Genomic DNA, 48,179 nt, shown 5'->3' with positions numbered 1-48,179 from the left:
GGCTTGCAGCAAGGCCTGCTCGCAGCGGGGCTGGTCGCGCAGCCCGCCGTTCTCGCGCCGCAGCATCCGGCCCGACCCGTCCGCAGCCCGCCCGGTCCGCCCCGGCCGGCGCCCGGAATGGGACCGTCGTCGCCCCATCCGCCTGGGGACCGGAACCGCGCTAAACTGTCCGGCTTACGACTGAACGCGACTCGGACATGCTGCAGACACTTCGCGACAAGACCTCGGGCTGGATCGCCACCGTGATCCTCGGCTTGCTGATCATTCCCTTCGCCTTCGTCGGCATCGAGCAATACCTCGTGCAGCGCGTCGACAGCTCGGTCGCGCGGATCGACATGGCCCCGTCGTGGTGGCGTTCGGCGCCGTCGTGGTGGCCGGCCTCGATGCTGTGGAAGCACGAGTCGATCGACGCGCAGGAATTCAATACGCGCTTCCAGCAAGAACGCGATCGCCGCCGCGCCGCCGAAGGCGAAGCCTTCGATGCGCGCGAATTCGAGAAGCCCGAAAGCAAGCGCGCGATACTGGAAACGCTGATCGACGAGCGCGTGCGCAAGCTCGCCGCCGAAGTCGACGGCCTGGCGGTCAGCGATGCGCTGGTCATCAAGACCATCCAGTCGGTCCCGGAATTCCAGGACAGCACCGGCAAGTTCAACCAGGAGCGCTACGTGCTCGGCCTGCAGATGCGCCAGCCGGCGCAGACGCCGACCGAGTTCGAGCAGTTCGTGCGCGCCCGCCTCATGGAAACCCTGCTGACCGGCGGTATCGGCCAGAGCAACTTCCTCACCCACGCCGAAACCGACCGCCTGATCAAGCTCATGGGCGAACGCCGCGACGTCAGCCTGGTGATGCTGCCGCCGCCGACCCCGGACACCGCCGAGGTCAGCGCCGCCGACATCCAGAAGTGGTACGACGGCCACGCCAAGGATTTCCGCGCGCCCGAGAGCGTCAACCTCGAATACGTCGAGATCAACGGCGCGACCCTGCCGCCGCCGCCGGCGCCGACCGAGAAGGCGCTGCAGGACCGTTACGAGGCCGAGAAGAACCGCTTCATCGCCCAGGAACAGCGCCTGATCTCGCACATCCAGGTCAACGTCGCCTCCGGCGCCGATGCCGCGGCGCAGAAGGCCGCCGAGCAGAAGGCCGCGCAGTTCGCGACCCAGGCCAAGGCCGCCGGCGCCGATTTCGCCGCGATCGCCCGCGCCAACAGCGACGACCTCGGCTCCAAGGCCGCCGGCGGCGAGCTGGGCTGGGTCAGCAAGGGCGACATCCCGGGCGCGTTCGAAGACGCCGCGTTCAAGCTCAAGGTCGGCGAGATCAGTGCGCCGGTGAAAGACGACAGCGGCTGGCACGTGATCGTGGTGCGCGAGGTCAAGAGCGGCGAGCAACAGCCGTTCGCGCTGGTCCGCGACGCGCTGCTGCGCGAAGAGACCGAAACCAGTCGCGAGCGCAACTTCAACGACTTTTCGGCCAAGCTGGTCGATCTGGTCTATAAGAACCCGACCTCGCTCGACGGTCCGGCCAAGGCGATGAACCTGCCGGTGCAGAAGGTCGGCCCGGTCACCCGCGATGCCGCCGGCAACGGCCAGGGCATCGGCGCCCACCCGGCGGTGATCCGCGCCGCATTCTCGGACGCGCGCCTGCAGGACAACACGGTCAGCGATCCGATCGACATCGGCCAGGAGCACAGCGTGCTGATCCGCGTCGTTTCGCATACGCCGGAACGCGCGCTGCCGCTGGCCCAGGTCCGCGACAAGGTGATCGCCGCGGTGCGCACCGATCGCGGCATCAAGGCCGCGCAGAAGGAAGCCGATGCGCTGGTCGCGCGCATCAACGGCGGTGAAGCGATCGCCGCGGTGGCCGCCTCCAAGCAGCTGACGGCGCCGGAAACGATCCCGGACGTCGCCCGCGGCATGCCGCTGCCGACCCCGGAAGTCAGCGAAGCGATCTTCGCTCTCAAGGCCCCGGCCGAAGGCAAGGTCGCCGCCGGCAAGTCCGCGCTCGCCGACGGCCGCGTGGTCCTGTTCGCGGTCAACAAGGTCAAGCCGGGCAGCAAGTCGGAAATCCCGGCGGCCCAGCTCGACATGCTGCGTACGCAGATCTCGCAGATGGGCGGTTACGAAGAAAGCCGCGAACTGACCACGGCGCTGCGCAAGCGCGTGCAGATCAAGGTGATCGAAGAAAACCTGCGCTGATCCCTGGCGCTGCGCAAACTCGAAGGCCCGGCATTGCCGGGCCTTCTTTTTTGCATGTCCGGCAAGGGCCGGTTCGATCCGGTTCGATCGCGACGCCGTTGCGCCGGCGTCGCGATGCGCGCGAACGGATCGCGATTACAGGGGGCCGCGTTCCCAGGGACCGGTGATCGCGAAGGTGATGCCCGGCGACTGCATGTTGACGAACAACGTGCGCGCGGCCGGGTCCCAGCAGGCGCCGCAGAATTCGCTGTCGCGGTAATCGCCTTCGGCGACGTGCTTGCCGGCGTTGGCGATCTGGGTCGAGGTCAGCTCGGCGTTGTTCTTGCACAGATAGAACGATTCGCCGCCGCGGGTCAGGCCGACCAGGCGCGTGCCCGGGCCGTACTCGTCGGGGCTGCCGGCCGGCGCCGCATCCGGGTCTTCGCACAGCACCACGCCGCCGCGCGCGTTGACGGTGATGTTGTCGGGATTGTGCGCGGCGAGCTGGTGGCTGCTGACGAACAGCGCGCGCATGCGCTGGGTGAACAGGTCCAGCACCCACACCGCGCCGTTGCCGCGGCCTTTGCGGCCCTGGGCGTCGGTGCCGTTGCTGGTGTCGACGATGAACAACTTGCCGTAGCTGTACCAGATGCCTTCGCCGCGGCTCATGCGCAGGCCGCCTTCGCTCCAGGCCTGGGCGAACGGGCCGCTGAGCGTGTCGCCGGCGCCGATGTCGGGGAAGCCGCTCGGTGCGGCGATCGAGTCCAGGTCCGGATCCGGGATGTCGACCCATTCGAGCTGGTATTCGGCGCCGATGGCGACCGCGGTGAGGTCGGCGTTGGGCTTGCCGCGCACGCGCGCGGCCTGCAGGCGGCCGCCGTGTTCGAGCGAGCCGTGGCAGCCGGCGCGGCGGTTCGGAATGAAGCGATAGAAGCCGGACTTGTTGCGGTCGTCTTCGGTCAGATAGACGATGCCGGTGCGCGGATCGATCGCCACCGCCTCGTGGCTGAAGCGGCCCATCTCGACGATCGGGCGGCCGCTGGTGCGTTCGCTGCGCGGGTCGACCTCGAACACGTAGCCGTGTTTGTGGCCGGTGCTGGAGACCGCGTTGCTCTTGATCTCCTCGCAGCTCAGCCAGGTGCCCCACGGGGTCGGACCGCCGGCGCAATTGACCAGGGTGCCGCCGAGGCTCGGTTCGACGCCGCGCCATTCGTCGCCGTGGCGGCCTTCGCCGGAGCGATAGCGCAGGGTGGTGGTGCCGCCGCCGGGCTGGCCGCCGCTGACGGTGCCGGTGTCGTACATGCCGGGCGCGCGGATCGGGCTGGAGCCGGCGCCGCGTTCGTGGTTGCGGATCAGGATCAATTCGCTGCGGCCGTGGCCGCGGCCGTGCGGATGCTGCGCGCCGCGATGCGTGGCGACCACGGCCATGCCGTCGTGACGGTCCGGGCAGACCTGGCCATCGTCCATGCGATCGCCGCTCCAGGCGAACGAGCGATAGCTGAAGCCGCGCGGCAATTGCAGCAAGGGCAGGCCGGTGCTGAGGTCGGCGACCGGCGCCAGCGCGCCGTAACGGCTCGGGACGGGGGAAAGCCGGGTCGGATCGGTCGCAGCGGCGGCCTGGCGCGTGTACAACGCGCTCAGGCTGCCCATCGCGCCGATCGCCATGGCGGCGGCGCTGCTCTTGATGACCTGGCGGCGGGAGGGATCGAAAGCATCCATCGTAGAAACTCCTGCGGGGCTGGGGTGGGGCGGGGGAACCCTGCACGCTAGCCCGGTGCGGTAACCGGAATATGACAACGCCGCGTCGAGGCCGGCGGGGCCGCGCGCGCTTGGCTACCATGCGCGCATGAAAAGCAGACTGATCGCCGTCGGCGAGCGAGCGCCGCGCTGGGTCGCGGAAGGATTCGGCGAGTACCAGAAACGTCTATCGCATTGGTTGCCGCTGGAGCTGGTCGAGATCGAACCGGGCCTGCGCGGCAAAGGCCGCGACGCCGTGCGTGCGACCCAGGACGAAGGCGCGCGGGTGATCGCCGCGCTGCCGAAGAACGCCTGCGTGGTGGCGCTGGAAGGGCGCGGACGCCTGTGGACTTCCGAGCAACTGGCGCAGCGACTGGAGCAGTGGCGCGGCCAGGGACGCGACCTGGCGTTCCTGATCGGCGGCCCGGAAGGGCATGCGCCCGAGGTGCTGGCGCGGGCCGACGAGCAATGGTCGCTGGGGCCGTTGACCCTGCCGCATATGCTGGTGCGGCTGGTCGCCGCCGAGCAGTTGTATCGGGCCGCCGCGTTGCTGGCGAACCATCCGTATCACCGGGCCTAGGCCCGGCGATGGGAATAGGGAATAGGGAATCGGAAAGCAGCGGCTACTGCCTGCTTTTACGATTCCCCATTCCCCATTCCCGCAACGACAAGAACCCGGGCAACGCCCGGGTTTTTGCTGTTGCGCGCGCTCCAGCGAGCGCTACTGATCCAGCTTGAACTCGATCGGCACGCGGCCGCGCGCCTGCACCGGTTGGCCGTTGCTCATCGCCGGCTGGAAGGTCCAGCGGTTAAGCACGACCTTGCGCGCGGCCTGGTCGAGCAGGCGATGGCCGCTACTGCGCACGATGCTGACGTCGATCGGCTTGCCGTCGATGCCGACCAGGATCTCCAACTCGACGACCCCGGTCAGGCCTTCGCGCACTGCCTGCGGCGGATAGCTCGGCGGCGGGTTCTTCAGGCTCTGCAGGGTCGCGCCGGTGATGATCGGCGGGCCCAGGTCGACTGCTGGCGTGGCCTTGGCAACAGTCTCGGCGCCGGCGAAATCGATCGGTTGCGGGTTGGGGTTGTCCACCACGACCGGCGGGGCTTCGACCGGTTGGACCTGTTGCTTGATGACGGGTTGCTGGCGCGGCTTCTCGACGACCTTGACCAGTTCCGGCTTCGGCGGTTTCGGTTGGATGAGTACTTCTTTCTTCGGGACGAACTGCGGGAAGATCGGCTCTTCTTCGGACACCAGCAAACGCGGCGCGCTCAGCGGGACCAGCATCAACATCAGCATCGCCGCATTGAAGGCGATGGCGCCGGCGTTGGCAGCGATGCGGGTGCCGTCCAATGGCGTGTGGGAGTGAGAGGGAATCGCGCGAACCATGAGCTACCTCCTTGGCTTGTCTGACATCACTGACAACGTTCGGATACCGCCGGTGGGGTTGAGCAAGAACAGTGGTGCCGCGTCACAAAAATGCGCCGGCCGATTTGCGGATGCAAGCGCTTCTCGTTTGCGACTTTGGTCGGTGGGCGGCGTGCTCGACGGCCACCGGCGACGCCCGCAGGCGAGGGCGGCGCTTGAAAAATCGCCGGGTTTTTTCGCGTCGGCGCCTCGTTCGCAACGCAGGCGCGCGACGCGCCCGCGAACGATGGATGCTGAATGGATGGCAACGTCGTCGTGGCGGGCATGCGCTTGGCCACTTGCCGGCCTGCATTCGCCGGTGCCGTAGCGCCCAAGAAACAGGAAGGCCCGCTTGCGCGGGCCTTCCTGGTGTCTACGGCTCTATGAGCAAGGCTCACCGATCGGTCGGGTCCGGGCCGCTCTCGGGTTCGCGTTCCAGCCCGCCCTCGTCCGGGTTCGGCGGCTTGCGCGGGTGCGGCTGGCGCGCGTCGTCGGGGTCGCGCGGCTGCGGTTCCGGGTAGCCGGGGGTGCGGCCCGGCTTCGGATCCGGCGCCGGCGGCGTGGTCTTGGCGGGGCCGGCCATGCTTACTTGCCCAGCTCGAAGACGACGTCGAGGGTCATCGACAAGGCGTTCTCGCCCGGCGCGATCGGGGTGTCGGCCGATGCCTTCTCCATCCGGCCCATGGCCATCATCGGCATCGGCATCGGCGGTCCGAAGCGCGCGCCCTCGCTGACGCTGACGATGCGGCGGACCTTCATGCCCAGGGTCTTGGCATACATCTCGGCGCGGGCCTGGGCCTTCTCGATGGCGCTGCGGCGGGCTTCGTCGTAGGCGACGTCCTTTTCCTTGTCGTCGATGTCGAAGCTGGGGCCGTTGATCTGGTTGGCGCCGGTGGCGACCAGGGCGTCGAGGATCTTGCCGAGCTTGGACAGGTCGCGCACGACGATGTTGACGTTGTTGTTGGCCTGGTAGCCGGTGATGGTGGGCGGCTGGTTCTCGGCGTAGCGGTACTGCGGGTTGAGGTTGATGCCGCCGGTCTGGACGTCGCGGTCGGCGATGCCGGCGGCCTTGATCGCGGCCACGACTTTGCTCATCTGCTCGGCGTTGGCGCGCATCGCGGCATTGGCGTCGGCGGCCTGGGTGACCACGCCGGTCGACAAGGTGGCGATGTTCGGCGTGCGGCGCGCCTCGGCCTGGGCCGACACCGACAGCAGGGTGCCGTCGCTGGCGACGTAGGCGGGAGCGGTCTGGGCTTGGGCGGTCATGGCGGTGGCGGCTCCGAAGGCGAGGAAAGCGGCGAGCGCCAGCGGGCGCAACGAAAGGCGGGCGAAAGACTGTGGCGACGACCGGGTCATGTGGTGCTCCTTGAAGGACGAGGGGTAGGGTCTTGCTGAACTGGTGAACGAACCGTGATTCGTTACGGGGTTTGCGCGGCTCGTCGTCGGCTGGCGCTCAGTCAGCGCGGGTTATGCTTTCCGTATGCTCTATCTTGCCTCCAAGTCGCCGCGGCGACGCGAATTGCTGACCCGCCTCGGCCTGGAATTCGGCGTACTCGATCTCGACGTGCCCGAACACCGCCAGCCCAACGAACCGGCGCTGGAGTACGTCCGCCGCGTCGCCCGCGAGAAGGCCGGTGCCGGCCTGTTGCAGGTGCTGGGCAATCCGACCGCGCTGGTGCTGGGGTCCGACACCGAGGTCGTGCTCGACGACGAGGTGTTCGGCAAACCGCGCGACGCCGACGATGCAGCGGCCATGTTGCGCAAGCTGTCGGGGCGCACCCACCAGGTGATTTCGGCGGTGTCGCTGGTCTCGCGCTCGCGCGAGGCGCAGGCGCTGTCGGTCTCGCAGGTCAGCTTCGCCGAGCTCGACGAGGCCACGATCGCGCGTTATGTCGCCAGCGGCGAGCCCGAGGGCAAGGCCGGCGCCTACGCGATCCAGGGCGGCGCCGAGGTCTTCGTACGGCATCTGGCCGGCAGTTATTCGGGGGTGATGGGGTTGCCGCTGCACGAGACGTCGCGGCTGCTGCGGGAGTTCGGCGTCGGCGGCTAGGCCGCCGCGCTTACGTTCGACCGCGCTGCATCGCGTTCTTTCCATCCGACGTTCGCCTGACTTGGGACCCACCCTGCCTCATGACTGAAGAAATCCTGGTCAACGTCACTCCGCGCGAAACCCGCGTCGCCGTCGTCGAGAACGGCATGTTGCAGGAGCTGCACATCGAGCGCGGCTGGCGCCGCGGCGTGGTCGGCAACATCTACAAGGGCAAGGTCCAGCGCGTGATGCCGGGGATGCAGGCGGCGTTCGTCGAGATCGGCCTGGAGCGCGCGGCGTTCCTGCACGCGGCCGACATCGTCAAGCACAACCCGGTCGGCGAAGGCGAGGGCGACGAAGCGCCGCTGCCGCCGACGCCGACCCGGCCGATCGCCGAGTTGCTGCGCGAAGGCCAGGAAATCATCGTCCAGGTGGTCAAGGACCCGATCGGCAGCAAGGGCGCGCGGCTGACCACCCAGCTGAGCATTCCCTCGCGTTATCTGGTGCTGCTGCCGCGCACCCGCGTGGTCGGGGTGTCGGCGCGGATCGAGGACGAGGGCGAGCGCGCGCGGCTGAAGTCGCTGGTCACCACCCTGGCCCCGGCCGGCGACAACCACGGCTACATCGTGCGCACCAATGCCGAGAGCCAGCCCGAGGAAGCCCTGGCCGAGGACATCGGCTATCTGAGCCGGGCCTGGGCCCTGATCGCGGAAAAATCGCAGAGCTCGAAAGTCGGCGAACGCGTCTACGAAGATCTGAGCCTGCCGCTGCGCGCGGTGCGCGACCTGATCCGCCGCGACGTCGAGAAGGTCAAGGTCGACTCGCGCGAGACCTGCGAGCGCCTGCGCAGCTTCGCCGCGCAGTACATGCCGGGGCTGGCCGAGAAGATCGAGCACTACACCGGCGCGCGGCCGATCTTCGACCTGTACGGGGTCGAGGACGAGATCCAGCGCGCGCTCGACAAGGAAGTGCCGCTGAAGTCCGGCGGCTACCTGGTCATCGACCAGACCGAGGCGATGACCACGATCGACGTCAACACCGGCTCGTTCCTGGGTCAACGCAATCTCGAGGAGACCGTTTACCGGACCAACCTCGAGGCGGCGCAGTCGGTCGCCCGGCAACTGCGGCTGCGCAACCTGGGCGGCATCATCATCATCGACTTCATCGACATGACCGACCTGGAGCATCGCCGCCAGGTGCTGCGCCAGTTGGAAAAGGCGCTGACCCGCGATCACGCCAAGACCACGGTCTACGAATTCTCGCCGCTGGGCCTGGTGGAGATGACCCGCAAGCGCACCACCGAGAGCCTGGAGCGCCAGCTCAGCGAGGCCTGCCACGAATGCGGCGGGCGCGGCACCTTGAAGACGCCGGAGACGGTGACCTACGAGATCTTCCGCGAGATCGTCCGCCAGGTGCGCCAGTTCGATGCGGCGCGTTTGCTGGTGATCGCCTCGCCGAAAGTGGTCGCGCGGATCACCGACGAAGAATCCGCGGCGGTGGCCGAGTTGGAGGAATTCCTCGGCAAGTCGATCCGCTTCCAGGCCGAAGACCAGTACGCGCAGGAGCAGTTCGATGTGGTGCTGCTCTGAAGCCGGGAATCGGGAATCGGGATTCGGGATTCGTAACAGCGAAGCCCGGCTTTTGATTTTCCGATTCCCGAATCCCGATTCCCGATTCCCGGCGGGACGCGGAGCGGCCCGCTGATGCCCACCCCGCTGCGCCGCCGTTTGCGCATGGCCCGCCGTGGCGCCTTCTATGGCGTCGCGATCGTGCTCGTGCTCGTGGCGGTGTTGCTGGGTGCGGCGAGCCAGGTCTTGCCCTTGGCCGAAAGCCATCCGGACCGCGTCGCGGCCTGGTTGAGCCAGCGCGCGGGGCGGCCGGTCGCGTTCGACAAGGTCGAAACGCAATGGACGCGGCGCGGCCCCTTGCTGCGCCTGGATGGTTTGCGCATCGGCGAAGGCAGCCAGGCTTTCACCATCGGCGATGCCGAAATGCTGGTCTCGGTGTATGCCGGGTTGTTGCCGGGGCAGTCGTTCTCGGAACTGCGCCTCAAGGGGCTCGACCTGACTCTGGAGCGCAGCGACGACGGCCGTTGGAAGGTGCGCGGTCTGCCCGGCCAACAGACCCGTCAGCGCGATCCGCTGTCGGCGCTCGAAGGCCTGGGCGAACTGCAGGTCATCGATGGCCGGCTCGCGGTGATCGCGCCCTCGCTCGGCATCGATGCGCAGGTGCCGAAGATCGACCTGCGCCTGCGCGTCGACGGCAAACGCGTCCGCGCCGGCGTGCGTGCCTGGCCTACGGTCGGCGTGGCCGGTGCGCCGTCGACGCCGCTCGACGCGGTGGTGGATTTCGATCGCGAGCGCGGGGACGGCCGCGCCTATGCCGGCGCCACCCGCGCCGACCTGACCGGCTGGTCGCCCTTGCTCAAGCTCGCCGGCATCCGGGTCGAGTCGGGCCAGGGCCGGGCCGAGGCCTGGGCCGAACTGCGCGACCATCGCGTCGCTTCGGTGACGGTGTCGGCCGCGCTCGACCGCGTCGGTCTGCGCGCCGAGCGTGCACAGCCGGCGACGAACGCGGCTGCGGCCGCGGCACGCGTCGATTTCGAACACGTCGAGACCTTGTCGCATTGGCGCTTGACCGATCACGGTTGGCGTTTCGATGCCTCCAAGCTGCGCATCGGCAGTGGCGAGCAGGTGCAGACGCTCGACGGCCTCGCCGTCGCCGGCGGCGAGCATTACGCGCTGCGCGCCGAACGCATCGATGCCGGGCCGTTGATCGCGGTGGCCGCGCTCAGCGATGCCTTGCCCGAACGCTTGCGCAACTGGTTCGAAACCGCCAAGCCGCGGGCCTCGCTGCGGAATATCGCGCTCAACGGCCGCCGCAACGGCCCGATGTTCGCCAGTGCGAGAATCGAAGCGCTCGGCTTCGACGCGGTCGGCGATGCGCCGGGACTGCAGGGCCTAGCCGGCCGTTTCGAGGGCGATGCCGATGGCTTCACCCTCGACCTCGACGAAAACTCGCCGATGCGCTTCGACTGGCCGCGCGGTTTCGGCGTGCCGCATACGGTCAAGCTACAGGGCCGCGTCGGCGGCTGGCGCGAAGGCGCGGGCTGGCGCGTCGGCACCACCGCATTGCGCGTGCGCGGCGACGACTTCGGCGTCAGCGCGCGCGGCGGCCTGTGGTGGCAGGGCGACGGCACGCGGCCGTGGATCGATATCGCCGCCGACATCGACCCGACCCAGGTCCCGGTGGCCAAAGGTTTCTGGATCCGCAACCGCATGTCGGCCAAGTTGGTGAATTGGCTCGACACCGCCCTGGTCGGCGGGCGCTTGAACAATGCGCGCGCGGTGATCTCCGGCGATCTCGACGATTGGCCGTTCAATCGCAATAACGGCCTGTTCGAAGCCAGCGCCCGTCTCGACGATGCGGTGGTGAAGTTCCAGCCGGAGTGGCCGGCGGTCGAAGGTCTGGACGCCGAGGTGCGTTTCGTCGCCGATGGCTTCAGCGTCGAAGGCAGCGGTCGCATCGCCGGTGTCGGCGTGCGCAAGGTCGGCGCCGGTATCGATCACTACAAGGACGGCCACCTGCGCGTGCAGGCCGAAGCCGCGGCGGATGCGGCGCAGTTGCAGGCCCTGCTCAAGCAGAGCCCGCTGCGCAAGGACCACGCCGACACGCTCGACAATCTGCGCGCCAGCGGCCCGGCGCGGGTCGGGTTCGAGATGCAGATGCCCTTGCAGCCCAACAGCATCACCCGCATCGCCGGCACGGTCGACCTGGACAACGCCAAGCTCGCCGATCCGCGCTGGAAGATCGCCTTCGAACAAGTGCGCGGCCATGCCGAATACGGCCGCGGCGGTTTCCGCGCCGAGGATCTGGCGGTGATGCACGAAGGCGCGCCGGGCAAGCTGTCCCTGCGCGCCGGCGACGAGTTCGTGCGCGATCGCGGCAACGTGTTCGAGGCCGGCCTCGATGTGGTGTCCGGCGCCGACGAGTTGATCGGGCGCGGTCCGGACGAGTTGGCCTGGTTGAAGTCCTATCTCGACGGGCGTTCGCTGTGGACGGTGGGGATCTCGATTCCGAAGACCGCTCATGTCGCCGGCACGACGCCGAGGCCCGGCGTTTCCGCGCCGACGCCGACCCTGTTGCGCCTGCAGTCGAATTTGGTCGGCACCGCGCTGACTTTGCCGCCGCCGCTCGACAAGGCCGGCGCGGCGAGCCTGCCGGCGACCATCGAGACCCCATTGCCGCTCGGCAGCGGCGATGTGCGCGTCGGCCTGGGCAATGTCCTGGCCTTGCGTGCGCGCAGCGTCGCCGGCAAGACCGGCGTGCGCGTGGTGCTCGGCGCGAACCGGGTCGACGAAGCGCCGCCGGCCAGCGGCCTGATCGCCACCGGCCGCGCTGCGACGCTCGAGGCGATCGACTGGATCGCGATCGCGCACGGCGGCGGCAGCGGCGAAGGTCTGCCGCTGCAGCGCATCGACGTCACCGCGCAACATCTGCAATTGCTCGGCGGCAGCTTCCCGAACACCCGCGTGATCGTCGCGCCGGCGCCGCGCGGCGCGACCGCGGTGCGCGCCGAGGGCGCGGCGCTCGAAGGCGCGCTGCTGATCCCGGGCGGCGAGGGCGGCACTATCGCCGGGCGTTTCGCCCGTGTGCACTGGCGTGCGCCGACCGCGTCGCCGTCGACGGCCGCGCCCGCGAGTGCAGCCGCAGCCAACGCGACCGCGGTGGCCGGCAGCGCGCCGGCAAGCGCGGCCGCGAACGCGAACACGGCGCTCGGCGGCGCCAACGCCATCGATCCGGCGAAGATCCCCGCGCTCGCGCTCGACATCACCGAACTGCGGGTCGGCGATGCCGCGCTCGGCAAGGCGATGATACGCACGCGTCCGACGCCGGCCGGCCTGCGCATCGAACAACTGAGCACGCGGGCCGACAAGCAGTCGATCGACATCAGCGGCGACTGGACCGGCCGCGGCGCGGCGGCGCGCACCCATTTGAACGTCGCCCTCGACAGCGGCGACGTCGGCGCGCTGCTCGGCGGTTTCGGTTTCGCCGGCCAGATCGGCGGCGGCAAGGCCAAGGCCAAGCTCGATGCGGGTTGGCCGGGCAGCCCGGCCGCGTTCGCGCTCGCTTCGCTCGAAGGCAGCCTGAGCCTGGAGGCGCGCAACGGCCGCCTGATCGAGGTCGAGCCCGGCGCCGGCCGCGTGCTCGGCCTGCTCAGCATCGCCCAGTTACCGCGTCGCCTGACCCTCGACTTCCGCGACCTGTTCTCGAAAGGCTTCGCCTTCGACCGCATCGACGGCACCGTGCGCTTCGGCAACGGCACCGCGCGCAGCGACAATCTGGTGATCGACGGTCCCGCCGCGGCGATCGCGATCCGCGGTGCGGCCGATTTGCGCGCGCAGCGCTACGACCAGACCATCGAAGTGCGGCCCAAGGCGGCCAATCTGCTGACCGCGGTCGGCGCGCTCGCGGCCGGTCCGGTCGGTGCGGCGATCGGCGCGGCGGCGAATGCGGTGCTGCAGAAGCCGCTCGGCAGCCTGGCCTCGAAGACCTATCGGGTCACCGGGCCGTGGAAAGAGCCGAAGGTCGAGGTGGTGACGCGCGAACAGACGCGCTTGGCGCCGGCGGTCGCGCCGCCAGTCGCGCCGCCGCCGGGCTGAACGGCGATTCACCCCGCGTACCAGGCTCCGCTTCGGTTCGGCAGCGGCCCGGGGCGCCAGAACGGGCGATCGCGGGCGAATCGGTTCGGCCGAAACCCGCCGGGCCCCGGTCGCAGCCGCTTGCGGCGGTTGATTGCGCCGGCCGGCGCCACCATTTCGGTTTCGACAGCGGGGTTGCGACACGGTTTCCCGCGCCGCACCCGTCCACACTCGTCCGGGTGGCCGCGGACCGCGCCAAACCGCCGCCGCGCCGCCTAAGATGCCCCTTCCACGTCCCCATGGTTCCGATATGACCCTTCCCCTGCAGATCGCCGAAAACCGCCTCTTGTTGCCCGCCGGGCTCGATGCCGGCGGCCTGGAGCGCAGCTTCGGCACCTTGCTCGGGCCGGGCATCGATTTCGGCGACCTGTATTTCCAGCATTCGCGCCGCGAGAGCTGGAGCGTCGAGGACGGCATCGTCAAGGACGGCTCGCATTCGATCGAGCAGGGCGTCGGCGTGCGCGCGATCAGCGGCGAGAAGACCGGCTTCGCCTATTCCGACGAGATCAACAGCGAGGCCTTGTTGGCGGCATCGCGGTCGGCGCGCGCGATCGCCCGCGACGGCCATGCGCAATCGGCGAAGACGCTGGTGCGCGGCGGCGGGCGTTCGCTGTACCCGAGCGAAGATCCGATCGACTCGATCGGCAACGAAACCAAGGTCGAGGCGCTGCGCCGTATCGACAAGCTGCTGCGCGCGGCCGACCCGAGGGTCAAGCAGGTCATCGTCAGCCTCAGCGGCGGCATCGACACGATCCTGGTGGCGCGCAGCGACGGTGTGCTCGGCGCCGACGTGCGTCCGCTGGTCCGCCTCAACGTGCAGATCATCGTCGAACACAACGGCCGCCGCGAAAGCGGTTATGCCGGCGGCGGCGGCCGCTACAGCTACGCCGAACTGCTCGGCGGCGACAAGCCCGACCGGCTCGCGCGCGAGGCCCTGCGCCAGGCGCTGGTGAACCTGGAGGCGATCGATGCGCCGGCCGGGATCATGCCGGTCGTGCTAGGCCCGGGCTGGCCCGGCGTGTTGTTGCACGAGGCGGTCGGCCACGGCCTGGAAGGCGATTTCAACCGCAAGGGCACCTCGACCTATGCCGGCCGCATGGGCCAGCGTGTGGCTTCGCCGGGCGTGACCATCGTCGACGACGGCACCCTCGACGGCCGCCGCGGTTCGCTCAACATCGACGACGAAGGCACGCCGACCAACTGCACCACCCTGATCGAGGACGGCGTCCTGGTCGGCTATATGCAGGACACCCTCAATGCGCGCTTGATGGGCATGGCGCCGACCGGCAACGGCCGCCGCGAGTCCTTCGCCCATCTGCCGATGCCGCGCATGACCAACACCTACATGCTCGCCGGCCAGCACGATCCGGAAGAGATGATCCGCTCGGTCAAGAAAGGCCTGTACGCGGTCAACTTCGGCGGCGGCCAGGTCGACATCACCAGCGGCAAGTACGTGTTTTCGGCGACCGAGGCCTATCTGATCGAAGACGGCAAGGTCACCGCGCCGGTCAAGGGCGCGACTCTGATCGGCAACGGCCCGGAGACGATGCAGAAGGTGCGCATGATCGGCCACGATCTCGCGCTCGACGAAGGCGTCGGCGTGTGCGGCAAGGACGGGCAGAGCGTGCCGGTCGGCGTCGGCCAGCCCTCGCTGTTGATCGAAGGCCTGACCGTGGGTGGCACCAGCGCGTGAATCGGCGCGTGGCCCATGCATCCCTTCTTCCGTGCCTGGAAGAAGGGCTCAGGGCCGCGGCTCGCGACAATCAATCGTCGTCGCTGTCACTGTCCAGGGAGTCGTCACGGTTGTCGCGATCGTCGCTCGCGGCGCCCGCGCCGAGGATCACCTCGCGCAGTTCGCGATACAGCTCGCGGAACGAATGCGGCGGTTTGTTGCGCTTGCGCTCTTCCAGCGTGTTGCGCGCGAGTTGGCGCAGACGCTGGCGATCGGCCTGCGGGTATTCGTCGAGCAACGCGGCCAGCGCCGTATCGCCTTCGGCGAGCAGGCGTTCGCGCCAGTTCTCGATGCGGTGCATCGCCGCGACCTCGCGCCGCGCCGCTTCGCCGTCCTCGTCGAGGGCATCGCGGATCGCTTCGAGCACCTCGTCGTCCTCGCGCCGCATCTGCTTGGCCAGGAACGCCAACTGGCGCTTGTGGGCGATGTTGGCGGTGATGCGCTTGCAATCGCGGATGTGCGGCAGCAAGGACTCGGGCACCGGCAGCTTGGACAGCTGGGCCTCGGTCAAGGACACCAGTTTCTCGCCCAGGGCCAGCACCTCCAGCGCCTCGCGCCGGTTCTGGCTCCGGCTGGGGCTGAGGAACTCGCCGGTTTCTTCGTCTCTGCCGCGCATCGCAAAACACCTCTCGTACCGTCAAACTGACCTGAATTCCCGCGCCGCCGACGCGCCGCGTACCGCAAGGATAAGACATTGAACGCAGTCGCCCTCATTCCGACCGCTTCGGCCCACACTTTCGCCGACCCCGAGGCGCGCCTGGACCTGCTCGCCGACCTGTCCCAGCGCCTGCTGGCGGCCGCCAAGGCCCGCGGCGCCAGCCAGGCCGAGGTTTCCTGCTCGGAGGAGGCGGGGCTGAACGTGAACGTGCGCATGGGCGAGGTCGAGACGGTAGAGGCCACCCGCGACCGCGGCATCGCCGTCACCGTCTATTTCGGCCAGCGCAAGGGCAGCGCCAGCACCGCCGACCTGCGCGACGAGAGCCTGGAGGCCACGGTCGAGCAGGCCTGCGCCATCGCCCGTTACACCGAGGACGACGTCTCCGCCGGCCTGGCCGATGCGGCCCTGATGGCGAGCGATCTGCGCGATTTCGACAGCTGGCACCCCTGGGCGATCGACGCCGACCACGCCGTCGAGCTGGCCCTGGCCTGCGAAACCGCCGGCCGCGACTACGACGCGAGGATCGAGAACTCCGACGGCGCTTCGGTCGGCACCGGCGCCAGCCTCGGCGTGTACGCCAACTCGCACGGCTTCGTCGGCCGCGAGCGCAGCACCCAGCACAGTTTCGGTTGCGCGATGATCGCCGGCCGCGGCGACGCCATGCAGCGCGACGGCTGGTACAGCTCGGCCTTGGCCGCCGACGACCTGGAATCGGCCGCCAGTGTCGGTCGCAAGGCCGGCGAACGCACCATCGCCCGGCTGGCCCCCCGGCAGATCGCCACCGGCGAATACCCGGTGCTGTTCGCCGCGGAAAGCGCGCGCTCCCTGATCGGTCATCTGCTCAGCGCGATCAGCGGCGGCGCCTTGTACCGCCAGGCCAGCTTCCTGCTCGACAGTGTCGGTACCCAGTTGTTCCCGTCGTGGTTCCAGATCGAGGAGCAGCCGTTCCTGCATCGCGGCCTGCGTTCGACTTCCTTCGACGCCGAAGGCGTGGCGACGCGCGAATCGGCCATCGTCAGCGGCGGTGTGCTGGAGCGTTACGTGCTCGGCAGCTATTCGGCGCGCAAGCTCGGCCTGCAGACCACGGCCAACGCCGGCGGCGTGCACAACCTGCAGGTCGCGGCGAACGCCGGCGACTTCTCCTCGATGCTGCGCGACACCGGTCGCGGCCTGCTGGTCACCGAATTGATGGGGCAGGGCGTCAACACCGTGACCGGCGATTACTCGCGCGGCGCCGCCGGTTTCTGGATCGAGAACGGCCAGATCCAGTATCCGGTCGACGGCATCACCATCGCCGGCAATCTGCGCAAGATGTTCGCCGCGGTCGAAGCGGTCGGCAGCGATGTCGATTACCGCTCGCACGTGCGCACCGGTTCGATCCTGGTCGGCCGCATGACCGTCGCCGGCGAATCGGCCGACGAATGACCCGCGAACATGAACCGGCGAGGATGAGATCGCGAGAATGAGATCGGGTTAGCGGAATCAGGATCGCGCGGCCGAACCGGCCCGATCCCGTCAACGCAAGCGGCATCGAGGCGTTCATCCTGGAAGTCCACTCCAGGGAGGCCGCATGAGTGCAAGCAAGGCGACGGCCGCCAATCGTTTCGGGCTCGGCGCCAAGCCGGGCGAACTCGAAGGCAGCGGCGACGGCCGCGAGATTCTGCTCGCGCAACTGCGCGAGCCGCCCCCGCTCGACGAATTTCACGGCCTGCCCAGCAGCGCCGTGACGATGACGCGCGAATACGAACAGCTTAGCGCCGCGCGCGCAGGCCGGGTCAAGGCCGCGCCTGCGGCGATGGGCGATAACGCGTCGATGCCGCAGATGAGCGGCGGAGATGCGATGGCGCCGGTTCAGCCTGCGGGCCAGGCCGTCGACGTCGACCAGGCCGGCGAACGCGCCGACCAGATGCGGCGCGAACTGCGCCGTCGCCAGCTCGATGAGTTCGCCGCCCGTTATCGCCATGCTTCGCGCACCGACCGGCCCTTCGTCGAGCGCCTGACCCAGTTCTGGTCGAATCATTTCGCGGTCTCGATCGACAAGGGCGATACGCGCCTGTACGCCGCGGCGATGGAGCGCGAAGCGATCCGTCCGCATGTGCTGGGCCGGTTCGAGGACATGCTGCTCGCGGTCGAAAGCCATCCGGCGATGCTGCGATATCTCGACAATTCGATTTCGATCGGCAACGACTCGGCGGCGGCGCAACGCGCCGAACTGATGCGGCGCGAACGGCGCGGGCTCAACGAGAACCTCGCCCGCGAGATCCTCGAACTGCATACGCTGGGCGTCGACGGCGGTTACCGCCAGGACGACGTGCTCGAGCTGGCGCGCGCGATCACCGGTTGGAGCACCTTCAATTCGCGCGAAGCCAAGGCCGCAGGCGAGCGCATTCCCGACAACGCCTTCACCTTCCGCAAGGCTTCGCACGAACCCGGCGAACGCCAGGTGCTCGGCCGCCGTTACGCCGAAGGCGGCGTCGAGCAGGGGCGCGCGGTCTTGGCCGACCTGGCCAAGCATCCGTCCACCGCCCATCACCTGAGTTTCAAGCTCGCCCGCCATTTCGTCGCCGACCAGCCGCCGCCGGCGCTGGTCAAGCGCATGGCCCAGGCGTATCTGAGCCATGACGGCGATCTGCGCGCGCTGTACCGGGCGTTGGTCGAAAGCCAGGAGTCGTGGGCGGACAGTGCGCGCAAGTTCAAGACGCCGAACGATTTCGTGGTCTCGGCCTTGCGCGCCGGCGAGTTGCCGGTCGGCAACGACGCGCGCGCCCTGATCAACCTGCTGTCGAGCCTCGGCCAGCCGGTGTTCACCCCGCGTTCGCCGGCGGGCTTTCCCGACACCGCCGCCGACTGGAGCAGCCCGGACGGTCTGTGGAAGCGCATCCAGGCGGCGCAAATGCTCGCCGCGCGCATCGACCCGAAGGCGTCGGCGCCTTATCAATGCGCGGTGTCGGTGCTCGGCAACGCCGCGGTCGAAGGCGATTTCGCCATCGGCCTGCGCCGCGCCGGTTCGTTGCGGGACGGCTATGCGTTGTTGTTCGCCAGCCCCGCTTTCCAATGGAGGATCTGAGATGGATTCGCAACGCCGAGGTCTGTTGGCTGCATTCGGCGCGAGCGCACTGCTGACCCTGTTCCCGAACGCCTCGCGCGCCGCCGGCGACGATGCCGATACGCGTTTCCTGTTGGTGTTGTTGCGCGGCGGGCTCGATGGCCTGCATCTGCTGCCGCCTTACGCCGATCCGGTGTACGCCGCCTTGCGCGGCGCCGGTGCGGTGGCCGATCCGATCCGCATCGACGCGATGTTCGGCCTGCATCCGGCGATGCAGCAGACCGCGGCGATGTACCGCGACAAGCAACTGCTGCCGATCGTCGCGATCGCGCCGCCGTATCGCGCGCGTTCGCATTTCGACGCCCAGGACTGCCTGGAGAACGGCACCGCGCGGCCGAACGGCGCGCGCGACGGCTGGCTCGGCCGCTGCGTGCAGGCCTTGCCCAGCGAAGCCGGTTTCGCGGTCGCGGCGGTGATGCCGCTGGCGCTGCGCGGCAGCGAGCGCACCAGCAACTGGTGGCCGCCGCTGCCGAAAGGCGTCGACCCGCTGCTGCTGCAGCAATTGCAGCCGCTGTACGCCGCCGATGCGCGGCTCAGCGAGACCTTCGAGCAATCCACCCGTTCGGCGGCTCTGGCCCGCGAAGGCAAGGGCGCGTTCGCCCTGCCCGAGGCGATGCGCGTTGCCGCCGAGCGCATGAGCGCGGCCGGCGGGCCGCGGATCGGTTTCGTCGAAGACACCGGTTGGGACAGCCATCGCAATCAGGCGCCGCAGTTGGCGCGCAAACTGGCCGAACTCGATCGCGGCCTGGCTGCGGCGCGCGAAGGTTTCGGCTCGGCATGGCCACGCACGGTGGTGGCGGTGGTGACCGAGTTCGGCCGCACCGCGGCGATCAACGGCACCGGCGGCACCGACCACGGCACCGGCGGCATGGCCCTGCTGTGCGGCGGCGCGGTGCGCGGCGGCCGCATCGGCGGCGATTGGCCCGGCCTGGGGGCGGCGCAACTCAACGAGGGGCGCGACCTGCGCGCGACCAGCGACCTGCGCAGCCTGTTCAAGGGCATCGCCATCGAACACCTGGGGCTCGCCGAGGGCGTGCTGGAAAAACGCGTGTTTCCGGACAGCCGTGGCATCTCGCCGCTGGCGGGTTGGCGGGTGGGCTGAGCGGCGGCAGCTACGACCGGGTACGGAGTTCGGCGTCCGCTAGGCGGGCCGAGGTCCGCGTTCGCAGCCTCGCGTGATGGCCGGAAATCGTCCCGGCCGACGTTGCCTCGCCGGTGCGTATAACGCGGATCGGCGTGGTTAACTGTGACGAAGAAAGGTTTATGATGACCATTAGGGGGCCGAGCCGTGGGCGCGGAACTTTTCTATCGACACCATCCAACACGTAGGGGAAGCGTAATGAACGATATCAGTCAGGACGAAAAGACTTGGGGCATGCTGGCTCATCTGAGCACGCTGGTCGGTTTGATTATTCCCTTCGGCTCCGTCCTCGGTCCGCTGGTCGTTTGGTTGATCAAGAAGGACACCATGCCGTTCGCGGCAGAACAGGGCAAGGAAGCGCTGAACTTCAACATCACCGTGTTGATCGCTTTCATCGTCAGCGCGATCCTGACCATCGTGCTGATCGGTTTCCTGCTGATGCTGGCCGTCGGCCTGGCCTGGCTGGTCCTGACGATCATGGCCGCACTGGCCGCGAACAAGGGCGAGTCCTACCGCTATCCGATGACGCTGCGCCTGGTCAACTGATCGCGCGCTTCATCGCGGCACGACAAAGGCGGACTTCGGTCCGCCTTTGTTTTGGGCGATGTTTTGGCAGTGCCCGCGTTGATTACGAGCGCGCGAAGCCGGGTCAGCGATCGCGTTCGATCGCCATGCGGCCGAGGGCGCGCAGGGCGTGGGCGCGCTCGCCGAACGGCTCCAGCGCTTGGTTCATCGCTTGCGCGAGTTCGTCCAGGCGCGCGCGCGAGGCGTCCAGGCCGATCAGCGCGGGGAACGTCGATTTATCCTGCGCGGCGTCCTTGCCCACGGTCTTGCCGAGGGTCTGGCTGTCGCTTTCGACATCGAGGATGTCGTCGCGCACCTGGAAGGCCAGGCCGAGCGCGCGCGCATAGCGGTCCAATGCGTCCAGCGAAGCCGGATCGGCGTCGCCGCACAGCGCGCCCATGCGCACCGCGGCGCGGATCAGGGCGCCGGTCTTGAGCGCGTGCACGCGCTCCAGCGCGGCCAGGTCCAGGCGCGCGCCCGAACCGGTGGCGTCGATGTCGAGCGCCTGGCCGCCGCACATGCCGGCGACGCCGGCGGCTTCGGCCAGGGTGCGCAACAGGGCGACGCGGGTGCGGTCGTCGCTGTCGGTGTCGGCGAGCACGGCGAAGGCCAGGGACTGCAGCGCATCGCCGGCGAGAATCGCGGTGGCTTCGTCGAAGGCCACGTGCACGGTGGGCTGGCCGCGGCGCAGCTCGTCGTCGTCCATCGCCGGCAGATCGTCGTGGACCAGCGAATAGGCGTGGATCAGTTCGACCGCCGTGGCCGGACCATCGAGCACCGACGGCGCGACCTCGAACAGGGCGCCGCTGGCGTGGACCAGCAGCGGGCGCATGCGCTTGCCGCCGAGCAGCACCGCGTGCCGCATCGCCATGTGCAGCAGGCGCGGTTCGTGATCGGGCGAAGGCAGCGCACGCGCAAGCGCGGCGTCGGCGCGTTCGCGCCAATCGCGCAAGCTGCCGTCAAGCATCGGTGTCGTTGCCCGGGTGGCCTGGGTTATTGGTTTGGGCGAACGGTTCGGCGCCGGCCGGGTCCTGCGGATCGGTCAGCAGGCGCACGCGCAGTTCCGCCTGTTCCAGCGCGGTCTGGCAACGCCGGTACAGGCCGACGCCGCGTTCGTACGCGGCCAGCGAATCTTCCAGGCTCATCTCGCCGTGTTCCATCTTGTCGACGAGTTGCTCGAGCGCGTCGAGCGACTGTTCGAAATCGGCGACGGGCGAGGCTTCGGTAGGGGTTTTACGGGCCATGTGAGAAGTGTGCGGCGGGGGAGGGGCAGGGTCAATGCGGCGGCGCATGCGCGGCGGCGCCCGGGTGTCGCAGCTTGCAGCGCCAAAGCGACCCGGGCCGCGATTCGAGAGCGCCAAGCGGCCGGTCCGCGCTTCAAGTCCAGAGCAGGCGCGCCCCGCGTTCGCGCAGCCAGGCGTCCATCCTCGCCGACAGCAGCAGGTCGCCGGCGGCCAGCAGTTCGCCGTCGAGTGTCGACAGCAGGGGCAAACGGCGCCGCTCCCAGGGCGGCACGCCGAGGCTCTGCAGCACCTGCTTGAGCGCGTGGCGGTGGCTGCGCCCGGGCAGGGCGATGCGTTCGCCGCCGCGGCGGGCATGGGCTAGGCAGGGCGCCGCGAACCGGTCGACGCCCTGCAGGCGCCACTCGCCGCCGTCGGGCAGCGGCAGGGCATCGTGGCCGTCCCATGCGGCGCTCCAGTCCTCGGCCAGGGCGGGGCGTTGGCGCTCGGCGTGCAGCAGGTCGCGCCAGGCGCGCACGACCGCGTCGTGCCAGGCGAATTCGGCTTCGGCGTCGGCGCGGGCATCGAGCAATTGCGATTCGATCCGGGCCACGCCCTCGGCCGGCAGCGGCGGCAGGCCGAGCGTGGCGATCCAGCGCCGCAACACCCGCGCGCGCCGGGCCATCGGCAGCGCGCGCAGGGACGATCGCGATAACGCCTGCGGGTCGAGGCTGCGCACCTCGGCCAGGGCGGTCGCGTCCTCGCTTTCCAGCAACTCGACGGCTTGTGCGTTCAAGTTCGCCGAGGTCGCGAACGCCGCATCGGTTTGCGGCCAGCGTTCGCGCAACACCGGCAGCACCCGGTGGCGGAGGAAATTGCGGTCGTAGCCGTGCTCGTCGTTGCTGGGGTCGTCGATCCATTGCAGCCGATGCGCCGCCGCATACGCCTGCAAGGCTGTGCGCGGCAGGTTCAGCAAGGGCCGCCACAGGCGGCCGCGGCCGCAATCGCGCCAGGTGCGCATCGCCGCCAGTCCGTCCGGCCCCGAGCCACGCAGCAGCCGCAGCAACACGGTCTCGGCCTGATCGTCGCGATGATGGGCGAGCAGCAGAGCCTCGCCTTCGCCCAGGCCGGCCGCGAAAGCGGCGTGGCGTGCGCGGCGGGCCGCGGCCTCCGGGCCGTCGCCGCCGCCGAGGGCAACCGATACCCGCGAAACGCTGAATTCCAGGCCGAGCCGGGCGCAGGTTTCGGCGCAATGCGCGGCCCAGGCATCGGCCTGCGGATGCAGCCCGTGATGCACGTGCCAGGCGCGCAGGCCCTGCGCCCTGGCTGGCGCGGAAGCCGCCAAAGCATGCAGCAGCACGCTCGAATCGAGGCCGCCGCTGTAACCCACGCACAGCGCCGTCGGCGGCAAAGCGCTCAGAGCTTGTGTGATCGCGTCGGCAGCATGCGGGGGCATCGCGGCATGGTGCCATGGCGGCGGGACGCAGCAACCCACCGATGATGCTGCGCCGGCCGGCGGGGACGATTAACGTCGTTTCTCCACATCCGTAGCAGAGAGATCAACGTGTCCCGGCTTTTCGCTCCACTGCCGCAACGATCGCTGAGATTGCGCAACCGCCTCGTCGTATCGCCGATGTGCCAGTACTCCGCCGTCGACGGGCTGCCGAACAACTGGCATCTGGTCCATCTGGGCAGCCGTGCGGTCGGCGGCGCCGGCCTGGTCATGACCGAGGCCTGCGCAGTGTCGCCGGAAGGGCGGATTTCCGCGGCCGACGCCGGTCTGTGGAATGCCTCGCAGGCCGAAGCCTGGCATCGCATCACCTGTTTCCTGCGCTCGCGCGAGGCGGTCGTCGGCGCGCAGCTCAACCATGCCGGGCGCAAGGCCAGCGTCGAAGCGCCATGGCTCGGCGGCCAGGCGGTGCCGGTGGATGCCGGCGGATGGACGCCGGTCGGCCCATCGTCGCTGCCGTTCCGCGAAGACTCGACGCCGCCGCGCGAACTGCAGCCGATCGAGATCCGCACCGTGGTCGACGATTTCGCCGCGGCCGCGCAACGCGCGCTGGATGCGTGTTTCCAATTGGTCGAGATCCACGCCGCGCACGGCTATCTGCTGCACCAGTTTCTGTCGCCGCTGTCGAACCGTCGCGACGACCGCTACGGCGGCAGTTTCGACAACCGCACGCGCCTGCTGCGCGAAGTGCTGGCGGCGGTGCGCGAGGTCTGGCCGGAGCGCTTGCCGCTGTGGCTGCGGATCTCCGCGACCGATTGGGCCGACGGCGGCTGGGACATCGAACAGAGCGTCGAGCTGGCGCGCATCGTCAAGGACCTCGGCGTCGACCTGATCGACGTATCCAGCGGCGGCCTGGTGCCGCACGCGCGGATCCCGAACGAACCCGGTTACCAGGTGCCGTTCTCGGCGCGGATTCGCCGCGAAGCCGGCATCGCCACCGGCGCGGTCGGCCTGATCACCGAAGCGGCCCAGGCCGAACGCATCGTCGCCGACGGCGAGGCCGATGTCGTGCTGCTGGCGCGGCAGTTATTGCGCGACCCGTATTTTCCGCATCGCGCCGCCCGCGAACTCGGCGCGACGACGCATGTGCCGGAGCAGTATCAGCGGGCTTGGTGAGATTTGCGGCTGCGGCGTTCTTCAGTTCGGCGACTTGCAGGCGATGGGCTTGAGCCGCGTCAGTTGCCGCATCGGGTCGCCGTCGATCGCAGTCGGATCGGATTTGGCGAGGGCGATGGCGAAACGCGTGCGGAAGTCGGCCGCATCGCAATAAGGATCGATATAGCCCGGGGAGAACTTCAGACTCAAAAGCGCGACGGTCTCTGCCTGGCTCAGGTTTTCTGCCGGCGCGCCGAAATAAGCTTGCGCCGCTTCGTCCAAGCCCGTGGTGCCACGCCCGTAATCGGCGTGTTCGAGCACCATGTCGAGCATGCGCGTCGCCGGCCATTCGCGGCTGAGCCTTATGGGCAATGCGAGGCTTTGAAAATGCCGGTCGTACGAAGGCTGCGAAAGTGCCTCTACGTTCGAACCCATGCTGCTGTCGTGGACGATATGCGGCAATGGCGGTTCTGCCTGCCGTTCGATCAGGTCGCCGGTGTAATTGGAAGCAATGTCGAGCAACTGCAGGTCGGCCGGGTTCTGAAGCTCCTCGCTCGGGTTTAGGAAGTAACGTGCCCCGAACGCCAGAGCGGTGACCGGGTAGCTGATCGCGTTGAACTTGCGCACCGAGATCTCGCCGCGGCCGCCGAACTGATTCCACAGCAGGGTCCGGGTCGAGTCCGGGTATTGCCTGCTCGGGCCCGGCAGTTGCCCGGGCAGATCGCGCGCGCCGTACCAATAGACGCCTTGCAGCAACAGGCACAGCGCAGCGACCAGGGCGAATGCGCCGCCGAGCAGCCATTTGATCAGGACTTCCATGTCCGCGGTTCCGGTTCGCCGGTCTCAGGCGGCTTCGTAGGCGCCGTAGCCGCGCAGGCGCTCGTAGCGGCGCTGCATCAGGTCTTCGATCGGCAACGGCTCGAGCGCGTCGAGTTCGTTGAGCAGCACGGCCTTCAGGCGCGTGGCCATCTGTTTGGGATTGCGGTGGGCGCCGCCGATCGGCTCGCGCACGATCTTGTCGATCAGACCCAGCTCGTACAGGCGCTTGGCGGTCAGGCCGAGCTGCTCGGCCGCGTCCTTGGCCTTTTCCGCGGTCTTCCACAGGATCGAGGCGCAGCCTTCCGGGGTGATGACCGAGTAGGTGCTGTATTCGAGCATCAGGGTGCGGTCGCCGACGCCGATCGCGAGCGCGCCGCCGGAGCCGCCTTCGCCGATCACGGTGCAGATCACCGGGATCTTGAGTTCGGCCATTTCCAGCAGGTTGCGCGCGATCGCTTCGGACTGGCCGCGTTCTTCGGCGTCGATGCCGGGCCAGGCGCCGGCGGTGTCGATGAAAGTCAGCAGCGGCAGATGGAAGCGCTCGGCCAGCTTCATCAGGCGCAGCGCCTTGCGGTAGCCCTCCGGACGCGGCATGCCGAAATTGCGCTTGATCTTGCTCTTGGTGTCGCGGCCCTTCTGGTGGCCGATGATGACCACGCTGCGGCCGGCGATGCGGCCGAGGCCGCCGACGATGGCGGTGTCGTTGGCGAAGGCGCGGTCGCCGGCCAGTTCCTGGAACTCGTCGCACATCACCCGGATGTAATCGAGGGTGTAGGGGCGGGCCGGGTGGCGGGCCAACTGCGAGATCTGCCAGGAACTCAGGTCGCGGAAGATCTGCGCGGTGCGCAGGCGCAGCTTGTCCTGCAGGGTGTGGATTTCGGCGTCGATGTCGACGGCCGGGCCGCTGCTGGCGTGGCGCAGTTCCTGGATCTTGGCTTCCAGGTCGGCGATGGGCTGCTCGAAGTCGAGGTAATTCGGATTCATGCTCGGGCCGTTGGCCGGGTTGAGGCACAGTCTAGCCCAGGGCGGGGGACCGTACCGAGAGGCATGGGAGGGCGGGGAGGGGCAGAAACTAGCCGATAGGAACGAGTAACGAGTCGAGCCCCCGGCCGGAGCACTCGTTACTCGTTCCTCAGCACTCGTTCCTAGCTCTGAGCCCAGGGCTTAGACAAGGTCAGCTTGACCGCCTTCACGCCGGGCTGCGCGCGCAGGGTGCCGACCAGGTCGGCATCGACGCGCACCGACTGGGTGCCGTTGAGGTCGAGCATGCCGGCGGCGCCGTCGCGCAACAGGTCCAGGCGGATCGGGGTGGGGCCGGGGCGTTGCTTGGCGAGCAAGGCATCCACGCGCTGCCAGGTGCCGGGCACGCGCAGGTCCAGCCGCATCGACAGGCGCTGGGCGTGGCGCGAACACACCTGCGCGTAGTCCCAGCAACGCGCCGCGCGCAAGGCGAAGCCGCCGCTGAAAGCGTCCTCGCGCAAACCGCCCTGAATCACCAGCAGGCGGTCGCGGGCGAGCATCGAGGCGAACTCGCTGTAAGTCTCGGAGAAGAACGCGCACTCCAGGCGGCCGCGGCCGTCCTCGATCTGCACGAACATCTGGCTGTCGCCTTTCTTGCGCAGGCCGACCACCTGGCCGGCGACGATCACTTCCAGTTCCGGGCGCCAGCCGCTGCGCGCGCTCTCGGGACGTTTTTCCCAGATGCCTTCGAGTTCGCCCAGATCGGTGCCGACCAGGCTGCGCAATTCGTCGCGATAGGGATCGAAGGGATGGCCGCTGAGATAGTGGCCGAGGGTTTCGCGCTCGCCGTGCAGGATCTGTGCGAGCGGCCATTCGTCGGCTTGCGGCAGATCGAGATGCAGCGCCGGTGCGGCGGCCTCGAAACCGCCGAACAGCGAGACCTGGCCGGCGGCGCGCTCCTTGGCGAGCTGGTCGGTGGCCTTCAACACTTCCGGCAACTGCAGCATCAAGGTGGCGCGGTTGCGGCCGAGGCCGTCGAGTGCGCCGGCGTGGGCCAGCGCTTCGAGCGCGCGGCGGTTGAGCTTGCCGGTGTCGACGCGCTTGCAGAAATCGAGCAGATCGTCGAACGGGCCGGCACGGCGCGCTTCGACGATCGCTTCGCAGACGCCGCGGCCGACGCCCTTCACCGCGCCGAGGCCGTAACGGATCGTATTGGCGTCGATCGCCTCGAACATGTAGTCCGATTCGTTGACGTGCGGCGGCAGCACGGTCAGGCCCATGACCCGCGCTTCGTCGAGGAAGTTGACGACCTTGTCGGTGTTGTCCATGTCCGACGAGCAGGTCGCGGACATGAATTCGGCGGGGTAGTGACGCTTGAGCCAGCCGGTCTGATAGGCGACCAGCGCGTACGCGGCCGAGTGCGACTTGTTGAAGCCGTACTCGGCGAACTTCTCCATCAAGTCGAAGATCGGGCTGGCCTGCTTGGCCGGGATATTGCGCTCGGCGCAGCCGGCCTCGAACTTGGCGCGCTCCTTCGCCATTTCCTCGGGCTTTTTCTTGCCCATCGCGCGGCGCAGCATGTCCGCGCCGCCCAGCGAGTAGCCGGCCAGGACCTGGGCGATCTGCATCACCTGTTCCTGGTAGACGATGACGCCGTAGGTCGGCCCCAGCACCGGTTCCAGGCTGTCGTGCGGGTAGGTGACCTCGGCGTTGCCGTGTTTGCGGTCGACCCAGTCCTTGTCCATCCCCGAGCCCAGCGGGCCGGGACGGAACAGCGCGGCGAGCGCGATGATGTCTTCGAAGGTGTCGGGCTTGGCGCGCTTGAGCAGCTCGCGCATGCCGCGCGATTCGAACTGGAACACCGCGACCGTGTCGCCGCGCGCGAACAGCTCGTAGGTGGCCTGGTCGGTCAGCTCCAGCGCGGTGATGTCGAGCGGTTCCTGGCCTTCGCGGGCGCGACGCTTGTTGATCGCGCGCACCGCCCAATCGATGATCGTCAGCGTGCGCAGGCCGAGGAAGTCGAACTTGACCAGGCCGACGGCTTCGACGTCGTCCTTGTCGAACTGGGTCACCGGGCTCTTGCCGCGGCCCTCGCCGTCGTGTTCGGCGAACAGCGGGCAGAAGTCCGACAGCGGGCTCGGCGCGATCACCACGCCGCCGGCGTGTTTGCCGGCGTTGCGGGTCAGGTCTTCGAGCTCGCGCGCCAGATCGAGCAGGTCGCGCACGTCGTCTTCGCTGCGGTAGCGCGCGATCAGTTCGCTGGAGGCGAGCTCCGGATTCTTGATCGCCGCTTCCGACTCGCCCAGGGCGTCGTCGAGCGAGATGCCCAGGGTGTTCGGGATCAGCTTGGCGATGCCGTCGACGAAACCGTAGGGATGGCCGAGCACGCGGCCGGCGTCGCGCACCACCGCCTTCGCCGCCATGGTGCCGTAAGTGATGATCTGGCTGACGCGATCGCGGCCGTACTTCTGCGCGACGTAGTCGATGACCTCGTCGCGCCGGTCCATGCAGAAGTCGATGTCGAAGTCGGGCATCGACACGCGTTCGGGATTGAGGAATCGCTCGAACAGCAGGTCGTAGGGCAGCGGGTCGAGATCGGTGATGCCGAGTGCCCAGGCGACCAGCGAACCGGCACCGGAACCGCGGCCCGGGCCGACCGGGATCTCGTGGTCCTTGGCCCAGTTGATGAAGTCCGCAACGATCAGGAAGTAGCCGGGGAACCCCATCTTGATGATGACGTCCAGCTCGATTTCCAGGCGCTGGTCGTAGACCTCGCGGCTCTTGCCCGGCGCCAGCGGGTTCTTTTCCAGACGCTTGATCAGGCCTTCGCGCGATTGCGCGCGCAGCCAGGATTCGATGGTGTGCTCGTCCGGCACCGGGAAGTCCGGCAGCGCGTACTCGCCGAGCTTGAGTTCGACGTTGCAGCGCGTCGCCAATGCCAGAGCGTTGTCGACCGCGTCGGGCACGTCGGCGAACAGCTCGCGCATCTCCTCGGTCGACTTGACGTACTGCTCGGCGCTGTAGTCGCGCGGGCGCTTGGGATCGTCGAGTACGCGGCCGGAGGCGATGCACACGCGCGCTTCGTGCGCCTCGTAGCCTTCGCGGTCGAGGAAGCGGGCGTCGTTGCTGGCGATCAGCGGCAGGCCGCGTTTGCTGGCGGCCTGCATGGCGAAGGCATTGAAGGCCTCCTCGCCGTCGCGCTGGCTGCGGGTCAGTTCCAGGTGCAGGCGGTCGCCGAACACGCCTTGCCAGTCGACCAGCCAGGCATGGGCGAGCTCGACCCGGCTGCCGGCGGCCAGGCGGCCGGCCAGGCTATGACGGCCGGCGAGGGCGAACAGGCCCTGGTTGTCTTCGCGCAGCCATTCCGGGCGCAGCACCACGCCTTCGGTGCGGTGGCCTTCCATCCAGGCGCGGCTGAGCAGGCGCGACAGGGTCAGGTAGCCGCCGCGGTCGCGGCACAGCAGGGTCAGGCGCGAAGCGGTCTCGTTGCCGTCGGCCAGGCCGATGTCGGCGCCGATGATCGGCTTGATGCCGGCGCCCTCGCAGGCCTTGTAGAACTTGACCGTGGCGAACAGGTTGTCGATGTCGGTCAGCGCGACGGCCGGTTGGCCGAGCGCGACGCAGCGTTTGACCAGTTCGCCGATGCGGATCGTCGAATCGGCGAGCGAGTATTCGCTGTGCAGGTGAAGATGAACGAATGGAGCGGACATGCGTACCGTTTCTGCGGCCGTACCGGATGGATTCAAGCCGTGGGACGGCAAGCGGATTGCGTGCCGAACAGCAGGGTATCAGCCCGGTGGCCGGCGGCAAGCCTTGACAGGCTTGGATGGCCGCCCAGAGGGCGATCTCGCCGGGTTGCGACAAGGCCGTCTTCGGCCGGCGGCGGCGCGGTATCGCCCGTCGTTCATGGGCCGGGTTATCGGCCTGTTGATCGGCCCGTTTATTGGGCCCGTTGATCAGCCTGTTATTCGGCCTGTTATTCGGCACCGCGAGGCGCCGGCGAACCGGGCGCCGATGGCGGGCATCGGTGCCGATTCGTCGCGCCGGCGGGCGGGCCGGCCGGCGTTCAGGCGATCCGGAACACCGGTTCGGGCGAGCGTCCGTTCGCGTAATGGCTGTCGTTGACCCGGGCGTTGTGCTGCAACAGCGACAGCTCGGCGATGCGGTCGCGGACCCAGGCCGCCCGCTGTTCGGCGTCGTCGCCGCTCGGATGCTCGATCCGCCGGTAGACGCAGAAATCGCGGTAGTCCTCGGCCTCGGCGGCGAACGCCGGCCAGGTCAGTTCGATCAGCAGCACATCGTCGAGCAGGCCCAGCAGCGGCACCTTGTCGGGGATCAGGTCCTGGTCGTTGTCGACGTAGGCGAACAGCTTGGCCAGGCGGGCCCGCATCGCCGCATCGCTGTCCCAGGCCGGGTCGGCGGCCATCGCGCGCAGGTCCAGCAGGCTCTGCATGCGTTCGTCGACGACGCGGCGGGCTTCGCTCGCCGGCAGCGCCGCCAGCCAGCCGGCCAGGCGCTGCAGGCGCGCGGCGTCGACGCGCGCGGCATCGGGGTGCAATTCGTGCACCAGGGCATCGAAAGCGGCGATCGCGGCGGGAGTGATCGCCATGGCCGGCTCGTAGCCGACGCGGTTGCGCGGCAAGGCGCTATCGCGCTCGAACGGCAGCGGCTCGGAAGTCGGAGTGGGATGAGGCATGCGCATGAAACACCTCGCGTCCGGCCGGATAAGGAGGGCGGGATGCGCGCCGCGGGCCGAAGGCGACGCGAACCTGGAGAGCTTGCGAATTCACTCTGCGCCTGACGGCAGTGTGGGCGCGCCGGTATGAAGTCGTTGTGACCACTGGCACGGGATGCGTATTCAGCCGATGGGCGGTCGCGGTGGCGGGAACTTCGGCGGGGCTGTTGCCTTAAGGGTAGGAGCGGCGCGAGCCGCGACCGCGATGCAATGGCCTTGCGGCGCATCGATCCGCAAGAGGTATCGGTATCGGCAAAGGCAAAGGCAAAGGCAAAGGCAGAGCTTCCGTCCGCTGACGCGGCCGGGTTACTTTCTTTTGCTGGCCCAAAAGTCCGTCTGGATTCCCTTCGGTCAAAGGTAACCAAAGAAAAGGCCTTCCTTGCAAGGGCACAGGCCACGAGTGCGATGCCCGCGCCGGGATTTTCCGATAAGACGTCCCTGTCTTATCGGAAAACGGCGCACGTCCTGTGCGCCGCCCTCCGGGTCTCCACTTGACTGGTAAAGCGGCAAAGCAGATCAAAACCATGACAAGGCAATCGGAGTGGTTGCCGGTTCGTGCTTGCTCTTAGGGTAGGAGCGGCGCGAGCCGCGACCGTGAATCCCAGTTGGCGAAAACCTGTCGAAGCCATTTCGATACAAGGCTTTTAGCTCTGCCTCTGGCTGTGCGCCGCCGAGCACTCGCGAAGGCCATAGAAGACCCGGAGGGCGGCCCGCAGGGATGCGCGCCGTTTTTCATCGGGACAGGGATGTCCCGTATGTAGATCCCCGCGTCGGCATCGCTCATGCGGGCTGGTGATTCAAAGCAAAAGCAACTTCTTTGGTGACTTTTGACCGAAGGGAATCCAGACGGACTTTTGTTGCTTATGACTGAGAAAGTAACCCGCCGCTTTAGTGGCGGAAGCTTTTAGTGTTTGATCCTGATCTTGCTTGAGCGATGCGTCGCGAAACCGAAACAGCGCGGTCGCGGCTTGTGCCGCTCCTACCCTGCGACGGCACGCCGCTTCAATGCGTGACATCGGCGTTGTTGCTTCTGCGCGTCCCGTGGGCGCGGCTCACGCCGCTCCTTCAGCGGAGGGATCCGCGACGCGCCACCTAGCGGCACGTCATCAATCCGCGAGCACCGGCTGCACGCGCCCGTCGTAGTAGATCAACTGGCCGAGCAACGGGAAGTCGGCTTGCGAGAAGAAGCGCAGGCTGCCGTCGTCGTCCTGCGCTTCCCAGGACACGATGCGCGGCCCGAGCGCGCGCGGCATCGGTAGGGGGCCGAACGCCCAGCCGGCGAAATCCCAATGCAAACGCCCGGCCTGCGAACGCAAGGCGAAACGGAAGCGGAAGGCGCCGAATTGCTCGGCCAGGAAGCGGCCGTCGGGGCTCGGCGCGAACGAGGACGAAAAGTCGCGTTCGCCGAAGCGACGGTGCCAGTGTTCGCGGCCGTTGCGTTCTTCGATGCGCAGCGACACGCGCACTTGCTCGCCCGGCACCGGAAAGCCGAACCACCAGCGCACCAGCCGTGCGAGAGGATGGCTGGCGCCACGCACCAGGGCCTGGCCGCGGTAAAGCGCGGCGCCGCGTTGATGGAAGTCGCGCACCGCCGGGGCCAGGCCGGCGCGGGCATCGTCGTCGAGCAGGCGCGCGAATACCGGCGGGGTCGCAGCGTGGGTAGGCTGGGCGCTCAAAACAGCGACAGGTTTTCGTAGGCCGTGCGCACCGGCGCGAAACTGCGGCGGTGATGCGGGCAGGGGCCGTGCGCACTCAGGGCCGCCAGGTGCGCGGCGGTCGAGTAACCCTTGTGTTGGTCGAAGCCGTATTGCGGGTAGTGCTCGTGCAGGCTGCGCATCATGCGGTCGCGCGCGACCTTGGCCAGGATCGAGGCAGCCATGATCGCCGGTTCGGTGGCGTCGCCGCCGATCAACGCTTCGCCGCGGCAGGGCAGGCCCTGGGGCAGGTGGTTGCCGTCGACGCGCACCAGGTCGGCGACCGGCGCCAGGCCGATCACGGCGCGGCGCATGCCGGTCATGGTGGCCTGGAAGATATTGATCCGGTCGATTTCCTCGACCTCGACGAATTCGATCCGCCAGGCCAGGGCGCGTTCCAGGATCAGCGGGTACAAGGCCTCGCGGCGGGCCTCGCTGAGCTTCTTGGAATCGTCCAGGCCGTCGATGCGGCGGCGCGGGTTGAGGATCACCGCGGCCACCGAGACCGGCCCGGCCAGCGGGCCGCGCCCGGCTTCGTCGACCCCGGCGATCAGCCGCGGCTTGGCGCGCGTACGCACCGGTTTGGCGGTAGTCGCGGTGTCGGCGAGGTCGAGCGATTCGGTGGTCACGGCAAGCGGCTCATGCAGGCGCATTCTCGCCGATCAGCTCGAGCACCGCATCGGCCGCGCGCGCCGAGGCGTCGCGCTTGAGTTCGAGATGGATGCGCTGGAACTTGGGCAGCAGCGCGGCCGCGGCCTGCGGGTCGCGCAACCAGCGCAGGCAGGCGCCGGCCAGGTTCTCCGGGGTGCAGTCGTGCTGCATGAGTTCGGGCACGACCGCTTCGCCGGCGAGCACGTTCGGCAGGGCGTAGTGGTCGACCTTGAGCATGCCCAGGCGCTTGACCACGGCATAGGTCAGCGGCGCGACCTTGTAACCGACCACCATCGGCCGCTTGGCCAGCATGGCTTCGAGGGTGGCGGTGCCGGAGGCGAGCAGCACCGCGTCGCTGGCGACCATCACCGTACGCGCGCCGCGATCGACGATGCGCAGGGCGCGGCGTAGGCGTTCGCCGTCGGGGTGGGCGGCGAGGATGCGTTCGAAGGCGGCGCGCGAGGGAGCGTTGGCCATCGGCGCGACGATGCTCAGGCGCGGCTCGGCGGCCAGCACCAACGCGGCGGCGCCGAGAAAATCGTCGGCCAGGCGTTCGATCTCGCCGACCCGCGAACCCGGCAGCATCGCCAGCACTGGCGCCTCGTCGTCGAGACCGAGGTTCATGCGCGCATCAAAGCGATCGGGGTGGATCGGCATCTCGTCGGCGAGCGGGTGGCCGACGAAGCGCGCGTTGACTTCGTGTTTGGCGTAGATCGGCGGTTCCATCGGAAACAGGCACAACACCCGGTCCGCGCTGCGGCCGATCTTCTCGGCGCGCTTCTCGCGCCAGGCCCAGACCGAGGGGCTGACGTAGTGCACGGTGCGCACGCCGCGCTGCTTGAGCCAGCGTTCGACCCCGAGGTTGAAGTCGGGCGCGTCGATGCCGATGAAGGCGTCGGGCTTCCAGTCGAGGATGCGCTGGCGCACGTCGCGGCGCAGGCGCAGCAGGCGCGGCAGGTGCTTGAGCACTTCCGACAGGCCCATCACCGCCAGCTCGTGGGCGTCGAACCAGGTGTCCATGCCGGCGGCGCGCATCTGTTCGCCGCCGATGCCGACGAACTCGGCGCCGGGATGACGGCGCTTGAGTTCCTCGATGAGACCGGCGCCGAGCAGGTCGCCGGAGGCTTCGCCGGCGATCAGGGCGAAACGCAGCGGCGGCGGGGGCGGGGCGGGGAAGATTTCGTCGATCGGAGCGGGGGCGGGCGCGGCGGCATTCATCGGGGGAGAGGGCGCTCTTGGGAGTGACGTTCCTGGAAGTGACGCTCCAGTTCGAGCCGGTACTGGGTTCGATCGAATACGAACCGCAGCGGAACGGGGGAGAGCGAGGACGACGCCGCATTCTCTTCCTGAACATTCTCGCCCGAATCCGGCCCGGACATGGGGCCATCATCGTCCTCCAGGGTCACTTGCCGCCAAACGACGTGATCGCCATCAAATTCCAGGACGCAAGAGATCACCCCGCAGTAGTCGCTGCCGCAATGGCAGCGGTAGAGCACTAGCCGGCCCGAGCCGAGCTGGTTATGCGCCGGTTGCAGGCCGAGGAACGCGGCGCGGCCGCGTTCGGCCAGCGCCGGCGGCAGAGCGGGATCCAGATCGGTATCGCTGTTGCTCAGATCGCGCGACAGGCCGAGCCACTGCGCGAGCGGACGCTCGTCGATGAAGAGCTCGGCGATTTCGGCCTGGCGCAGCGCACCGTCGATGTCGCAGGCGACGACGGCCCGGCCGATGCGCAGGCGCTGGACCGTCGCGGCCATTCCGGCGTCTCAGCGCAGCAGCGGGCGGTCGCCGTTGCCGATGAAGTCGAGCAGGGCGCGCACGTCGGCGCTGCTCTCGGCGATCTCGTCGAGCTTGCCGCGGGCTTCCTCGAGCGAGGCGCCGGACACGTACAGGGCGCGGTAGGCGCGCTTGATCGCACCGATGCGCTCGGCGTCGAAGCCGCGGCGCTTGAGGCCTTCGCTGTTGATGCCGCGTGGGCGGCCATAGCCGTCCTGGGCGACCATCACGAACGGCGGCACGTCGCCGTTGACCAGCGCGCCCATGCCGATGAAGGCGTGCGCGCCGATCCGGCAGAATTGATGCACGCCGGCGAAGCCGCTCATGATCACCTGGTCTTCGACGGTGACGTGGCCGGCCAGGGTCGAGTTGTTGGAGAACACGCACTGATTGCCGATATGGCAGTCGTGGGCGACGTGGGTATAGGCCAGCAGCCAGTTGCCGTCGCCGATGCGGGTGATGCCGCCGCCGTTGCCGGTGCCGCGATTGACGGTGACGAACTCGCGGAACACGTTGTCGTCGCCGATCACCAGCTCGGTGCGTTCGCCGGCGAACTTCTTGTCCTGCGGGTCGCCGCCGATCGCGCACTGGGCGTAGAAGCGGTTGCCGCGGCCGATCCGGGTCGGGCCGTGGACCACGCAGTGCGGGCCGAACACGGTGCCGTCACCGACTTCGACGTCGGCGCCGATGTAGCAGAACGGCCCGACCACGACGCCGTCGCCGAGAACGGCGCCGGCCTCGACGAAGGCGGTGGGGTGGATCGTGTGGGTCGTGGCGCTCATCGCGTCACTCCTTGACCTCGGCGCAAAGGATCTCCGCGCACGCGGCCTGCTGGCCGTCGACGCGGGCGATACCGGTGTACATCGCCATGTTGCGGATGGTGCGCTTGAGGGTGACCTCCAGCTCGAGCTTGTCGCCCGGCGAGACCATGCGCGAGAAACGCGCGCCGTCGATCTTGACCAGGTAGAACAGCCGGCCTTCGGCTTCGCCGCCGTGCGAGAGCTGGGTGAGAATGCCGCCGACCTGGGCCAGGGCCTCGATCACGAGCACGCCCGGCATGACCGGGTTGTTGGGGAAGTGGCCGTTGAAGAAGGGCTCGTTGCAACTCACATTCTTGTAGGCGAGCACGCGTTTGTGCGCCTCGAACTCGACCACGCGGTCGACCAGCAGGAACGGGTATCGGTGCGGCAGCAGCTTCTGGATCGCCGTCACGTCGAGCGGGAGTTGCAGGGTTTGGCTCATCTTCTTGGTTCGTCCGTTATGCGCGTCCTGCGCGTTGAATCCGCCTTCCCTGTGCGGCCCCATCGTTGATTGGCTTGGATCGGCTGATCGCGGGCGAACCGCGACAGCCGTGCCATTGTCCCGCAGTTTCCGCCAGCGGTGGAGCGGCGCCGTATGGTGCCGTGAGCCGAACCGAACCGAACCGAACCGAACCGAATGGAATCGAAGCGGGCCGGCTCAGTCGTCCTCGCGGCCGCGCGGGGTGCGCCGGGCGATCGCGTCGAGCTGCTTGAAGCGCGCGGCGTTCTTGCGCCAGCTGCGGTTGTCCATCAGCGGCGTCCCCGAGGAGTACTCGCCGGGTTCGCGGATCGAGCTGGTGACCAGGCTCATCGCGGTGATCACGACCTTGTCGCAGACCTCCAGGTGGCCGAGCACGCCGGCGCCGCCGCCGATCAGGCAGTAGCGGCCGATCCTGGCGCTGCCGGCCGCGGCCGAGCAGCCGGCCATCGCGCTGTGGGCGCCGATATGCACGTTGTGGCCGATCTGGATCTGGTTGTCGAGGCGTACGTCTTCCTCGAGCACGGTGTCTTCGATGGCGCCGCGGTCGATGGTGGTGTTGGCGCCGATCTCGCAGTCGTCGCCGATCGACACGCCGCCGAGCTGCGGCACCTTGAGCCAGCGCCCGGCTTCCATCGCCAGGCCGAAGCCGTCGGCACCGAGCACCGCGCCGGGATGGATCAGCACGCGTCGGCCGAGGCGCACGCGGGTCACCAGGGTCACGCGTGCGACCAGTTCGCTGCCGGCGCCGACCACGCAGTCGTCGCCGATCACGCAGCCCGGGCCGACGATCGCCCCAGCCTCGACGCGGCTGCGCGCGCCGATGCTGACGAAGGGGCCGATGTGGGCGTCGGCCGAGACCTCGGCGCTGGCATCGACCGCCGCGGAGACGTGGATGCCGGGCTCGCGCAGCGGGCGCGGCTCGAACAGGGCCGAGATCTTGGCGAAGGCGGAGTAGGGATCGCGCGCGATCAGCGCGGTGCCGGCGTAACCGGTCGCATCGTCCTCGCGCATGACCACGATGCCGGCCTGGCTGGCCGCCAGTTGCGCGCGGTACTTGGGGTTGGCGAGAAAGGCGAGCTGGTCCGGGCCGGCCTTGGCCAGGGTGCCGACGCCGCCGACTTCGACGGCGCCGTCGCCGTGCAGGCCGAGCGCATAACGCTCGGCCAGCACCTGGGCGGTGTAGCGGCTGGTGCCGGTAAGGCTGGTGTCCACGATGCGGGCAGTCGTCGCAGCTGCGATCAGAACGTACCGCCGAAGGTGAACTGCAGGCGTTCCAGTTCGTCGCCGCGGTCGAGCTGGGTCTTGCCGTCGGCGCTGTAGGTCGGACCCTGCTTCTTGAACGGGAAGGCGTAGCTGATCGAGATCGGGCCCATCGGCGAGCGCCACATCATCGCGATACCGGCCGATGCGCGCAGTTCGCCGGCGTCGAAGTCGTCGTAGCTCTTGTAGACGCTGCCGAAGTCGAGGAAGGCCGAGATGCGCGCCGCCGGGGTGTCGAGCAGGGTCGGGAAATACATTTCCAGCGAACCGGTGGTCTTGAACGCGCCGCCGAGCGGCTGGGCGTAGCTGCCGCCGGAGAGCGAGGACTGGCGCGGGCCGAGGGTGTTGTCGGTGAAGCCGCGCACCGAGCGCACGCCGCCGGCGTAGAAGTTCTCGAAGAACGGCAGGCCAGTCGCGGTGATGGTTTCCGGCGGATTGCCGCCCGGACCGTCGCGGTCGATGAGCCGGCTGACGTCCTTGCCGTAGCTGTCGCCGTAGCCCAGTTCGGTGCGGGTGTTGAGCACCAGGTGGCGCGACAGCGGCCAGAACTTGGAGAAGTTGTAGTTGATCTTGTAGTACTCGACCGTCGAGCCCGGCAGGGTCGCTTCGATCCACACGCGCTGCTGGGTGCCGGCGGTCGGCGTCAGCGCATGGTTGAGGCTGTTGCGGCCCCAGCCGACCTGGGCGCGCCAGGCGTGGAAGGTGCGGCGGCCGAGTGCGTCGAGGTAGTCGACGATGCTCGGCGGCGTGACCGTGCGGCCGATCAGGATCTCGTTGCTGTCGATGCCGAGCATGCCGGTGATCGAGTCGGTCTCGGTCAGCGGAATGCCGAGCACGACCTGGCCGATGCCGCTGGTGGTCGAGTACTGCGCGGTGTTGAAGTCGGAGTAATCCAACTCGCGCCAGGACACGTTGTAACCCAGCGAGACGCCGTCGTCGGTGAAATAGGGGTTGGTGTAGGAGAAGTCGTAGCGCTCTTGGTAATAGCTGCGCTGCGCCTGCACCGACACGCGGTTGCCGCTGCCGAGGAAGTTGTTCTGCGACAGCTGCACCTGGGTGGTCAGCTTGCCGAGCTGGGAATAGCCCAGGCCGAACACGAAGCTGCCCGAGGTGGTTTCCTTGAGGTTGTAGACCACGTCGACCTGGTCGTTGGTGCCCGGCACCGGCTTGCTCTCGACATCGACGTTCTCGAAATAACCCAGGCCCTGCAGACGGATCTTGGAACGGTCGATCGCGGCCTGCGAATACCACGCGCCTTCGAACTGGCGCATTTCGCGGCGCAACACTTCGTCGCCGGTGCGGGTGTTGCCCTGGAAGATCACCCGGCGCACGTTGACGCGCGGGCCCGGCACCACCTGCATGTTGATGCCGACGGTCTTGTTTTCGCGGTTGACGTCCGGGATCGGATTGACCTGGGCGAAGGCGTAGCCGACGTTGCCGAGCGAGGCGGTGATCGCTTCCGAGCTCACCTCGAGCAGGCGGCGCGAGAAGATCTGCTCGGGCTTGACGATGACCAGCTTCTCGACCTGCTCCTTCGGCAGGATCGTGTCGCCGGTGACCTGCACGCTGGAGACCTTGTACTGGTCGCCCTCGGTGAGGCCGGCGGTCAGGAACATGTCCTGGCGGTCCGGGCTGATCGCGACCTGGGTCGAGTCGATGCTGAAATCGACGTAGCCGCGGTCGAGGTAGTAGGAGTTGAGCTTTTCCAGATCGCCCGACAGCTTCTCGCGCGAGTACTGGTCGTCGCGGCGGTACCAGCTGAGCCAGTTGTGTTCGCGCGATTCCCAGCCGTCGAGGATGTCCTTCTGCTCGAACTTGTCGTTGCCGACCAGGTTGATGTGGCGGATCTTCGCGGCCTTGCCTTCCTTGACGGTGATCGTCAGGTCGACGCGGTTGCGGTCCAGGCGCGCCACCGTCGGAGTGATCTCGACGTTGTATTTGCCGCGGTTGTTGTACTGGCGGCTGAGATCCTGGGTGACCTTGTCGAGGGCGAGGCGGTCGAAGGTCTCGCCTTCGGCCAGGCCGATTTCCTTCAGGCCCTTGAGCAGGTCTTCGCTCTTGATGTCCTTGTTGCCGGTCAGGGTCAGCTTGTTGATCGCCGGACGCTCGGTCACGGTGACCACGAGGATGTTGCCCTGGCGGTCCAGGTGCACGTCCTCGAAGAAGCCGGTCTTGTACAGGGCGCGGATGGCGTCGCCGGCCTTGGCCGAGTCCATCGTGTCGCCGCGCTCGACCGGCAGGTAGGTGAAGACGGTACCGGCGGAGATGCGCTGCAGGCCGTCGATACGGATGTCGCTGACGGTGAACGAACCCGGCGCCGGGGTGTTCGGCGTGCTGCCGCCGAGGGCGAACGGATCGGCCGACTGCGCCAACGCGGGAATCACCGGGGCCGAGGTCATTGCCGTGGCAAGGGCGAGGGCGAGCAGGCGGCGATTAGGAGTTCGCGTCATCATTACGTCCGTTTGGGGCATTGGATGCCGGCGATCGCGGGCATCGGTCGAAAGTGCGGCAGGGTGAGGGCAAAGCGTTCGTTCGAGCGTCAGGCCGGCATCAGCGCACCAGGTTGTTCAAGATGTCGTTGTAGAACGCCAGGCCCATGAGGCTCGCGATCAACGCCAGGCCCACGAAATGCCCGGCCGCCATGACGCGCTCGCTGACCGGACTGCCTTTGACCAGCTCGATAAGGTAATACAGCAGGTGTCCGCCGTCCAAGATCGGGATCGGCAGCAGGTTCAGGATCCCCAGGCTCAGCGACAGCATCGCCAGCAACTGCAGGTACCAGGCCGGACCGTTGCTGGCGTAGGCGTTGGCGGCGCGGCCGATGGTTACCGGGCCGGCCACGGTGTTCTGGATCGAGACCCGGCCGGTGAACGCGCGCCCAATCATCGAGAACAATTGCTCGGTCTGGTGCACGCCTTCGCGCACCGCCGCGGGCACCGCGTCGAGCGGGCCGTAGCGCAGCACCGCGTCGCGCTTGGGCGGCGCGGTCGCGGCCGAGGTCAGGCCCAGGCCCCAGTATTCCTCGCCGTCGGGCTTCTTCATGCGGGCCGGGGCGATCTCCAGGGCGAGGCGGTCGCCGTTGCGGGCCACTTCGATCATGGCGCTGCCGCCGCGCTTGCCGAGGCGGGTCACCGCCGCGGCCATGTCTTCCCAGTCGCCGACCGGGTCGCCGTCGAGCGCGGTGACGCGGTCGCCCTCGGCGAGCACGCCCCAGGCCGGGGAATCGGGCACGATCCGGCCGATCACCGGTGGGCGCAGCTCGTGGCGTCCGCTCAGGCCGATGACTTCGATCGAGCGGCGTTCGTCGAACTTGGCCGGCAGGCGCGACAGACGCAGTTCGCGGGTGGCCGGGGCGCCGTTCTCCGCACGCACCCGCACCGCCACGTCCTGGTGGTCGAGCGCATAGGGGATCAGCGCCATATGCACTTCGCTCCAGGTCGGCGTCTGCCGGTCGCCGATCTGCAGCACGGTGTCGCCGCGGCGCAGGCCGGCTTCGGCGGCGATGCCGGTGGCGTTGCCGACCACCGGGGCGAAGTCGGGGCGTCCGATCACGAACATGCCCCACAGCAGCATCACGCACAGGATCAGGTTGGCGGCCGGGCCGGCCACGACGATGGCGATGCGCTGCCATACCGGTTTGCGGTTGAAGGCCTGCGGGGCGAGCGCTTCGCTGATCTCGTATTCGCGCTCGTCGAGCATCTTGACGTAGCCGCCGAGCGGGATGCGCGCGATGACGTACTCGGTGCCGTCGCGGCCCTTGCGCAGCCACAGCGGCTTGCCGAAGCCGATCGAGAAGCGCAGCACCTTGACGCCGCAGCGCCGCGCGACCCAGAAATGGCCGAATTCATGGATCGTGACCAGCACGCCGAGGCTGATGATCAGCCACCACAACGAACCCAGGACTTCACTCATGGCTGCCTCCGCATCGCTGTCCTGCCGTGGTCGCCATGGTTCAGGCCCTGTGGCCGATCGCTTGTTCGGCGTGGCGGCGGGCCAGGGCATCGGCCTCGCGCAGCACCGCCAAGGAGCTGGCCGGGGTGGACGGGAGCGCGGCGAGTGTGTCCTCGACCAGCGCGGGTATCGCTAGGAAACCGATTCGCCGCTGAAGAAAGGCTGAAACGGCCACTTCGTTGGCGGCGTTCAGTACCGCCGGAGCGGTGCCGCCCGCGGCCAGGGCTTCGAAGGCCAGGCGCAGGCAGGGGAAGGCGTCCAGGTCCGGGCGTTCGAAATCGAGGCGGCCGTGGGCCAACAAGTCGAGCCCGGCCACGCCCGAGTCGATCCGCTCCGGCCAGCCGAAACCGACCGCGAGGGCGGTGCGCATGTCCGGCAAGCCGAGCTGGGCCAGGGTCGAGCCGTCGACGAATTCGACCAGCGAATGCACCAGGCTCTGCGGGTGCACCAGCACCTCGATGCGTTCGCCTTCGATCCCGAACAGGTGATGGGCCTCGATGACTTCCAGGCCCTTGTTCATCAGCGTGGCCGAGTCGACCGAGATCTTCGGCCCCATCGACCATTTTGGGTGCGCCACGGCCTGTTCCGGGGTGACCTGGGTCAACTCGGAACGTGTACGGCCACGGAACGGCCCGCCCGAGGCGGTCAGCAGGATGCGCTTGAGACCGGCATGGGCGCGGGCGTAGGGCAGGCCACCGGACTGCGCCGGCGCGGCCGGCGGCAGGCACTGGAAGATAGCGTTGTGCTCGCTGTCGATCGGCACGATGCAGGCGCCGGCTTCGTGCGCGGCGTGCATCAGCAGCTCGCCGGCGAGGACCAGCGATTCCTTGTTGGCCAGCAGCAGGCGCTTGCCGGCGCGGGCCGCGGCCAGGGTCGAGGACAAGCCGGCGGCGCCGACGATCGCCGCGACCACGGTGTCGCAGACGTCCGATGAGACCAGCTCGACCAGGGCTTCGTCGCCGCAATGGGCCTGGGCGGACAGGCCGCGCTCGCGCAGACCGTCGCGCAGCACGGCATAGCCGGCCGGGTCGGCGATCACCGCGTGTTCGGGACGATGCTGTTCGCACAGGGCCAGCAAGGCGTCGACCTTGCCGCCGGCGGCGAGCACGCTGGCGCGCAACGCCTCGGGATGGCGCGCGATCACGTCGAGCGCCGAGGTGCCGATCGAACCGGTGGCGCCGAGCACGGCGACCTTGCGGGAGAGGGAAGTCATGCGCGGGCGCTCGCGTGGAAGGGGCTGCTGGATGCGGTCGCGTCGTGCGTCGGGGCTCCCCCTCGGCCCCTCTTTTGCAAAGGGGGAAGACGAGCGGGCGGCATTGTATGAACCATGGGCGCTGCCAGCGCGCAGGTGCCCGATTTCAGTGAGAACTCCGTGGAAACCCGTGCTGTTCCCCCCTTTGCAAAAGGGGGGCAGTGGGGATTTGCTTCTATCCGGCAGACCCGCGCACTCATCATCAGAACCCGAAGATCGCCTTGCCCAGCGCGAACACCGGCAGCGCGGCGAGCACGCCGTCGATGCGGTCGAGGATGCCGCCGTGGCCCGGGATCAGATGCCCCGAATCCTTGACCCCGGCGTGGCGCTTGAGCAGGCTCTCGAACAGGTCGCCGACCACCGAGAACAGCACCGCCGCCAGCGAGACGACCGCGACCCACGGCAATTGCGCCGTGGTCGCGCCGGCCAGCAGCGAGAAACCCACGCCGGCAGCGACGCCGGCGAAGGCGCCGCCGATCAGGCCTTCGACGGTCTTGTTGGGGCTGACCCGTGGGGCGAGCTTGAGCATGCCGAACTTGCGTCCGGCGAAGTAGGCGCCGGTGTCGGCGGCCCAGACCACGGCCAGCGCGGTCAGCAGCCACCAGTGGCCGTTGCTGCCCTCGGCGTGGATCCAGGCCAGCGCGCACCAGGCCGGGATCACGCTCAGCGCCGCGGCGGCGAGCTTGAACATCCGCGCATAGGTGCGGTGGTCGCTGGCGAAGTTGAAGCGCTGCAGCCACAGCAGCGCCAGCAGCCACCAGATCACGCCGATCAGCGAGGCCAGTTTGAACAACACCATCGACGGCGCCTGGGCGCCGCCGAAACCGCCCGAGCGCGACGCCCAGACGATGGTGACCATCAGGGCCAGGTGCGCGACCAACAGCACGGTGCGCGAGAGGGTGTCTTCGATCTCGGCCAGATCGAACCATTCCCACAGCCCGGCGAGGAACAGGACGGCGGCCATCGCGATCATCCACGGCGTCGACAGCAGCAGGATCGCCGCGATCGCGACAGGCGCCATCACCAGCGCGGCGAGCAAGCGGGTTCGGGTCATTCAACGGTCTCGTTGGACAGGGCGGCGGCGACTTGCGACCCGGTCAGGCCGAAACGGCGCTCGCGGTTGCCGTAATCGTCGAGGGCGCGTTGCAGGGTCGTCGCGTCCAGTTCCGGCCACAACAACTCGGTGAACCACAATTCGGTGTAGGCCAGCTGCCACAGCAGGAAATTGCTGATGCGGGTATCGCCGCCGGTGCGGATGAACAGGTCCGGCGCCGGCAGGTCGGCCAGCGACAGGCGCGAGGCGATAAGCACCTCGTCGATTTCGTCCGGCGCCAGGCGTCCGGCGGCGACGTCGGCGGCCAGCGAACGCGCCGCCTGGGCGATGTCCCAACGCCCGCCGTAGCTCGCTGCGATGGTCAGGTGCAGGGTGTGGTTGTTGCGGGTCTGCTGCTCGGCCGCGGCCATGCGTTCGCGGATTTTTTCCGAGAAACGCTCGCGCTCGCCGATGAAGCGCACGCGCACGCCGCGGCGGTGCAGTTCCTCGACCTCGCGTTCGAGCGCATTGAGGAACAGCTTCATGAGCGCGCCGACTTCGTCTTCGGGGCGGCCCCAGTTTTCGCTCGAGAACGCGAACAGGGTCAGCGCCTCGATGCCGCGGGCGATGCAGAAGTCGATGCAGATATTGACCGTACGCGCGCCGGCGCGGTGGCCGATGATGCGCGGCCGGCGGCGGCGCTCGGCCCAGCGCCCGTTGCCGTCCATGATGACGGCCAGGTGGCGCGGGATGCGTGCGGGCGCGGTGGGTGCGGGCTCGTTGGGCATGGCGCCGATGGTCTTGACCTTGGAAGCGGAAGAGGCATCCGGAAGCGGAGTTCCGGCGACGGCGGGTCCCGTCCGGGACCCAGTGCTGACCCGTGCGATCGGCAGAAAGTTCAGTGCGCGATCGTCCAGGAACCGCGGCGATCGGTCAGACCGCCATCAATTCCTGTTCCTTCGCCTTGACCACGCCGTCGACGTCCTTGATCGCGCTGTCGGTGACCTTCTGGATGTCGTCCTCGTAGCGGCGCAGTTCGTCCTCGGTGATCTTCTTGTCCTTCAGCAGTTCCTTGGCCTGGGTGTTGGCGTCGCGGCGGATGTTGCGGATCGCGACCTTCGCGTTCTCGCTCTCGCTGTGCACGACCTTGGTCAGTTCCTTGCGGCGTTCTTCGGTCAGCGCCGGCAGGTTGATCCGGATCACGGTGCCGGCGGTGTTCGGGGTCAGGCCCAGGTCGGAGGCGAGGATGGCCTTCTCGACCGCGCCGACGAGTTGCTTCTCCCACGGGCTGATGGTCAGGGTGCGCGCGTCGGATACCGCGACGCTGGCGACCTGGTTCAGCGGCATCTCGGAACCGTGATAGTTCACCTTCAGGTGATCGACCAGCGCAGCCGAAGCGCGCCCGGTGCGGACCTTGGTCAGGTCGTGGCGAAAGGCTTCGACGCTCTTGGCCATGCGGTTCTGTGCGTCTTTCTTGATTTCATTGAGCATTCGCCGGCTCCGGTCCTGTGGCGGTAATCGCGGGATTATATGGGCTCGGGCGGGTTTTGCGGACCGAACGCCGCCGTGGCGGCCGTGGGGATGGACCGAGGCAAGCGCGGTTTAGGCTGTTTTGCGCGGGTATGGCGCGAGCGGGTGTGCGGCCGTGCACAGGATTGCGTCACGGTTTTCGGCCGGGGCAAACGCGAAGTTTTCGTTATCCCGCGCCGCCGGCCGCGCCGATCGCAGCTTTCGCTGCAATGCAGCATGAGTCCTCAATGGCCGTGCGAGTGGCCATGGCCGTGACCATGCGTATGCCGATGATCCTCGTCGCCGCGTTCGTGTCCGTGCCCGTGGCCGTGATGATCATCATGGTCATGGTCATGGTCATGGTCATGGCCGCCGGCGCCGTGCGGCGCGCGATCGTGGCGGTCGTGCTCGCAGGCGCGGCCGTGCTCGACCTGCAGGGTCGGGTGGTTGATGCCGAAGCGTTGGTCGAGCTCGCGGTTGAGACGGTCGATGAAGACGTCGTGGTCGCGGTCGTCGGGGCGCACGATGTGCGCGGTCATGGCGATTTCGCCGGCGCCGAGCGACCAGATGTGCAGATGGTGGATCGCCTCCACCCCCGGTTGCGCGCGCAGCAAGGCCTCGACTTCGGCGCGGTCGACGCCGCGCGGCACCGCGTCCATCGCCGCGTTGAAGCTCTCGCGCAGCAGGCCGAAGGCGCCGATCGCGACCACCGCGCCGATCAACAGGGCGATGCCCGGGTCGAGCCAGGCCCAACCGGTGAACCACATGCCGGCGCCGGCCAGGACCGCGGCCAGCGACACGGCCGCGTCGGCCATCAGGTGCAGGAAGGCGCCGCGGCGGTTGAGGTCGTGGTCGTGGCCGTCGCGCACCAGCCAGGCTGCGCCGAGATTGACCGCGATGCCGAGCGCCGCCACCAGCATCACCGGCAGGGCCGGAATCTCCGGCGGCGCGTTGAAACGGCGGATCGCCTCCCAGCCCAGGGCGCCGGAAAAACCGACCAACAGCAAAGCATTGGCCAGCGGCGAGAGCAGGGTCGCGCGCCGCCAGCCATAGGTATGGCGCGCGGTCGGCGCGCGCCGCGCCAGCACCGCCGCGCCCCAGGCCAGGCCCAGGCCGAGTACGTCGCCCAGGTTGTGCAGGGCGTCCGACAGCAGGGCCAGCGAATTGGTCATGAAGCCATAGCCGGCTTCGAGAATCGTATAGGCCAGGTTGATCAGGGTGACCGCGGCGAAGGCGCGGGTGCCGCTGGGGCCGTGGTGATGGCTGTGCGAGTGCATGCGCGAATGCTGTCACGGCCCGCGCCGTGAACACTATTACAGCCCCGCCTGATCGGCCGCCGAAGCTCGATGGCCGTCGCAGAAGCCTGTGCGGCCTCGCGTCGGCACAGATCCGGCATGACTTCCGACACCTTGACTACGTCTGTAGTCAAAAGGACTATGACTACACATGTAGTCATGGGCCGGCCCGCCGCACGGGTACCCGGCCGTCACGAGGAGCGTCATGAGCCGCAAATCCATCGGCGACCAGGAACTGGCGTTGTTGCAATACATCGACGAGCACGGCGATGCCACGGTCGGCGAAGTCGCCCTTGCCTACGGCGAGCCGCGCGGGCTGGCGCGTTCGACCGTGCTGACGATGATGGAGCGCCTGCGCGCGAAGTCGTATCTGCGCCGGCGCAAGCTCGGCGGGGTGTATCGCTATGCCAGCGCGACCGCGCCCGACGATGTGATGCGCTCGGCGGTCGGCAAGTTCGTCGCCAACACCCTGCAGGGTTCGTTGTCGCCGTTCGTGGCCTGGATGTCGGAGCGCAGCGAGGTCAGCGACGACGAACTGGCCGAACTCGAAACCCTGGTCGCCAACCTGCAGTCGCGCCGCAAGGAGAGCTGAGATGACTCTGTCCTTCCTCGCCGACACGCTGCTGCCGCGCCTGGCCGCGGCCAGCCTGCAATCCTTGCTGCTGGTCGCCGCGGTATGGGCGCTGTGCCGCTACTTGCCGCGTCTGAGCGCTTCGGCGCGCTGCTGGCTGTGGTGGCTGGCGGCGTTGCAGTTGCTGGTCGGCGTGCTGTGGCCGACGCCGCTGGTCTTGCCGCTGTTGCCGGAATCCTTCGGCAGCCTGATCGCCGACGCGCCGTCGGGCTTGGTCTCGTCGGCGGCGCTGCCTGCGTCGGCACGGCTGCCGTTCGCGATCGCGGGCGGCGATGCCTCGGCGACGTCGCCGGCCGACGCTGCGCTGCTCGAGTTCTGGCCGTCGTGGCGCTCATTGCTGGCCGGGGCCTGGCTGTTGGGTCTCAGTGTCTTGTTCACCGTGAACCTGCGCGCTTTCCTGGAGACGCGCCGTCGCATCGCGCGTTCCTCGGCGAGCGTGCCGCTGCCGGTGGCGCAGGCCTATCGCCGGCTCGGCGACAGTCTCGGTTTGCGGCGTTTGCCCGAGCTGCGCCTGTCGGCGGAGATCGAATCGCCGCAATTGCTCGGCCCGTGGCCTGCGGTCGTGCTGCTGCCGCAGCACCGTATCGCCTCGATGAGCGCCGACGAACTCGACATGGCACTGCACCACGAGCTGACCCACCTGCGCCGCCGCGACCTGTGGTGGGGCTGGGTGCCGGCCCTGGCTCAGCAGTTGTTCTTCTTCCATCCGCTCGCTCATCTGATCGCACGCGAGTACTCGCTCGCGCGCGAGGCCGCTTGCGACGCGGCGGTGCTCGACAGCCGCCGTTACGCGCCGCAGGACTACGGCCGCCTGCTCATGCGCCTGGGCGTGGCGCCGCGTCCGCAGGCCGGGCTCGCCAGCGCTTCGCCTACCTATCTGATCCTCAAGAGGAGATTGACCATGCTGCAAGACGCTGCTCCTGCCTCCCGCCTGCTCGCCCTGAGCCTGACTGCGGCGATCGCGCTGTTCGGCCTGGCGCCGTACCGGATCGCCGCCGCCGACACGCCGAAGCGCAACGTGTCGACCATCGACCGCCGCGATGGCGAAACCCGCATCACCGAACTCGGCGCCGGCGCCGAGCCGCAGCGCTGGGCCGTGCGCGGCGAGCGTTACTACCGCATCGACCAGGCCGGCGGCTACCACGAGGTCACCGACGCGGCGACGCGCGAACGTCTGCGTCAACGCATGCGCGAATCGCGCGAGGCCGCGGTCGCCGCCGAACAGGCGACGCGCGAGGCGGCCGTCGCGGTCGAGGCCGGCG

At 68.6% G+C, this 48,179-nt stretch carries 40 protein-coding genes (1 of these 40 cut by a window edge); 13 read left to right on the top strand and 27 right to left on the bottom strand.

Annotated features, from left to right (window positions below; genetic code table 11):
- The first annotated feature begins 197 nt into the window (after positions 1–197).
- Complete coding sequence (locus tag GLA29479_RS20185; RefSeq protein WP_057917454.1) at positions 198–2,192, top strand: peptidyl-prolyl cis-trans isomerase; 1,995 nt, start codon at positions 198–200, stop codon at positions 2,190–2,192.
- 135 nt (positions 2,193–2,327) lie between these two features.
- On the opposite strand, the gene GLA29479_RS20180 is transcribed toward GLA29479_RS20185, so the two are convergent.
- The gene (locus GLA29479_RS20180; protein WP_057972643.1) at positions 2,328–3,890 is read right to left on the bottom strand and encodes an alkaline phosphatase PhoX; all 1,563 of its coding nucleotides are present in this window, start codon (positions 3,888–3,890) and stop codon (positions 2,328–2,330) included.
- Positions 3,891–4,017: 127 nt separating this feature from the next.
- Here GLA29479_RS20180 and rlmH point away from each other — a divergent pair, with 127 nt between their 5' ends.
- Positions 4,018–4,488: a 23S rRNA (pseudouridine(1915)-N(3))-methyltransferase RlmH gene (rlmH, locus tag GLA29479_RS20175; protein ID WP_057917456.1), complete on the top strand. Its 471-nt coding sequence runs from the start codon at positions 4,018–4,020 to the stop codon at positions 4,486–4,488.
- Positions 4,489–4,629: 141 nt separating this feature from the next.
- Here rlmH and GLA29479_RS20170 read toward each other — a convergent pair whose 3' ends face one another.
- The 3 genes from GLA29479_RS20170 to GLA29479_RS20160 all read right to left on the bottom strand — a co-directional run bounded on the left by GLA29479_RS20170 (position 4,630) and on the right by GLA29479_RS20160 (position 6,672).
- Positions 4,630–5,298, bottom strand: a complete 669-nt coding sequence (locus tag GLA29479_RS20170) for an energy transducer TonB (protein WP_082638839.1) — start codon at positions 5,296–5,298, stop codon at positions 4,630–4,632.
- A 412-nt stretch (positions 5,299–5,710) separates the two neighbouring features.
- Positions 5,711–5,899: a hypothetical protein gene (locus GLA29479_RS20165; protein WP_057917458.1), complete on the bottom strand. Its 189-nt coding sequence runs from the start codon at positions 5,897–5,899 to the stop codon at positions 5,711–5,713.
- A 2-nt stretch (positions 5,900–5,901) separates the two neighbouring features.
- Positions 5,902–6,672 carry an SIMPL domain-containing protein gene (locus GLA29479_RS20160; protein ID WP_057917459.1) on the bottom strand — a complete coding sequence of 257 codons (771 nt, stop codon included), beginning with the start codon at positions 6,670–6,672 and terminating at the stop codon, positions 5,902–5,904.
- Between the two features lie 124 nt (positions 6,673–6,796).
- On the opposite strand from GLA29479_RS20160, the gene GLA29479_RS20155 reads away from it, so the two are divergent.
- The 4 genes from GLA29479_RS20155 to tldD all read left to right on the top strand — a co-directional run bounded on the left by GLA29479_RS20155 (position 6,797) and on the right by tldD (position 14,740).
- A complete protein-coding gene (locus GLA29479_RS20155) occupies positions 6,797–7,366 on the top strand; it encodes a Maf family protein (RefSeq protein ID WP_057917460.1) in 570 nt (189 codons plus the stop codon).
- Positions 7,367–7,446: 80 nt separating this feature from the next.
- Positions 7,447–8,934 carry a ribonuclease G gene (gene rng, locus GLA29479_RS20150; protein WP_031372517.1) on the top strand — a complete coding sequence of 496 codons (1,488 nt, stop codon included), beginning with the start codon at positions 7,447–7,449 and terminating at the stop codon, positions 8,932–8,934.
- 114 nt (positions 8,935–9,048) lie between these two features.
- Complete coding sequence (locus GLA29479_RS20145; protein ID WP_057972642.1) at positions 9,049–13,008, top strand: YhdP family protein; 3,960 nt, start codon at positions 9,049–9,051, stop codon at positions 13,006–13,008.
- A gap of 289 nt (positions 13,009–13,297) precedes the next feature.
- A complete protein-coding gene (gene tldD / locus GLA29479_RS20140; protein ID WP_057972641.1) occupies positions 13,298–14,740 on the top strand; it encodes a metalloprotease TldD in 1,443 nt (480 codons plus the stop codon).
- 70 nt (positions 14,741–14,810) lie between these two features.
- On the opposite strand, the gene yjgA is transcribed toward tldD, so the two are convergent.
- Positions 14,811–15,395 carry a ribosome biogenesis factor YjgA gene (gene yjgA / locus GLA29479_RS20135; protein WP_057917462.1) on the bottom strand — a complete coding sequence of 195 codons (585 nt, stop codon included), beginning with the start codon at positions 15,393–15,395 and terminating at the stop codon, positions 14,811–14,813.
- A 96-nt stretch (positions 15,396–15,491) separates the two neighbouring features.
- On the opposite strand from yjgA, the gene pmbA reads away from it, so the two are divergent.
- From pmbA to GLA29479_RS20115, 4 genes are all read left to right on the top strand, one after another.
- On the top strand, positions 15,492–16,862 hold the full coding sequence (pmbA, locus tag GLA29479_RS20130; RefSeq protein WP_057973288.1) for a metalloprotease PmbA: 1,371 nt from the start codon (positions 15,492–15,494) through the stop codon (positions 16,860–16,862).
- A 145-nt stretch (positions 16,863–17,007) separates the two neighbouring features.
- The gene (locus GLA29479_RS20125) at positions 17,008–18,504 is read left to right on the top strand and encodes a DUF1800 domain-containing protein (RefSeq protein WP_057972640.1); all 1,497 of its coding nucleotides are present in this window, start codon (positions 17,008–17,010) and stop codon (positions 18,502–18,504) included.
- A gap of 1 nt (position 18,505) precedes the next feature.
- Positions 18,506–19,645 (top strand): DUF1501 domain-containing protein, encoded by a 1,140-nt coding sequence (locus GLA29479_RS20120; RefSeq protein ID WP_057972639.1) that lies wholly within the window; start codon positions 18,506–18,508, stop codon positions 19,643–19,645.
- 237 nt (positions 19,646–19,882) lie between these two features.
- Complete coding sequence (locus GLA29479_RS20115) at positions 19,883–20,230, top strand: DUF4870 domain-containing protein (protein WP_031372524.1); 348 nt, start codon at positions 19,883–19,885, stop codon at positions 20,228–20,230.
- A 103-nt stretch (positions 20,231–20,333) separates the two neighbouring features.
- Here GLA29479_RS20115 and ispA read toward each other — a convergent pair whose 3' ends face one another.
- From ispA to tilS, 3 genes are all read right to left on the bottom strand, one after another.
- On the bottom strand, positions 20,334–21,215 hold the full coding sequence (ispA, locus tag GLA29479_RS20110) for a (2E,6E)-farnesyl diphosphate synthase (RefSeq protein ID WP_057972638.1): 882 nt from the start codon (positions 21,213–21,215) through the stop codon (positions 20,334–20,336).
- Positions 21,208–21,492, bottom strand: a complete 285-nt coding sequence (locus GLA29479_RS20105; protein ID WP_057972637.1) for an exodeoxyribonuclease VII small subunit — start codon at positions 21,490–21,492, stop codon at positions 21,208–21,210. The genes ispA and GLA29479_RS20105 overlap by 8 nt, the downstream gene beginning before the upstream one ends.
- A 133-nt stretch (positions 21,493–21,625) precedes the next feature.
- Positions 21,626–22,924: a tRNA lysidine(34) synthetase TilS gene (gene tilS, locus GLA29479_RS20100; protein ID WP_057972636.1), complete on the bottom strand. Its 1,299-nt coding sequence runs from the start codon at positions 22,922–22,924 to the stop codon at positions 21,626–21,628.
- 108 nt (positions 22,925–23,032) lie between these two features.
- On the opposite strand from tilS, the gene GLA29479_RS20095 reads away from it, so the two are divergent.
- A complete protein-coding gene (locus tag GLA29479_RS20095) occupies positions 23,033–24,094 on the top strand; it encodes an NADH:flavin oxidoreductase/NADH oxidase (RefSeq protein WP_057972635.1) in 1,062 nt (353 codons plus the stop codon).
- Between the two features lie 21 nt (positions 24,095–24,115).
- Here the strand turns inward: GLA29479_RS20095 and GLA29479_RS20090 are convergent, their stop codons facing one another.
- From GLA29479_RS20090 to GLA29479_RS20005, 19 genes are all read right to left on the bottom strand, one after another.
- Positions 24,116–24,892 carry a transglycosylase domain-containing protein gene (locus tag GLA29479_RS20090; RefSeq protein ID WP_057972634.1) on the bottom strand — a complete coding sequence of 259 codons (777 nt, stop codon included), beginning with the start codon at positions 24,890–24,892 and terminating at the stop codon, positions 24,116–24,118.
- Between the two features lie 24 nt (positions 24,893–24,916).
- On the bottom strand, positions 24,917–25,876 hold the full coding sequence (locus tag GLA29479_RS20085) for an acetyl-CoA carboxylase carboxyltransferase subunit alpha (protein ID WP_057917470.1): 960 nt from the start codon (positions 25,874–25,876) through the stop codon (positions 24,917–24,919).
- A gap of 161 nt (positions 25,877–26,037) precedes the next feature.
- Positions 26,038–29,562: a DNA polymerase III subunit alpha gene (gene dnaE / locus GLA29479_RS20080; RefSeq protein ID WP_057972633.1), complete on the bottom strand. Its 3,525-nt coding sequence runs from the start codon at positions 29,560–29,562 to the stop codon at positions 26,038–26,040.
- Positions 29,563–29,918: 356 nt separating this feature from the next.
- Positions 29,919–30,548, bottom strand: coding sequence for a DUF1232 domain-containing protein (locus GLA29479_RS20075; protein ID WP_144436648.1), 630 nt, complete (start codon positions 30,546–30,548; stop codon positions 29,919–29,921).
- Positions 30,549–31,384: 836 nt separating this feature from the next.
- Positions 31,385–31,603 carry a hypothetical protein gene (locus tag GLA29479_RS24865; RefSeq protein WP_144436647.1) on the bottom strand — a complete coding sequence of 73 codons (219 nt, stop codon included), beginning with the start codon at positions 31,601–31,603 and terminating at the stop codon, positions 31,385–31,387.
- Between the two features lie 90 nt (positions 31,604–31,693).
- Positions 31,694–32,263: a DUF4166 domain-containing protein gene (locus GLA29479_RS20070; protein WP_057972632.1), complete on the bottom strand. Its 570-nt coding sequence runs from the start codon at positions 32,261–32,263 to the stop codon at positions 31,694–31,696.
- Positions 32,260–32,859 carry a ribonuclease HII gene (gene rnhB, locus GLA29479_RS20065; RefSeq protein WP_057973287.1) on the bottom strand — a complete coding sequence of 200 codons (600 nt, stop codon included), beginning with the start codon at positions 32,857–32,859 and terminating at the stop codon, positions 32,260–32,262. The genes GLA29479_RS20070 and rnhB overlap by 4 nt, the downstream gene beginning before the upstream one ends.
- A gap of 61 nt (positions 32,860–32,920) precedes the next feature.
- A complete protein-coding gene (gene lpxB, locus GLA29479_RS20060) occupies positions 32,921–34,150 on the bottom strand; it encodes a lipid-A-disaccharide synthase (protein ID WP_082638836.1) in 1,230 nt (409 codons plus the stop codon).
- Positions 34,147–34,686, bottom strand: coding sequence for a hypothetical protein (locus GLA29479_RS20055; protein ID WP_057972630.1), 540 nt, complete (start codon positions 34,684–34,686; stop codon positions 34,147–34,149). The genes lpxB and GLA29479_RS20055 overlap by 4 nt, the downstream gene beginning before the upstream one ends.
- A gap of 9 nt (positions 34,687–34,695) precedes the next feature.
- Entirely contained in the window at positions 34,696–35,487 is a 792-nt protein-coding gene (gene lpxA / locus GLA29479_RS20050) for an acyl-ACP--UDP-N-acetylglucosamine O-acyltransferase (protein WP_057917475.1), read from the bottom strand.
- Positions 35,488–35,491: 4 nt separating this feature from the next.
- Positions 35,492–35,947: a 3-hydroxyacyl-ACP dehydratase FabZ gene (gene fabZ / locus GLA29479_RS20045; RefSeq protein ID WP_031370423.1), complete on the bottom strand. Its 456-nt coding sequence runs from the start codon at positions 35,945–35,947 to the stop codon at positions 35,492–35,494.
- Between the two features lie 216 nt (positions 35,948–36,163).
- Positions 36,164–37,198: a UDP-3-O-(3-hydroxymyristoyl)glucosamine N-acyltransferase gene (lpxD, locus tag GLA29479_RS20040; protein WP_057972629.1), complete on the bottom strand. Its 1,035-nt coding sequence runs from the start codon at positions 37,196–37,198 to the stop codon at positions 36,164–36,166.
- Positions 37,199–37,224: 26 nt separating this feature from the next.
- Positions 37,225–39,696, bottom strand: a complete 2,472-nt coding sequence (bamA, locus tag GLA29479_RS20035) for an outer membrane protein assembly factor BamA (RefSeq protein ID WP_057973286.1) — start codon at positions 39,694–39,696, stop codon at positions 37,225–37,227.
- Positions 39,697–39,796: 100 nt separating this feature from the next.
- The gene (gene rseP, locus GLA29479_RS20030) at positions 39,797–41,158 is read right to left on the bottom strand and encodes an RIP metalloprotease RseP (protein WP_057917478.1); all 1,362 of its coding nucleotides are present in this window, start codon (positions 41,156–41,158) and stop codon (positions 39,797–39,799) included.
- A 40-nt stretch (positions 41,159–41,198) separates the two neighbouring features.
- Complete coding sequence (locus GLA29479_RS20025) at positions 41,199–42,410, bottom strand: 1-deoxy-D-xylulose-5-phosphate reductoisomerase (RefSeq protein WP_057972628.1); 1,212 nt, start codon at positions 42,408–42,410, stop codon at positions 41,199–41,201.
- Between the two features lie 241 nt (positions 42,411–42,651).
- Positions 42,652–43,503 (bottom strand): phosphatidate cytidylyltransferase, encoded by an 852-nt coding sequence (locus GLA29479_RS20020; RefSeq protein ID WP_057972627.1) that lies wholly within the window; start codon positions 43,501–43,503, stop codon positions 42,652–42,654.
- Positions 43,500–44,270 (bottom strand): polyprenyl diphosphate synthase, encoded by a 771-nt coding sequence (uppS, locus tag GLA29479_RS20015; protein WP_057972626.1) that lies wholly within the window; start codon positions 44,268–44,270, stop codon positions 43,500–43,502. Before uppS ends, GLA29479_RS20020 begins: the two co-directional genes overlap by 4 nt.
- A 145-nt stretch (positions 44,271–44,415) precedes the next feature.
- Positions 44,416–44,973: a ribosome recycling factor gene (gene frr, locus GLA29479_RS20010; RefSeq protein ID WP_057917482.1), complete on the bottom strand. Its 558-nt coding sequence runs from the start codon at positions 44,971–44,973 to the stop codon at positions 44,416–44,418.
- Between the two features lie 263 nt (positions 44,974–45,236).
- A complete protein-coding gene (locus GLA29479_RS20005) occupies positions 45,237–46,268 on the bottom strand; it encodes a cation diffusion facilitator family transporter (protein ID WP_082638835.1) in 1,032 nt (343 codons plus the stop codon).
- A gap of 223 nt (positions 46,269–46,491) precedes the next feature.
- On the opposite strand from GLA29479_RS20005, the gene GLA29479_RS20000 reads away from it, so the two are divergent.
- Together GLA29479_RS20000 and GLA29479_RS19995 are read left to right on the top strand one after the other, a co-directional pair.
- Positions 46,492–46,878: a BlaI/MecI/CopY family transcriptional regulator gene (locus tag GLA29479_RS20000; RefSeq protein ID WP_057972625.1), complete on the top strand. Its 387-nt coding sequence runs from the start codon at positions 46,492–46,494 to the stop codon at positions 46,876–46,878.
- Position 46,879: 1 nt separating this feature from the next.
- A protein-coding gene (locus GLA29479_RS19995; RefSeq protein ID WP_057972624.1) for a M56 family metallopeptidase crosses the window boundary here: on the top strand, positions 46,880–48,179 show its 5' portion. Its footprint extends 20 nt past the window's final position; the window shows 1,300 of its 1,320 coding nt (coding positions 1–1,300); its start codon is at positions 46,880–46,882; the stop codon falls past the right edge of the window.

Origin of the sequence: Lysobacter antibioticus (genome assembly GCF_001442535.1) — a bacterium.
Classification (GTDB): Bacteria; Pseudomonadota; Gammaproteobacteria; order Xanthomonadales; family Xanthomonadaceae; genus Lysobacter; species Lysobacter antibioticus.
This window is presented reverse-complemented; position numbering and strand designations above follow the sequence as displayed.

Excerpts from the sequence above, each read along its gene's own strand:
- GLA29479_RS20185 (WP_057917454.1), top strand. The coding sequence starts at position 198 with ATGCTGCAGACACTTCGCGACAAGACCTCGGGCTGGATCGCCACCGTG.
- GLA29479_RS20180 (WP_057972643.1), bottom strand. The coding sequence starts at position 3,890 with ATGGATGCTTTCGATCCCTCCCGCCGCCAGGTCATCAAGAGCAGCGCC.
- rlmH (WP_057917456.1), top strand. The coding sequence starts at position 4,018 with ATGAAAAGCAGACTGATCGCCGTCGGCGAGCGAGCGCCGCGCTGGGTC.
- GLA29479_RS20170 (WP_082638839.1), bottom strand. The coding sequence starts at position 5,298 with ATGGTTCGCGCGATTCCCTCTCACTCCCACACGCCATTGGACGGCACC.
- GLA29479_RS20165 (WP_057917458.1), bottom strand. The coding sequence starts at position 5,899 with ATGGCCGGCCCCGCCAAGACCACGCCGCCGGCGCCGGATCCGAAGCCG.
- GLA29479_RS20160 (WP_057917459.1), bottom strand. The coding sequence starts at position 6,672 with ATGACCCGGTCGTCGCCACAGTCTTTCGCCCGCCTTTCGTTGCGCCCG.
- GLA29479_RS20155 (WP_057917460.1), top strand. The coding sequence starts at position 6,797 with ATGCTCTATCTTGCCTCCAAGTCGCCGCGGCGACGCGAATTGCTGACC.
- rng (WP_031372517.1), top strand. The coding sequence starts at position 7,447 with ATGACTGAAGAAATCCTGGTCAACGTCACTCCGCGCGAAACCCGCGTC.
- GLA29479_RS20145 (WP_057972642.1), top strand. The coding sequence starts at position 9,049 with ATGCCCACCCCGCTGCGCCGCCGTTTGCGCATGGCCCGCCGTGGCGCC.
- tldD (WP_057972641.1), top strand. The coding sequence starts at position 13,298 with ATGACCCTTCCCCTGCAGATCGCCGAAAACCGCCTCTTGTTGCCCGCC.
- yjgA (WP_057917462.1), bottom strand. The coding sequence starts at position 15,395 with ATGCGCGGCAGAGACGAAGAAACCGGCGAGTTCCTCAGCCCCAGCCGG.
- GLA29479_RS20125 (WP_057972640.1), top strand. The coding sequence starts at position 17,008 with ATGAGTGCAAGCAAGGCGACGGCCGCCAATCGTTTCGGGCTCGGCGCC.
- GLA29479_RS20120 (WP_057972639.1), top strand. The coding sequence starts at position 18,506 with ATGGATTCGCAACGCCGAGGTCTGTTGGCTGCATTCGGCGCGAGCGCA.
- GLA29479_RS20115 (WP_031372524.1), top strand. The coding sequence starts at position 19,883 with ATGAACGATATCAGTCAGGACGAAAAGACTTGGGGCATGCTGGCTCAT.
- ispA (WP_057972638.1), bottom strand. The coding sequence starts at position 21,215 with ATGCTTGACGGCAGCTTGCGCGATTGGCGCGAACGCGCCGACGCCGCG.
- GLA29479_RS20105 (WP_057972637.1), bottom strand. The coding sequence starts at position 21,492 with ATGGCCCGTAAAACCCCTACCGAAGCCTCGCCCGTCGCCGATTTCGAA.
- tilS (WP_057972636.1), bottom strand. The coding sequence starts at position 22,924 with ATGCCCCCGCATGCTGCCGACGCGATCACACAAGCTCTGAGCGCTTTG.
- GLA29479_RS20090 (WP_057972634.1), bottom strand. The coding sequence starts at position 24,892 with ATGGAAGTCCTGATCAAATGGCTGCTCGGCGGCGCATTCGCCCTGGTC.
- GLA29479_RS20085 (WP_057917470.1), bottom strand. The coding sequence starts at position 25,876 with ATGAATCCGAATTACCTCGACTTCGAGCAGCCCATCGCCGACCTGGAA.
- dnaE (WP_057972633.1), bottom strand. The coding sequence starts at position 29,562 with ATGTCCGCTCCATTCGTTCATCTTCACCTGCACAGCGAATACTCGCTC.
- GLA29479_RS20075 (WP_144436648.1), bottom strand. The coding sequence starts at position 30,548 with ATGCCTCATCCCACTCCGACTTCCGAGCCGCTGCCGTTCGAGCGCGAT.
- GLA29479_RS24865 (WP_144436647.1), bottom strand. The coding sequence starts at position 31,603 with ATGTCACGCATTGAAGCGGCGTGCCGTCGCAGGGTAGGAGCGGCACAA.
- lpxB (WP_082638836.1), bottom strand. The coding sequence starts at position 34,150 with ATGAATGCCGCCGCGCCCGCCCCCGCTCCGATCGACGAAATCTTCCCC.
- GLA29479_RS20055 (WP_057972630.1), bottom strand. The coding sequence starts at position 34,686 with ATGGCCGCGACGGTCCAGCGCCTGCGCATCGGCCGGGCCGTCGTCGCC.
- lpxA (WP_057917475.1), bottom strand. The coding sequence starts at position 35,487 with ATGAGCGCCACGACCCACACGATCCACCCCACCGCCTTCGTCGAGGCC.
- fabZ (WP_031370423.1), bottom strand. The coding sequence starts at position 35,947 with ATGAGCCAAACCCTGCAACTCCCGCTCGACGTGACGGCGATCCAGAAG.
- bamA (WP_057973286.1), bottom strand. The coding sequence starts at position 39,696 with ATGACGCGAACTCCTAATCGCCGCCTGCTCGCCCTCGCCCTTGCCACG.
- rseP (WP_057917478.1), bottom strand. The coding sequence starts at position 41,158 with ATGAGTGAAGTCCTGGGTTCGTTGTGGTGGCTGATCATCAGCCTCGGC.
- GLA29479_RS20025 (WP_057972628.1), bottom strand. The coding sequence starts at position 42,410 with ATGACTTCCCTCTCCCGCAAGGTCGCCGTGCTCGGCGCCACCGGTTCG.
- GLA29479_RS20020 (WP_057972627.1), bottom strand. The coding sequence starts at position 43,503 with ATGACCCGAACCCGCTTGCTCGCCGCGCTGGTGATGGCGCCTGTCGCG.
- uppS (WP_057972626.1), bottom strand. The coding sequence starts at position 44,270 with ATGCCCAACGAGCCCGCACCCACCGCGCCCGCACGCATCCCGCGCCAC.
- frr (WP_057917482.1), bottom strand. The coding sequence starts at position 44,973 with ATGCTCAATGAAATCAAGAAAGACGCACAGAACCGCATGGCCAAGAGC.
- GLA29479_RS20005 (WP_082638835.1), bottom strand. The coding sequence starts at position 46,268 with ATGCACTCGCACAGCCATCACCACGGCCCCAGCGGCACCCGCGCCTTC.
- GLA29479_RS20000 (WP_057972625.1), top strand. The coding sequence starts at position 46,492 with ATGAGCCGCAAATCCATCGGCGACCAGGAACTGGCGTTGTTGCAATAC.